We start from the raw sequence: 57,671 nt of genomic DNA, 5'->3' as shown, positions 1-57,671 counted from the left end.
AAAAAATGGCTACCGTGTTCGTCCGCTTCTCGACCAGCCCTTGGGAGATAGACGGGAGGGCGAGCGCTGGCTCGACGTGTTAAAGACAAAGTGCATCGATAAATCGACGGTTGGAACCAAATATGAAGATGGAGCCGAAATGCGGTTCAGACCAACAGTCATTCGCGGCGCGATCTTCGAAGCCTTACTCAAAAAAGACTATGCCGCTGCCCCGAAGCAAGACTCTTTCGAAGAGGTGGCCGCAATAACCTACGCGGCTCAAGCCGATCAACCCAGTAGCCGGGAAGCCGCTTATGCTGTGACAATGGACATAGGAGAATGTACGGTGCGTAAAGCGCCAGCTTTATCATATGCCTTGCTCGAAAGCGGTGTTGCCACAAAAGGCGAAATGGTGGCGACCAAAGCGCTACTCCCTATTATAGGTGCGTGCACTCAAGCGGGCATTACTCTGGAGTTTAGTCTATCAATTATTCGCGGGATGATTGCTGAACCAATGTATCGGCTGACCAAAGCGAAATTGGGAGCTGTAGACAACTAATGCCGGGATGCGGTGTTCAGTTGAACGTGCGCAATGTTGTCATTTGCTGCTCGACCGCTGTGGCAAGTTAGTTGTGGGAAGCGGACATTGACGTGTTTGAGCTAATAAGTGACACTACTTCGATGCGGCGCTTCTATCGATTGCTACTCATTACTGCCTTCGTAGTGCTGCTGGTTGGCGGAACGATCTGGAAGTTCATTAGTGCCAAAGATTGCACTGACAGCGGCGAAATTGTCATCGCGCCCATGACCCGTAGTCAGGATTGTGTAGCTCCATAAATGGTTGGTGTCCGCAATGTTGTTGTATCCTGAAATGTAGCTTTAATCGCAGTGTCGCAAGCGTGCGAAGCAGAATCATTCGCGTTACAGGCCGGACAATGCAATTGCGATAAGCACCATTACTACGGCCGTAATAATCAAAAACATTCGGTTTTGAAACAACCTGATAACGGCGTCTTCCAATGGTTTATCGATTAAAAAGGAAATCACCCAATCGATCATTTGTTGTAGCGCTCCTTATGGCTCTATCAATTTATGTCAGTTCGCAGTTTTGGCAACGTTTAAGACGGCAGGCGCCTTGAGAACAGAATGTCCGCTTTGTTGTCGTGTCCGGACAGGCAGCTTTTAGACTAAAAGACGAGAAAGCCGACATTCGAGACGCTCACCTCAACAATATCGGTTCCCGACAACAGAATGGTCAATCAGATAATAATTTGCAGTCTTTGTTTCCTGCCGTCCGTTAAGCAGGGAAGTGCAGGACGCCTACGGCCGCGACTGCGTATCAGAAATTAACGCAATACTCACGGTTCGACCGCATATGTCGTCTTTTGGCATGGATAGAAGACATATGCTTGGGCCAGATAACGCGATTTGGGATGACGGTGAATGGGTGGGCTGGGATGAGACAAATAGCCACCTTGGCCGCTTGGAACTGCAGGAACGGTTTCCGAATGCAGATTTGGAGCTGATACCTATTTTTCAGGACCTGCTTGCAACGGCCCAAGAATATTTTGTCCGGACTGGCCGTCATCTGCAAGTCTATGGCGACATCGGTGAGTTATTCGGTGCTATCACTTATGGCATTCAGCTGCATCGCAATTATGCGCAGGGTTCAGATGGCCGGTTGGGTAACGATTTTGTCGAAGTGAAAACCATCACGCCCTTCAAACGGAATAATATCGTTGAATTGAACCTGCAAAGAAACTTCAGCAAAGTATTGATCGTCAAAATTTCGAGTGAATTTGAGATTAGCGGTAAGCTAATCGATCGCAGATCCCTGCCAAAAGCCAAAGGTGACAATCTCAGAGTAGACTGGTCGTCGTTGAATGACGTCGGAACTGCATAGGGTAACGCCATGCTAATTGTTGAGCAGGCCCCAAATTGTCAGACCCTTCGCGTTCCGGTTGTAAAAGTTTTTGATGGCGATGGCTTTTTGACAAAAATAGAATTTCCGAGGCATCGGGAAACCGCGGAAATGACGGTCAGGTTTGGCTTTATCGATGCGCCAGAAATAGGACAATTGGGAGGGGTTGAAGCCCGCGACTTTTTAACATCGATAATTGGGGGCAAATCAGTTGATCTGGTAATTCTGACGAAGATGGACACCGGTGGAATCGTCGATAAATATGGGCGGATAGTTGCAGTACCTTTTTTACCTGGCAAATCCATACCTTCGCCTTGGGTTGCACGGGCAACCCTTCCACGAAATATCGAACTTGAGATGGTGGTCAATGGTTGGGCTTGGGTTCTTGACCGCTACTGCCCAGACGAAATTTATAACCACGCATTACGCGACGCTCAGCAGCACCAGCGGGGTATTTGGGCAAGGGACGACAATATCCATCCCTGGGAATATAAGAAGCAGCGGTACAGAGCAAAGCGGCAAAAAGCCCATCGACCCGAGCAGCCGACTTTATTCCATCATGCTAGTCTACGGGAATACTGTCCTTCAGCTTGTGGCGGCAGGGAAGTCATACGAAGTGGGAAATTTGGTAATTTTGTAGGGTGCTCTAATTTCCCGAATTGCAGACATAGCCGCAAGATCTCCAACACGGTCCAGTCACCGGTACAAACACTGTAATCTGAGACGAGCGAACTACTGCTGCTAACACTTTGGCAGCACCGACCTACTGCGGTTCCAACATAGCCATTCCTTGTATAGACAATAGGCACACGTTCCAAACAGTAGTGCGCACCATCAAAGCCCCATTCCTCTAGCAGCTGCCAGCGCGGCCTGCATCGATGCGCGTTTGGTAGCATCGTCGACCGCATGTGCAGCAGCGACTGCGGTTGGTTCCGCATCCTGCTTTAACGAAAGTTCTGGCTCAGCAGGTCCAGGGTGGGTGTTTTGATGTTTGCGTATTTCCTGCGGAGCTTCACGTGCCTGAATTTTCGTCTCCGCAGCGTTGCTGCTGGAAACATGCAAGTCGGTTCGTTCTGCTTGTGGTGATGCATACATTTGCACTTGTTGTTCCGAGGCTTGGAATTTCAGCTTTCTTGCAATCCATTGTATAGTATCGGGTATCCATACAGCCTCTCCTAAGAATGCAGTTAGTCCTTCAATATAAGTGTTTGCCGACTCTACCAAGCGCTGGGCATCATTCCGTTGACGCTCGGACAATGTTTCGGCGTCTGCTTTACAAGCATTCAACAAACGCTGATTTTTCCGGCGAACTTCTCTTGGGCGGGAGTAAACACGCTCTAATTCCTGTTCTAGTATAAAGGCCTGGTGCTCAAGATGCGCCGCCTGAGTAAGCAACCTAACCGATTCATCTGACGGCTGCTTATGTTCGGTCGCTTTGGCTTCCTCGGTGCTTTGCAACCAAATACCTTGCAGCGTCTGCTCAAGCTCGATGTTAGCTGCCGCTATGATGGCATTCCACTGGCGTTGTTCGTTCGAGCTGCCGGTGCGTGTTGCAATTCCTCGATCCTCCAAAGCTGCATTGGCCTTTCCAAGGTGGTCCTGTGGTGCTGCGGGAATGCCCATTTTTTCGAAGGTTCCAGCGTCGACGCTACGATCGACGCCAGATGCCTTCAGATGTTTATTGGTAATTGTTGCCAATCGCGTGCGCAAAAATCCAGGCCAGCTGTCATCTGTGACTTCAGCGACCTTATTTCGGCGCAGTGGAACCGCTCTACCGTTGCTCCGTCCCTTTTTAGGCGTCGCTACAGCAAAATCCCAGTCACCGGGCTTTAGATGATTAGATCTGTAGCCCTCGGCAGCGAGCTGCTGGATGTCGCCCCGCGTAATACGACGACACGGCCGATCATAATAAATGAGATGGAAATGCCAGTTTTTTTCATCATTCGAGTGGTTAGGCGCGTGCATAACCGCAACAAACGGGAGCTCCCTCTTTTCAAATTCTTTCGCAAAATCACGCACGATGGCAAAACGTTCTGCGGCGGAAAGGTCGTTCGGCAGCTCGCCTACAATTTGGTACTGGATGCGCCCGCCTCGACCATCGTGAAATTTAGCTAGGGGCTTCGCTTGACTCGCGTGTGATCGTCCTTTCGATAAAGGTACCCAACCGGACTGTCGTGCCAAAAATCCCCGTACTTCGGACCCTGATGAAATCGTAAATCGATGGGCGCTGCTGTGCGGAGCTTTGCTGATTCCGGCGTGTAGATCCGGTGGACAATCGGGTTGGGATAATACGGTTGACCAAAAGGCCGGAGCATCCGCTAGTCGAACGGTCATTTGGTCGTCACTTTTGACTGCTTCATGCTGCTCGACCAGTGCCCAGAATTTTGCGCGTTCAACAGCATTTTCATCAATATTTGTGATCAACGCACGCCCACCGTCTGGCTGCACAGCGACCGCATTCGATCTATCGATGTACGCATCATGCCGACCGGTTTCACCGCCATATTTTAGCTTTGCTGGCTTTACGTTCTTTTCGTTAATTCTATCGCCCTGCGCCGCGAGTCGCAATCGGTGATGACCCTTCCTTGATAATGAGGATACATCCTCAGCGCCAAGCAATATACCATCAGCTTGCCATCCATCACATACCAAGTCGACGCTGGGCAGCAGGCACAGATCGGCATCGGGTTTGGCAATTCTGGAAGCGTCGCCCCAGATGGGCTCGATTGCGTGATGGTTCGCAAAACCGGACTCAAATAGTTGGAATTCCGCCACCAAGTCTCGGTTGGAAGCTGGTCGGTCGGTTTGATCGGTAGATTCATCATATTGCTCCTGCGTGATTGATAAGGGGAAAGGTGAAAGTGATGCGCGCCGAACCTCAACGAGTAGCTCGTCCGCTTTTGCCAGCACTGTTTCGCGTTCAATATATTGGCCGAAGTTACGTGCGGCCCCGGACACCGCTTGCCCATGCTTTCGTTCTAGCTTGGGTTTAGCCTTCGAAACTGGCCGGTGGCTAAAATGGAAACTGGATGCACCCTGCATATTTGTCAGCCGTAGCGGACGCGTGGATGGAACATGAAATTGCGGCGAGATCGATTGGTTTGCTTCTCGCGCCTGTCCGGTTTTAGCCGGACGTCTATAATGCGTTACTTGATCGACCTGCCATGGCAGCAGGCCTTCACGCACTAGCCTTAGGCGCGTGAGGAGCGCTGCTATCTCGTCTGCCAGTTCGAGTGATTGATTGGTGGGTTCGGAAGGGAGCATATTTGGTGTATAGGATAGTACTTCTGGTCCCACCAAGGCATCTGAGGAATTTTATTCAACTTTTTTGAAACAATTCACAGATTTTTCTGCCGTGATTTTCATAATAGAATGTTTGATGCATGCTTCATTATTTTTTGTTTCGCAAAAGCAGTTTGGGCTCCTGCCCAAACTGCGGTATTGCGCCTAAAAATATTACTTAAACTTTGCTATTGCATTGCTCTGCATCCCGCAAATATTACTTTAACGTTGTTGCAACGTTGGTGGAGCAGTGTTTGTTGAATTGGCGCCTCGGTGCCTTTTGAGACTGCGCGGGTATTGCCGTGCCAATGCTAGGATGAAGGCACGGCGTCATCCCGTTTTCCTTCACCGCCGACAAAAAAAGGGGCCGGTCGAAACCGGCCCTTTCACAGATGATTCGAGGTTAAAGTATTCCGCGATCAATTTTGCTTGCGACTGATCGTAACCCCTCAGCTGACCATCCTGCGGCATCAATTTCGTCTAGAAAATTACTCTTCTTAACATTTTCCCAAAGTGCATCGTCTGTGGTCTGTTCTAGCCTTGCAACATTGAAGCGAAGGTTTCGTCGCGGTGCGTTGATTCCCCGCAAAATGGCAATCTCGCCTCCAATAATGGATTTGATAAAGGGTTGCTTTGCAAAATCATGCATCCATTGGCCGATATAAGCTCTAGCCAAACCATGATTGTCTTTTGGCTCGGATATCAAAGCATCGAAGGATTTGTATTCGTCCATAATTAACGTCTGAAACCCAGGTTTGAGATGTCCGATGCTGACCGTGTCATCGGCTGGCAAATTGCCATAATAGTGTGCTGAACCGTCGCGATTGACTTTTACATAACACTTCTCAAAACCTATTAGCTCGTCTTTCACGTCCTTGATCGAACTCGTCGCACCAGGCTTATTTGTAGAGTACGGTAGCAACGCTATCGTACGATAACCCGCATCGGAGTAAGCTTTCTGAAGCGCGGGCACCAGATTGGCGATCTCTCTTGCGCTTGCCAGTGCATTTCCCCCAAGGTCCATGATCGCATTTTTACCCTTCGTCGCCGCCAAGATTTCGGGAACCTTGATTGTTTGCACGCCCCATCCGACGGGGATCGCTTCTGGATCAGTTGCACTTGCTGACCAATTGCCGGCATCAGAATCGAATAAGTGCACGGGCGAGCCAAATAGCCGCCAAAGCGCCTGTATAAGTTTGGCAATCGTTGTCTTTCCCTCTCCTCCAGCGTTCGCGGCTACAACGAGAAAGACGAGGGATGTGAGAGATGAAGGTTGATTGTAATTTTGCATGATATGGATCCTTAAAACGCTGAGGTGCGGCTCTTGTCGCCGAAGCGATCAGGGTTTGGTGAATTCCGCAGCGGCTCCTCAGCCGATAGTGATGATTGGGGTGTGGGTTCGGAGCGCGCGCCACTTGTTGTCGGCCACCCACGCGTATCGAGCCGAGCGATCGCTTGCCTGAAGCTGCTGTAGCCCTTTCCTACAGCTTCGCCATTTTCCGACAGCTTTTTGTAGATGATATTGAGAGGGACACCTTGTGCCCTGGCCCTCTGAATGTTTTCCGCATGAGCGACGATTGCAGTCTCAACCGGAGCATTTCGCGCCTGAAGGTTTTTGCATTCTTCTACAAAGTCCATTTTATTCTCCTGCAATGCCAACGCACCGCTCCTTGATCGCCGCAACGTCGCGACAATTAGGGTTATGGGATTTACGAAGCTTGCACAAAAGTCGACTTTCGACTATATAATGACTTATGTACAAAAAGGAGACTTTCGCGTGGCAAGGACTGGACGACCAAGAAACAAGGTAGGCGCCCGGCGTTTATTGGACGAAGCACAGACATTGCCAAAGCATCATCCGGCTGTTGCAAAGCTTCTTGATACGTTGGCTGCGGTTGATGCTGATGAAACGGCAGTGGAAAAGGCGTTAAGCGATGCAATAAGGGCATTGCAGGCACTCGATGTCCGACCCCAGCAACAAGCAACTATCGTAGCTCAAAAAACCAAACTCGGTTTTTCACCGGCAGACCGTGTCGCTCGTTTGAGCCAAGATAGAAACGTTTTGGCGCGGCTATTGTCTGTTATTCAAGCAGAATTAGTATTGATCGAAACACAGCTTACGGAAGCTGAAGTGAACTTTCGCAGTTGGGCGCTTAGCCAGCCCCGTGTCGATCAATATAAGATCGACTTCTTCACCAAGCTCGAAGCTGCAGGTTTTGATGCTCGTGCGGCTCGGAACATCAGCCTCGGCGATATTCAGAAATTCATGGAACCATTCTCTGAACGCAGGACATCATCAGAAGGCGTGCGTGTTCAAAGCTTCCGCCCGGTGAAAAAGCAGCAGCCGGAGGTTGCCTTGGCTTGGCATCCAGGAAATCCTTGGATTGCCATACTTGAAAACTCAAAGCACTTCGGCTTCAGACCGCATCCGGTTTTAAGCAGTCAAGAATGTTTAAAGTGGCAGCGTTGCGGGTTGCCGCCATTTACGTCGCTCGAGGAATATGACCGCCCGAGCTTGTATAAAGAATTTGCAAATGCCGGAAGCCCGAAAGCTAAGGCGAACGCTTGCTGGAAGTTATGCGAGGACTGGCTACTTTCTACTATCAGCCATGACGCTGAAGCACATGCGGCAAGAAGGAACGCTTGGACGCTCTTGTTCGCCATGCGATATGGATTTGACGCCGAACTTGATTTCGATTCCGCTTTACTGCCGTCGCCTTTCGCCAAGGCATCCGTTGTCAAAGTTCAGAGAATTTGATGGCATTATCACCGCAGATCGCGTCATTCCGGTAATGTCAGGTTTAAATAAATCGATACACGAAATTATTATGTAAATATGCATCAATACCGTTGACGCAAAATAATATTGACTTTCTAGCGACTCGGTGCGTATTTACGCAGTATGAGTTCTACTGCACTAAAACATTTTCCGTTGGTCGAAATTGCCGATATCCGTGCAGGCTATCCGTTTCGCGGTGCAATTGATGCGCTTGAGCAAGGCGATGTTGGTGCCATTCAGATGCGTAATGTGGACGAGGTTATCGGGGTAAATTGGAACGCCATTGCTCGCGTAAAACTACCATCGCAACGTTCTGCCGATTTGCTTGCAACCGGCGACCTGATATTCACCACCCGAGGTCGGCGCAATTTTGCCCTTGCCCTCGATAGAGTCCCATGCGCGGCGGTTTGCTCGCCGCACTTTTTTGTCATTCGCGTTTTTGACGAGACGCAGGTCATGCCCTCTTTTCTGGCTTGGCAGATAAACCAACGGTCGTGCCAAGACTATTTACAACAGGCCGCCACTGGTTCCCACATCTTAAATATCACGCGGGGAGCGATCGAATCCCTTCCCCTCGCATTACCATCTCTAGACATGCAACGTTCGCTGATGGCAGTTGTCACTACAGCCCAAAATGAACGGCGCATTCTAAATGAATTAATTAGTAATCGCACCCGTCAGATCGACGCAATTGCGGCAGAAATATTGAAAATCGAAAGGCACATCAGCGCATGACCGACCAGATTAAACAAGACGATGTGAATAAGGCGGTCTGGGGTGCGTGTGATACCTTTAGGGGAACCGTAGCCGCTGACATCTATAAGGATTTTGTCCTTACGATGCTGTTCCTGAAGTATATCAGCGATGTTTGGCAGGATCACTATGACGCCTACGCCAAGGATTATCCCGACGCGCCTGAATTGGTAACCGAAATGATGCGCAACGAACGCTTCGTTTTGCCAGCAGATGCAAGCTTTACCGCACTTTACAAGCGCCGCCATGAACCCGGCAATGGTGAGAGGATCGACCAAGCGCTGCATGCGATTGAGGAAGCCAATATCGGCAAACTGCGCGACGTCTTTCAGGATATCAGTTTTAATTCGAACAAGCTTGGCGAAGAGAAACAGAAGAATGATCTGCTTCGCCATTTGCTGGAGGATTTCGAAAAACCCGAGCTGAACATGCGCCCGTCGCGAATTGGCGACCTCGACGTCATCGGCAACGCTTATGAATTTCTAATCAAGAATTTCGCATCAGATGCCGGGCGCAAGGCTGGCGAATTTTATACGCCGCCGGAAGTCTCGCAGCTGATGGCGGAGATCATGGACATGAACGAGGGCGAAGAAGCTTGTGACCCCACCTGTGGGTCTGGCTCGTTGTTGATGAAGTGCGGGCGACGTGTGGTCGCTAAAAGCGGATCGAAGAAATATGCGCTCTACGGTCAGGAATCCATTGGCAGCACGTGGGCGCTCGCGAAGATGAATATGTTCCTGCACGGCGAGGATAATCACCGCATTGAATGGGGCGATACAATCCGCAACCCCAAGCTGCTCGACGCCGAAGATCGATTGAAGCATTTTGATATCGTAGTCGCCAACCCGCCGTTTAGCCTAGACAAATGGGGGCATGACACAGCGGAGCACGACCGCTTTGGACGTTTCCGGCGCGGCTTGCCGCCACGTACTAAGGGCGATTACGCTTTTATCCTACACATGGTCGAAACGATGAAGCCGCGCACAGGGCGTATGGCGGTTGTTGTGCCCCACGGTGTCCTTTTCAGGGGAAGCAGCGAAGGTGCGATCCGGCGCAAGCTGATTGAAGAGAATCTACTCGACGTCGTGATCGGTCTACCCGAAAAGCTGTTTTATGGGACGGGCATTCCTGCCGCGATCCTTATCTTGCGCAAAAACAGGCCGACCAACGACGTTCTTTTTATCGATGCAAGTCGCGAATTCAAATCTGGAAAGAACCAGAACCAGCTAACCCGCGACCACCTCGACAAAATCATTTCGACTATCCAAGCAGGCGAAAGCGCGCCCAAATACGCCCACCTTGCTACGCCAGAGGAAATCGCGGGTAACGACTGGAACCTCAATATCCCGCGTTATGTAGATACGTTCGAAGAAGAAGAGGAGATCGACCTTGTTGCCGTACGCGCAGAGCGGCTCAAACTAAAAGACGAGCTGGCCACACTTGAGTTAAAAATGGACGGCTATTTGAAAGAGCTTGGTTTCTGATGGTAGACGAAGTCATCCGGTATAATACCGTGGACGGGGTTAAGCCGAGGCCTTTGCGCAGTTTCAAAGGGGATAAGGCATGATTCCCAAGGGGTGGAAAGCCACCGTAATAGGTCAGCACGCTGAAATTCTTACCGGCTTTGCATTCAAGAGTGCTGAATACACATCCGATGAGCAAGACGTTAAGCTTCTTCGCGGAGACAACGTCGCGCCACATCGATTGCGTTGGCGCGATGTGAAGCGGTTCCCATTAGAACGCGCCGCTGAGATGGACCGCTATCAGCTGCGAGCGGGCGATTTTGTAGTTGCAATGGATCGAACGTGGCTTCCCTCGGGGGTGAAAATTGCCGAGGTTACCGAAGCTGACTTGCCCTGCCTGTTGGTGCAGCGGGTAGCTCGTCTCAGAGCCAGAGGCACCTTGCATCAAGGGTTGATGAAACAATTCTTTTCTGGTCATCATTTCGATCAACATGTTCAAGCAGTTCAGACTGAAACAGCAGTTCCGCATATAAGCCCTGCCGATTTGCGTGATTATCCTATAATGCTCCCGCCGCTAACTGAACAAAGGCGTATTGCGGAGATTTTGTCGACATGGGATCACGCGATCGAAACGCTGGAGACACTTATTGCCAACGCCCGTGCCCAGAAAAAGGCGCTGATGCAATCGCTCCTCACCGGCACACAACGCCTGCCGGGCTTTTCGGCGGATTGGCGTTGGATAAAATTTTCGGAGGTGTTTGAGCGCGTCCGGCAAAAGAATGACGTTGGAAATACTAATGTCCTGACAATTTCGGCACAACATGGCCTGGTCAGTCAGGTTGAATATTTCAACAAGAGCGTCGCGAGCGAAGATGTGCGGGGATACACTTTGCTGCGCAATGGCGATTTCGCGTATAACAAGAGCTATTCCGACGGATACCCGATGGGAGCTTTCAAACCATTAGAACGCTATGACAGCGGCATCGTTTCCAGCCTGTATATTTGCTTTCGCTTAGCAAATGACGGGCATGACCACGGATTCTTTCGGCATTATTTTGAAGCTGGTCTGTTCAATCGGGAGATTTCAGCCATCGCCCAAGAAGGCGCGCGCAATCACGGCTTGTTGAACGTCAGCGTAGTGGATTTCTTTGACACATCTCTCCACGCGCCAGGACACGAAGAGCAAACTGCAATAGCTGAGGTGATAAACGAAGCTGAAAAAATGGAGCGAACGTTGCTCAACCAACTAGCCGCTCTTCGCAATGAAAAATCCGCCCTGATGCAGCAACTCCTCACAGGCAAACGGCGGGTTACGGTAGATTTGGAGGAGAAAACATGCTAACCGATATTTCATCCAGTGATCGGATTAGTGATCCAGTGCGCGTCAAAGCGATGCATCGCTTTGACGCGCACTGGACCAAAAGTCAACTTCTGGTTGACAAAACGGCCTTGCGTCGCTATCTGCACATCAACAGAGCCCTCCACGCCTCTCTACGATGCGCACCAGGAGGGACTTTTTTTGCCCGCAGCACGGGCAAGGTGGCAATCACATGACGCTACCGCCGATCCTCCAAGCCAAAGTGCCGTTCACCAAGCCAGCGCTAACTATTGCCCAGCAGATTGCAAAGCTGGAGGGCGAGGGCATGGCCATCGGCGATCATGCAATGGCAACACATTGCTTGCAACATATCAGCTATTATCGCCTCAGCGCTTACTGGCTCTATTTCGAGTACCCGAAGGGACAAGCAGGGCCACGATTTAGGCCCGGCACCACTTTCGAGGACGTTATCGCGCTGTACGAGTTCGACCGCACTTTGCGCCTGCTCGTATTAGACGCGGTTGAACGGATCGAAGTCGCGATTCGGGGCAGTTGGGCTTATGTCTTGGCAACGCAGGGAGGTTCCCACGGCTACTTGAACCGACACCTTTATTCCGACCAACGGAAATTTGTTGGCAACTGTCGCAAGTTGGACGAAGAAACCGCCCGATCAAAAGACACCTTCATTCTACACTATAAAGCCAAATATTCCGGACCGACGCGCCCACCTGTATGGATGGCGTCAGAGTTAATGTCATTTGGGCTTTTGTCTCGTTGGTACGCTTTGCTGGACGGACGGTCCAACCGACAATTAGTGGCCGCACCGTTCGCAATCGACGAAATAGTTTTCGTTCCTGCCGTTCAACATATTTCTAACGTCCGTAACACCTGCGCGCACCATGGACGTCTTTGGAATCGGCGGCTTAAAGCGACTTTGAAATTGCCCAAAAAGAACCCGCCGGAATTGGCGAGGGCTCTAAATCGGACAGCCAACGACAAGCTTTATAACACTCTCGCCTTTCTCAAATATCTGCTCGACAAATGTGAACCTGCAAATGGCTGGGGTCAGCGACTGATTGATCATATGGCAACCCTTGCACCGGGCCGCGATGCGGACATGGGCTTTCCTGCAAATTGGACGGATTGGCAATTGTGGGGTGGTACCAAATGACCCTCACTCCTAACACGGCAGAGCTCTACAGCGCGCACATCCCAGCGCTTGCAACGCTAGTAGCGCTTGGCTGGGAATATGTGTCGCCCGCCGAATGCATCGCAATGCGTGGCAGCAATGCGCAGGTTTTGCTTCGCCCGGTGTTAGTCGATGAACTGCAAAGGCGAACATTTGAACATAAGGGTAAAATCCATTCGCTTTCGCCCAACGCCATCGACCAGATCATCCGCGAACTGTCATCGCCCGCTCTTAACGAGGGCCTAATGACCGCAAACGAGCGGCTCTACAACGCACTCACACTGGGCATCACAGTCACCGAATTTGTCGATGGGAAGCGCATCAGCATCACCGTTCCAATCATCAATTGGGCAGTGCCGCAAACCAACGCTTTTCACATCACCGAAGAATATGAGCTGCTTTCGACCAGCGGCACGCACACGCGCCGGCCCGACATGGTCGGTTTTGTCAACGGCATCCCCCTGCTTGTCATTGAAGCCAAACGCCCGGACAGCGGCAACCCGAATAAGTCGATGGTGGACGAAGGCATTAGCCAGACTATCCGAAACCAGGGGCAGGACGAGATTCCGTTGCTGTTCGCTTACGCACAACTGTTGTTGTCCATAGGCATGACCGACGGACGCTATGGCACCACAAAAACACCTCGCAAATTCTGGGCGCAATGGCGAGAGGAGGAATTTGTCGAGGATCATTTTCTTGGCGTCAAAAACAAGGCGCTGGCAACCGATCCGCGCGCGGCCATCCTAAAGAGCCAAGTGCGCGAAGTGCGTGAACATTTCAATCATTTATGGGACGGCGAGCAGGCAGTGACAGGACAGGATCGCTTGCTGGTTTCGCTGTGCTCGCCGAACCGATTTCTTGAGTTCATCCGCAGCTATGTGTTGTTTGACCGCAAGGTCGAGAAGATCGTGGCGCGGCACCAACAGTTTTTCGGTATCCGGTCACTGTTGCGCGAAATTGCCGTCATACGACCTGACGGCGGGCGTGAAGGTGGTGTTATTTGGCACACCACAGGATCGGGCAAGAGTTTCACGATGGTGATGCTCTGCAAGGCTTTGCTGCTCGACGATGCGTTGCGCGAATGCCGCCTAATTGTCGTTACCGACCGGCGCGACCTTGAAAAGCAATTGGCGGGCAACTTCCTGACAGGCGGGGCATTCGGTTCAGATTTAGCGGACAAAGAAGGCGAGCGTGCAAAGACCCGTTCTGGCCGAGACCTTGCCCGCAGGATCGGCAAAGGAACCGAGCGGATCATATTCACGATCATCAACAAATTCGCCAGCGCAGCGAAGCTTGACGCCTGCCACAACAATAGCCCCAATCTCATTGTGCTAGTTGATGAGGGGCATCGTAGCCAGGGCGGCGAAAATCACGAGAGGATGCGACACGCCCTGCCGAACGCCGCCTATGTGGCGTTCACCGGCACCCCCCTGCTGAAAAATGACAAGACCGCCAACAAGTTCGGCCGAATTGTCCATGCGTATACAATGCAGGACGCGGTTGCGGACGGAACAGTTACGCCCTTGCTGTATGAGGAACGAAAGCCCGTCCTCGATATAAACGAAGCGGCCATCGACAATTGGTTCGAAAAGATCACCATCGGCCTTTCGGATAAACAGAAGAGCGACCTGAAAGAGAAATATGGCAAAAAAGGGCCGGTTTATGGCTCCGCGAACCGCATTGACCTTATTGCCTGGGACATTGCGGTTCACTTTAGCGAGCATTTTGGCGCACGCGACATGGGGCTGAAGGGGCAACTTGCCACCGATAGCAAGCTGTCGGCAATCCGTTACAAAAAGGCTCTTGATGCAACCGGTCTGGTCACCAGCGCCGTCATCATTTCCTCGCCCGACACGCGCGAAGGCCATGAGGAAGTTGACGAGGCCGAATTGCCCGAGGTTTTGCAATGGTGGAAGGATAACGTCAAAGGCGATGACGAGGATTATGAGCGACGGACAATTGAAGACTTTGGCACAGAGGGAAAGCCAGACATTCTGATCGTCGTGGATAAGCTTTTGACCGGCTTTGATGAGCCTCGAAACGCTGTGCTCTATATCGACAAGCCACTGAAACAACATAATCTAATACAAGCAATTGCGCGAGTAAACCGGCTGCATGAGGAGAAGAAATACGGGCTGCTAATCGACTATCGTGGCATCTTGCGCGAACTTGATTCCGCTTTAGCTGAATATCAGGATTTGGCGGAGCGGACGCAGGGGGGCTTTGATCTCGACGACATTGATACGCTCTATTCCAACGTTAACACCGAATATAAGCGACTCCCTTCGTTACACGATACCCTTTGGGGCCTTTTTGCTAGCGTGAAAAACCGCGCTGATATTGAGCAGTACCGACAGATTCTTGTTCCGAGATTCCGAGAGCAGCCAGATGGAGTGCCTCTTGATATCACTCAGATGGTCCGGGAAGACTTTTACGAGGCTTTGACCGAGTTTGGTATGTGTTTGCGAGTTGCCTTGGCGACTCGATCATTTTTCGAAGATGCGTCCGTCACTGAAGGGCAGATTGCGACTTATAAGCGCGACCTCAAATTCTTTACCAGCCTTCGGCGGATGGCCAAGCAAGATGCACAAGAAACGGTCGATTTCAGTGCATATGAAAATCAAATTCGGAAGCTTGTAGACCGTTACGTCATTGGAGAGAAAATCGAAGAGGCCGATGGGGCTGTCCTCATAAACGACCCGGCTCGCCATGAAGACGTCGATAGCTGGAGTGACGAAAAGACAAGGAATGAAACCGACATCATCAAGAGCCGCTTGAAGAGAACAATTGAACAGGAACTCGTTGACGATCCGTTTGCCCAACGCCACTTTTCCGAGTTGCTCCGGCAAGCGATTGCGGAAGCCCAAGCTATGTTTGGCAATGCAAAACGGCAATATGCCCTCTTCAAAGAACTTGATGAAGATTTGGCGTCGCGGCACGTTGAAGGTACACCACAAAGAATCGCCGATAACCGACATGCGGCAGCATATTTCGGGCTAATGCGGCTGCAACTTGGCGACGAAGCTGTTCTAAAATCTGATTCTATCGCGTTTGAGGATCTTGCTCTCGCGATGGATATAGCGGTTCGTACAGCCGTTGCAGAGAACTCACTAAACCCTCAGAACATTGAATCCGCCATCCGTAAATCGTTACTGCCTTTGCTGTTCCCGCATACTGGATTGGACCAAGCGAAGGCGATCACCGAACGAGTTATTGAAGTGACCCGCGTTGGTCTTTTCCAAGGCTTGCAATGAACGAAGGCCTGCTTCGTTATGGTAACGTCAACGTGCCATATTCGGTGAATGAGAATGACCGATTGCGGTCCCGAATTCGCATTCACGTTCTACCGGATTCTAACGTCGTGGTTGAGGCTCCATTGTGCAGTTCCACAGCCAAGGTTCAAGCTGCGGTCCAAAAGCGCGCTCGGTGGATTGTCCGTCAACTTTCCGAAACGGCGGCGTTACGAGAACATGCATTGCCGCGCACCTACGTTTCAGGTGAAGCGCATTTTTATCTAGGCCGTCGCTACCGGTTAAAGGTTGCCGTAGACAACCTAAGTCCATCTCGCGTTCGCTGCATGCGTGGTGCAATAGAGGTGACGTTGCCGATAAGTGATCCCGTCGCCGTTCGCCGGAGATTACGAAATTGGTATGCGCAACGCGCTAAGGCTTATTTTGCTAGCCGACTCTCGCTTTTATCAAGTGAGCTGCCCTGGCTGGAAAGCCCGCCCGAGTTTCGACTCTTAAAGATGAACAAGCAATGGGGCAGTTGCTCACCATCTGGTAATATGAATTTGAACCCCTCTTTAATCAAAGCTCCCAAGCATTGCATCGACTATGTGTTGATCCATGAACTTTGCCACTTGCAGGAGCATAACCACAGTAAGCGATTCTACTGGCTTTTGGACCGTCATTGTTCCGAATGGCAGGCGAGCAAAGCAAGCTTGGACAATATGGCGGAGCTGCTGCTGAACGAGTAGGTAGCGACCCTATCCTTCGATCAACGCCAGTGTGGATTAAGAAGAATGTGTCGGCCTTATTCCAGCCAGGTAATTACTTACTATGCCGCGTCAACATCTAGCCAAGGCGCGAGGATTGCGGCGTCGTTGGCAGCAGCGAGAAGCTGTTGTGAAAATTTTCTCATGCGCCGGGCTTTGATCGTGCTGGTGTAACTGCGATCAGGGCGAAGCTCCACAATCCGCCGCAGTATCCTGTCTTCGACAACCTCCATCGGCGCCAGGGGGTCTAGCAGTCCTCGCCATCTGGTTAGCATCAATGCGGTGCTGATAACATCACCTTCACAGCCTTCCTGAACCAACTGCCATTCACCTGCATAGATATGCCGAGCCATTGCAAATGCTGGCGCGCTGATTTTTGCGGGGATATTGAGGCTGGCAAGCAGTTCGGCCATATGGACCTGTTTCATTTTCATGCCTCCGGACATAATCCGAGCAAAATCTAGGTGGCGCGCTCGGTCTGCTCCGCCAAACGCCAGCCATCGCCAAGCTGGTGGCAGACTAAGACCGTGACGCATCGCCGCCAACGTGAATATTGGAATATCGTGCATCATTCCGGCGAAGGTCACCAGCTCAGCGCCTTGAGGCGCGGCTGCTAACGATTTCATTACGCCCTTAACGACCTCGCGCTCATCGAGATCCGGTGCACTAAAGGTTTCGAACGTGGCGATGTCAAAATTGCCATCCAAATGCTCGATCAACGTCATGACACTGGAGGTGGTAATTGTCTGGAATGGCCAGCGCGGCGTTTTCAAAGGGTCTTCGCTGCGCTTGTAGCCACGACGAGACGGCGCTTCATTATTTGGCTTCCAGCGCTCCATCAGTTGATAGCGTTGGTGACCCGATTCATCAAGGACCGCGCTTTCGAGATCAAGGACGACATACGACCGCGGACGGGCGGGCTCACGGGTTTGGGTAGGTTGCATGATCATTTGCGTTATTACCTTTTCTAAGTCGTTGGGGGTAATCTGTTCCGGTTAGTCACCAGCCTATAAGACGAGACATTTTCCCTTCATCTCGGCGTGCTCGTTGCTTCCATTCTTGTAGATTTGTGTTTCAACTTCAGCGATGCCGATTGCGCCACGTGATTGACGTGCGATCAAAATGCTTGCGGGCAATTATGTTGTCGCGGAGCCAATCCTCCTCAGCATCACATTCAACTGGTGATAGTTCGATCCACCACACTTTCGCACGTGCATCCCATGAATAGCCCCGACGCTTCAGCTGATGACGCTTACTATAAGGCGCCCCGCACGCTTCTAGGCGGGTCATCCTGCACGAAGCATTATCTAGCAAATCGCTTAGTACTGTTCGGCCACTGGGCAGGCGATGCGCGAGCAAATGGACCAGCGAAACGACGTCGGTCATCGCGCGGTGGGAGTCGTTAAAATAGCCAACTTGGTTCAGCAAGTGCCCCAGTTTGCGGCCGTCAAACCCAGCTGTCAGCCAATCAAAATCCTTCGCCGAGCATGCCCATGCTGCCCCTGCGATACTGGGGATCAGACGCTCCACGAAGCCAATGTCAAAACTTGCACAATGCGCGATCAACACGTCAGCAGTATGCAAACGGTGCTCCACCACCGCTGTCTCAAATTTCAGACCTTGAACGTCGGCATCGGCAATGCCTGTGATAGCAGTAATCTTAGGCGGTATCGGAATACTCGGCTCTCGAAGCCCTTCTTGCGCGCTGATTATTTTCACGATCTCGCCAACGCCATTTATCTCAAGCGTTACGAGTGCGAGGTCGATTATCTCGTCTTGTTCAGGGTCGATACCGGTTGTTTCGGTGTCAAGGATACCAACAATGCGAAATGGCCCCTTGCCACGGGGTGCGAGCTGCAGATCTTTTAGCTGCGCAACGCGGTGAAGAATGCGGACGTCTGAATCGGTTTTTTTGACAACATTCTTAGCGACGTCGACCGTTAAGCGGTTTGTAGTATTAGTCATGGTAACTCCTGCTTGCCGATCAAACAGGAGTAGAATTTTTCCTCTCCTTTCACTTGATCACAGCATCAGCAGAAATCAAAGTCTGCAGTTCATGCCGCTCCAGTCCGGCTGCGATGCTCTAGCGGTAACAATTTGATCCCAGTCGGTTGGAGGTGGCCGGTCACAACTACAAATGAGTCCTCCATCAGTGTCCGTAATTCCTCCAGATACTTGTCTATTCCAATCACGTGCATCCGTCGGTTGTAGTGCTTGGCTCCAGTTCCATCCGACGCATGGCCTAAAATGCGGTCTATGTGAGCCTGCGATGCGTCGATGCTTGCAAGAATACTTTCAGAGTAAGTTCGCAGCGAATGAAAGTCGGCGCGTTTGCCATCGGACGTCCGGGGCAGGCGAATTTGGGCGTCGACTGCGTCAACCAAATTCACCCAAGCTCGCGCATAAAACATTGTACCGCCACCACTTTTAATTGTGTAGAGTTCCGGGAAGAGCTTGGTGTTGCCATTCTTGGCAACCGCCCGAACGTAATCTGCGAATCCTAGACGTAGAAGCTCCCTGTGTATTGGAACATGGCGGATGCGATAACGTGTTTTCGCGCCAGCTCGCTCGACACCATCCTTGGATCGCGTCATGTTATCGCGGATCAAAAAATGCGGAATTGCACAGTCAAGGTTAACGTCCCTTAGCTCCAATCCGCACAATTCGTTTAGAACACCGCCACTGTAGGACCCAGCCATTGGCACCCAATAGGCTGCATCGTGCCAAACCGTGGGCAAATGGCTTTCCTCAAGGCGCCTAAGGTGACCACCACCGCCAGTGTAGAGATTCAAGTTGAATAGCGCTTCCAAATGCGAGGGAGTCCACGGCATTCGCTTTGGATCAAGCGGATCAGGCTGGTCGATCGTTTTGCGTTTAACGGCTGCCAAGACGAGCCGATCACCAGATCTCGGTTCCCAGGGGCCATCTTCTGCGCCGAGAACCTGGCATGCCGCCTGGAGAACACCAACGTCCCGATTAAAGGTTGCGGCCGATCGCGTTTCGCCTCGTTTCTCGGGAAAGCCGGCTTTGACCGTGGTCCAAGGCAACTGCGGCTTGGCCTTAATATGATCCATCCAGCGAAACCCCGCAGGTGCTTCTTCATACGCCGCGACAAATGTCGAGATATCCGATTGCCTATACTCGCATAATTGTTTGTCGCCGGTGACCCATGCAAAGATGTGCAAGATCCGGTTTTGATCGCCAGTTTCGGCCTTCCAATCTTTGTCGGCGAGCTTCTTGTCGATGATATGCCGAATAACTTCTGAAAATCTGCGCTCGTCGCGGCGCGCGAAAGGAAACTCTGTATCGTTAGCCGGTTGGGGTATCTGGATTGTGGCGGAAGCGTTCGGATTCGTGGCTTCATTCGCATGAGGATTAGCGCCCTGACTATTTGCGAGCCTTAGTAATGCAATGAAATCGTCGTCCAGCAACGCGGCTGTCGCATCGCCGCGCGCAAGGACGGCAGGATTCGCCAGGAACGCGCTGCGCTGTTGCGCCTCTATCCTTCCGGAATAATGTGCTTTTATGGCATCGAACAGATTGCCTTCGCTGACACCAATACCGAGTTTTTCAATATAATCGGGCATAATTCGCCGCTCGGTGGAATGCCGTGACACGTAAACGCCATGAAGCTTCTCTGCGATTTTTTGATCTTCTTCGTCTAAGTTGTCCCACAGCGTAGGCTGTGCGCCGCGAACATAACGCTGCCGCTCCTCATCGTAAGCAGCCGCGTAGATCCGCGCTCGTCTCTTTTCCTCGGCATCGTTAAATGTCGACCGATCAAGGCTATGAGCGGTCGCTAGCGTCAATTCCTCCGCCATTGCCATCTTGAAAATTTGGCTGCGCTGGGCGGCGGTCATGGGCGCTGCGAAAGAATGCTCCAACATCGTCATCTCCATATCCCAGCGGGAAGCCAGTCGACGCGCCAATACGCGCGCGCGATCCGGGTCGCGGGTTTTCATAGAAATGCTTATAGGACGGTAGTCTCCATTTTGACGGGTGATACGGCGGCGAAAGTGAAATGTTTTCCCGCGACGCCAGATATAGGTGTCCAAGCCCATGTAAATCGCTCCATCCGGCACGGCGGGGCGCTTAAAGGCGAACGGGACGGTGGATGAATCGTGTTACGAGGCTGATCACGCAAAACCGTGTGAACGATTTTGTGAACAGTTTTGTACACAATCCGAGTCCGCCGCGCTCACGACGTGCCGGAATATGGCGGATTTCTGCTGATTTTCAGGAAATTATGGTGACCCCTACGGGAATCGAACCCGTGTTTCAGCCGTGAAAGGGCCGCGTCCTAACCGCTAGACGAAGGGGCCAATCGCTTGGCGAGCCGCGCCTTTACGGATTCGATTTGCCTAGGTCAAGCCCAACATGATGCAAAATCAATCTGCAAAGGCGATATCGTCAATATGTAGCTCCGCCTTGGGTGTGGGACCCCAGTCGTCGATCTTTGCGCGACCCGCTAGCCAATATTTTCGGCCACGTTCTCCATGCATCAGCATTTGCCCCAATGCCGTTTCGCCTTGCCGGAAGGCCATGGCTTTGAACGACGCACCGTCGTCGCCACCGACGATGGCGCGAACATGGTCCTTGCCAACGATATCGCATTTTATAACCCGCACCGGTCCAGTAACAATTCGAGGGCCCGGCCAGCCCATGCCATAGGGGCCAGCACCTTCCATCGCCTCTATGAATGCAGGGTTCAGTCCGCGGGGTGTCAGCAGTGCGTCGACAAGCATAGCGCTGTTGGCGCTGGCGCGTGTGACATCGGCAGCGAGCCGTTCATCAAGCCAGTCGGCAAGCGCATCGACCTTGTCGGCGGCTATCGTCAATCCGGCGGCCATGGCGTGCCCACCGCCCGCAACCAGCAACCCAGCCTCGCGGGCCGAAATAATGGCGGCGCCCAGATCAACGCCTGCGATGGAACGGCCCGATCCTTTGCCGACGCCCTGATCATCGATGGCAATAATAATGGAAGGCTTTCCGGTCTTTTCCTTGATACGCCCAGCTACAATGCCGATGACTCCCGGGTGCCAGCCCTGACCCGCCAATAACGCGACGGCGCGATTATGCTGACCCGCAAGCATTGCTTCGGCTTCTTCCTGGACAAGGGCCTCGATCGACCGCCGCTCTTCATTCAAGCGATCCAGTTCGGCGGCAATGGAGCGGGCTTCTTCGCGGTCTTGTGTGGTCAATAAGCGCACCCCTAGATCGGATTTGCCAACACGCCCTCCCGCATTGATTCGAGGCCCCAGTGCAAAGCCGAGATCCGAACATACCGGTGCGCGGTTCAATCGGCTGGCTTCGATCAAAGCGGCGAGCCCGATATTGCGCCGTCCAGCCATCACCTTTAGTCCTTGCGCAACAAAAGCGCGATTGAGGCCGCGTAATTGTGCAACGTCCGCGACTGTGCCTAGGGCTACAATGTCGAGCAGCTCCATCAATTTGGGCTCGGCCCGGTTCACGAAGTAGCCCCGACCGCGCAAAATGCGGACGATGGCGGCCGCCAGAAGAAACGCAACACCAACGGCGGCGAGATGACCGTGTGAGGCCGCCTCATCATTTTCGTCTAACCGATTGGGATTTACGAGGGCGAAGGCAGACGGAAGGTCTGCGGCGCATTTGTGATGGTCAACAACGATGACTTCAAGCCCTGCTGCTTTGGCTTGCGCTAGCGCATCAAAGGCCATGGCGCCGCAGTCCACGGTAACGATCAGGCGGCAGCCGCTATCCCCGATGCGCACCAGTGCCTCGCCGGATGGGCCATAGCCTTCCATCAACCGGTCCGGAATATAATGGCCCGCGTCCAATCCCAAGTCCCGCAAAAGGCGTATCAGCAATGCGGCGCTGGTTGCGCCGTCCACATCATAGTCGCCATAGATCGTCACAGCTTCACGTGCTTCAACGGCATCAGCTAGGCGTTCAGCAGCACAATCCATGTCCCGAAAAATCGACGGATCGGGCATGAAACCGCGTATAGTCGGGTCGCGGTGGCGTTCGATATCATCGCGAGGGACGCCGCGTGCCAAAAGCAATTGCGTGACAAGATCGTCCGGCTGAAATCCCGGATCGCGTGCGTCGACATCTCCGCTGCGCCATTTCCAGCTTTGCCCGGTAACGGAATGTGTGATGTTGAGGACCGAAGACATGGCTCTTCCCTATGCGGGGTTGCGAATGCTAGCAAGCCGACATGAAAGAATTGCTCATCGTCTGGCACAGCATGACCGGCGGGTCTAGGGCGCTGGCGAAGGCGGCGGCACAAGGCGCAGAAGACGAAGGCGCTGTGAAGGTCAGCTGTGTTTCCGCAGAACAAGCCAACCCGTTGGATATGCTTGGCGCACACGGATATCTGTTTGTGTTCCCCGAAAATCTCGCCGCAATCAGCGGCGTGATGAAAGCCTTTTTTGACCGTTGCTATTATCCGTGCCTAGGCCGGATTGAGGGGCGGCCTTATGCGATGATAATATGCGCAGGCTCAGACGGGAGTAATGCTGCACGGCAAGCCGAGCGTATCGCCACTGGCTGGCGGCTTCGAAAAATTGCCGAACCCCTGATCATATGCACCCATGCCCAGACGGAAACCGCGATCATGGCTTCGAAAACAATTGGCGAAGAAGGGTTGGAGCAAGCTCGCCAAACCGGCGCGCATTTAGCGGCCGGTATGGCACTTGGCATATTTTAACGGATCGGGTTTGCCCGGCCGTGCTCGCTTTTCACGCGGCGTACGGTGCCGCTGGATGCACGCATAACGATTGTCTCCGTGGTAATGCGGCCGTCGCGCAGCGTTTTTACCCCATGCAACAGCGACCCGTCTGTAACGCCGGTCGCTGCAAAGATGCAGTCACCCTTCGCCAGTTCTTCCAGATCGTAGATTTTGTCGAGGTCTTCAATGCCCCATTTATGGGCACGCTTGCGCTCGTCATCATTGCGGAACAGCAACCGGCCTTTGAATTGTCCGCCAACACAACGCAGTGCTGCCGCAGCGAGTACGCCCTCTGGCGCGCCGCCTGTTCCCATATAAATATCCACAGTTGTTTCGGGGTTTGTCGTAGCAATAACGCCCGCAACATCGCCATCGGGGATCAACATCACACCGCATCCCAAAGCGCGCAATTCCGCGATCAGCTTCTCATGGCGTGGGCGGTCCAGCACACAAACGATGATTTCGCTGGGGTCCACACCCTTTTCCCGCGCAACAGCCGTCACATTCTCGGTGACGCTACGGTCAAGATTGACGATATCGGGTGAATAGCCGGGGCCAACGGCGATTTTGTCCATGTAGACGTCAGGCGCGTTCAGCAAGTTGCCTTCTTCGGCAACTGCGAGCACGGCGAGTGCATTCGGACCAGCCTTTGCAGTGATTGTTGTTCCTTCGAGTGGATCAAGCGCAATATCGATTCGTGGCCCCTTACCAATCGCCGATCCAACCTTTTCGCCAATGTACAGCATGGGGGCTTCGTCGCGCTCACCTTCGCCGATGACGACAGTGCCGTCCATATACAAGCCGTTCAGGGCCGCGCGCATCGCTTCCACCGCTGCCGCATCGGCTGCCTTTTCATCGCCACGGCCAATTAACTTGGCCGCTGAAATTGCGGCCGCTTCAGTAACGCGGACCATTTCGAGGACAAGCACTCGGTCGAGGATTTGGCTTGCTGCCGTCATAAGTATTTCCTAGCTTATTAAAAATCGGGTCTCTTTAGGGGAAGAATGCTCGGCAAATAGGCGTCGTAATTACGTTTCGCTGCTCCGATAAGGAAGGCTTTGCCAAATGTCGAGATTGCTTATCATTGCGTTTGCATTTTCAGCTTCGACAACATTAGCACAATCAGACTCGGAACGCGATGTCGCAGCCCAGATCGAGAAGGCGCGGCGGCTGGTCGCCGTCGACAAGGATGGCTGTGTCAAATATCCCCAGACAGATGAGATTGTTGTCTGCGGTGATCACCCTGATGATGTCAGTCAGCGCATTTTCAAGGGTTCTAAGGATGACAATGAAACGCGGCGTCGACGCTGAGAGGCCGTTTCGACCCGACGGGCAGCGGCCTGCCTCACCGGGGATAGTATGTGCAAGATATATATGAAGGGCGTTGGGGTAGGCTTCGGTTATGTGCCGCCGCCAGCAATCCCGCTGGAAGAGGTTCTCCGGGGATTACCCGAACCCGATATGATCTTGCGGGAAGACGGGCCGCAAGAATAGGCGACTTATCTCGGGTTATTCCCCCAATATGTGCATCACCATGGGCTCGCCCATCAGGCTTTCCGACGGAGCCAGCGTTTTCAATGTGTCGTTGATAGCTTGTTCGGGTCCTGCGTGGGTGACCATGGCGATCAAGGCAGACCCGTCATCACTGGTCTCGGTCTGGATCAGGCTTTCGATCGACAATCCGGCATCGCGCATCGCCGCGGTGATTTCGGCCAGTACACCGACCCGGTCTGCGACGATCATGCGGATATAGGTTTTTCCAACGCGATGTGCGGATGCGGCGCGGGGAAGCTTTTCGAGTTCGGACGATGGCATGGAAAAGGCAGGCCCTGTTTCCTTCCGTGCAATATCCACAAGGTCGGCCACAACTGCCGATGCAGTCGGCCGATCGCCCGCGCCGGCACCTTGAAATAGCAATCGACCCGAGAAATTGCCCTCGGCTACGACGGCATTGGTCGCGCCCGTGACGTGCGCCAACGGATGCGCCAAGGGAACGAGGCAGGGCTGAACTCGCTGGAAGATTTCCGAAGCACCGTTTTCGCCGTCTATTTCCGCAAGTCCGATAAGCCGAATCCTGTATCCCAGCGCCTTCGCCTGCGCGATATCCGCCGCCAAAATCTTGCGTATGCCGCGCGCTTCTACGCCCCCAAAGTCAATCTCCGATCCGAAACTGAGCGAAGCCAGGATTGCAAGCTTATGTGCGGCATCAATGCCGTCGATATCAAAACTCGGATCCGCCTCGGCAAAGCCCTTAGCCTGTGCATCGGATAGGACATCCGTGAAATCCAGACCTTCCTTCTCCATCGTCGAAAGGATGAAATTGCAGGTCCCGTTTAAAATGCCATAGACACGGTCAATCCGGTTTGCGGCGGCACCGTCGCGCAAACCTTGAATGACCGGTATGCCGCCGGCGACCGCCGCTTCAAATTTCAGGGCCGTGTTTTTGCTCTCGGCCAGTTTCGCCAATTCAGCGCCGTGATGGGCGATCATGGCCTTGTTCGCGGTGACAAAGGATCGCCCGTTGGACAGCGTCTCGCGTGCGAGGGTCAGGGCAGGTCCGTCCGAACCACCTACCAGCTCTACGACAACATCGATATCGCTGGCCGTGGCCAGTTCGCCCATATCGTCGACCCAGCGGTAGGCTGAAAGGTCGACACCCCGATTCTTGGAGCGGTCACGCGCCGTAACGGCGACAATCTCGATAGGCCGCCCCGCACGACGCGCAATGAGCGCGCTATTTTCCTCAATCAGTTGGATAACGCCGGTACCGACGGTGCCGAGACCAGCGAGCGCAATACGAAGGGGGGAGGACATTTTTTGGGTTCAAGCTTTCTGCCAAGTTGCGAGCATTGGCGGTGCGCTTAGGCGTTTCGGACTGAAATTACCAGCCCAAGCTGGCTGCCTGCATTTGGAAAACGGGTAAAACAATGGCGGCCACCGATTAGCGCGGTAACAGTTTTACCTCGGCCCGCCACACGGGGATCCAGTCTACCGAACCCCGGCATTCGCCCATCACGGTCGCTTCCGTGAGGCGAAACATCGTTCCATCCCAAACCCAGCTTTCGGATGAACCACAATCGCCCAGTCCGCGGCCTTTGGAATAGCTGCCGATCGTCTGTGTCGCGGCGTCCCAGTCGGCATTCACCAACAAGGGAATTTTACTGTCCGCGGAAAAACCCGTGGCGCCATAATCAAATTTGGCAGGCTCAAACGTCCACTTTCCGGCTGCGTTACGTTGCCCGACATAAATGCCCGAGGAAAAATTATAAGCGCCTGCGCCGCAGTTGAGCATCACGAGAGATTGTGCGCCGCCGGGTCCGTTGCCTAAACTATAGGCCGTATCCTGCGTCGAACCGAAGCGTTCCTGCGCACAGGGACTCCCTTCCGAAAGGGCTACCAGCGCCGAAGCGTCTGGCAACACATCGCTTGGTGCGATTTTCCGGACCTCGAAGATAGGAATCATCGCTTTTTTGGCAGCGGCCTTTCGCGCACCAAGCGCGATGACCGCGCCTTTGGATCCAGCACGACCTTGAACGCTATCGACATATCGCAGCGCGGCGGCCACACCGGACAAAGACGCAGCCCCGTATTTGGCGCCGCTTGCGTCCACAAGCTGTAGCGACGTTCCCTTTGCCAAAGCGCGGGCGACCTTTACCGCTGTGGCGTCTTTCAGGGTAATCGATTCAGCTCCGGTTTGTAGCGAACCGGTTTCGGTCACTTTGCCATCCACCAAAAGCCGAAAACGTCCCAGCTTTGCAGGAAAGCCACTGATTTCGACTATCGGTTGCGCTTGAAGTCCTGCTTTGCGCGTAACAACAACGGAAAGTCCATCGTCCCATGGACCATCCGGTTTTAGCGCGACTGCTTGACAGGACAGACCATTATCACAGCCGACCGTCCAATCTTTATAGGTCATGACCTTTCCAGGGGTTGGTACCGGGGCCGACGCCATGATCGATGCCCCTGTAACGAATAATGCTGACGCGAAAATTGCCCTGTGCATAGCCGCAGGCTAGCGCTTTTGGACGACCTAAGCTAGGGGCTTTCGGACTCAGTTTAGTTGGAGAAAATCATGCGCGCAGTGGGTGTTATCGGAGCGGGGCAGATGGGTGCGGGCATCGCGCAAGTAAGCGCAAGCGCAGGCTATCATGTCTATCTGTCGGACATTGATCTTGCGCGGGCCGAAACCGGAAAAGCCGGCATTGCAAAAGCTTTGGGCAAATTGGTTGAAAAAGAAAAGATAACGCAACCCGACGCAGAAGCATTGCTGGCACGCATTGAACCGGTGGGAAGTTACGCGCCTATGGCGGATGCAGCATTGATCATTGAAGCTGCAACGGAACGTGAGGAAATAAAGCGCAAGATCTTCGAAGCCGTAGGAACCATTTTAGGGGCGGACGCAGTTCTAGCCTCCAACACATCGTCTATTCCTATCACCCGTCTGGCGCAGGCTTCATCAGACCCCGCGCGCTTTATCGGCGTGCATTTTTTCAACCCAGTACCTGTTATGGGATTGATCGAAATTATCCGCGGGCTGGCGACGAGCGACGCCACAGTTGATCTAGTGCGGCGCTATGGCGAGGCGCTTGGCAAGCAATTGGTGTTCGCCAATGATGCGCCGGGTTTCATCGTGAATCGTGTTCTGATGCCGATGATCAACGAAGCCTGCTTTGCACTAGGTGAGGGTGTTGCGAGTATTCGGGACATCGACACAGCGTGCCGGTTAGGGCTTAACCATCCGATGGGGCCTTTGACACTGGCTGACTTTATTGGTCTCGATACCTGTCTCGAAATCACAAATGTGCTGTTTACGTCGACAGGTGATCCGAAATTCCGTCCAGCGCCCCTTCTGCAAAAATATGTCGAAGCAGGTTGGTACGGCCGGAAAGTGAAGCGGGGATTTTATGATTATAACGGCGAAGAGCCTGTACCAACGCGCTGAGTTTTCAGTCTAACCCTGTCGTTTGACCGAAAGCCGATTCGAGATCCGCAATCAAGTCGTCACTGTCTTCGAGCCCTATTTGTAGGCGGATGATATTTCGGCTGGTATCCCATGGGACCTCCGACCGGCAAGTTTCCGGGTGAACAGGGAGGGCAAGACTTTCAAAGCCGCCCCAACTATATCCGATACCGAACAGGTCCAACGCGTCAACGAATGCCGCTGCCTTGGCCTTGCTCCCCTTTAGTACAAAGGAAAAAAGACCAGAGGAGCCCGTAAAATCACGTGCCCAAAAAGCATGTCCGGGGCATTCGGGCAGCGCCGGGTGTAATACGGTTTCGACTTCCGGACGAGTTTGTAGCCAGCGTGCTATTTTGAGAGCAGATGCCTCATGCGCATTCATCCGAACGGCCAGAGTACGCAGTCCTCTGCTGGCGAGAAAGGCGTCATCCGGCGATACAATCTGACCGAGTTGTTGCGCAGTCTGGCGCAGACGCGTCCAATACTTTTCATGGGTGGTCACACAGCCCAACATGACATCGCTATGCCCCACAATATATTTAGTGGCGGCTAAAATGGTCATGTCGACTCCCTTGTTCAGTGCCGTGAAGAAATAGGGCGTTGCCCATGTGTTATCGAGCAGCGTGACGACACCCCGCTTTTTGGCTTCTGCGCATATCGCCGGTACATCTTGCACCTCGAAAGTCAGACTGCCGGGGGCTTCAAGCAATATCGCTCGCGTCCTCTCGCAGAAAAGGCTGCCATAATCAGTGATGAGCGGATCGAAATAGCGGGTTTCGATTCCAAAACGCTTCAGAAATCCATCGGCAAAGGAGCGACTGGGATCATATGCATTATCCGTCATCAACAGGACATCGCCCGGCCGTAAGACGGAAAGCAAGGCGCAAGAAATCGCTGCGACGCCCGACGGGTACAGCATTGTTCCTGCCGCCCCTGGTTCCATACCGGTCAGCGCGTCGGCAAGCGCCCATTGTGTCGGTGACCCGCGGCGACCGTAAAAAAAGCGGCCGTCGGCGTTAGTTTCCTTTCCCGCTTCGAGGCTAGCAACATCACAGTAGAGATGGGTACTAGCCCTCCAGACAGGAACATTTACAACCGATCCTGTAAATTCCTTCTTACGCCCGCCTGTCACCAATTGTGTTGCGGTCTTGCGGGGCTTTTCGGAACTCAAGCCGCACCCGTTTCCTTTGGAGTATCCTTATCCAAGCCCCATTCGGACCAGCTTCCGTCATATAATGCGACATCCTTCTTGCCGGTCAGTCGCGCGCCAAACAGAACAACGGCTGCGGTCATTCCGGAACCACATGTGGTAATCATCGGCTTGCCCAGATCAACGCCTGCTTGTGTATAGGCGGCGACGAGATCATCGCCCCTTTTCCATGTACCGTCGGGGTTGTACAGATTGCCAAAGGGCAAATTGCGGCTGCCCGGGATATGTCCGGACGCCATTTCGGGCCGCGGCTCGGCTTCCTCGCCGGTGAACCGACCCGCGCCGCGGGCGTCCACAACAACGGCTTCGCGGCTGTGCAGATTGGCCAGCATATCCGCCTTCGACTTTACGCCCTTATCGTCTTTCCAGACCGTAAAATGGCGGTGACGCAAGGAAGGCTTGCCGGTTTCCAGTGCGCGCCCTTCAGCTTTCCATTTGGCGATGCCGCCGTCCAGAATGGCAACGTCGTGAGCACCGAATAAAGTCAGCATCCACCAGGCGCGGGTTGCCGATTTAAAGGGGCTGTCGTCGTACACAACGATACGGCTTCCATCGCCAAGTCCTAACGACTGCATGCGACTGGCAAATTTTTCTGGCGGGGGCAGGGTGTTGGGCAAAGTGCTATTTGCGTCGGCTAACTCTTCCAGATCCATGAATACTGCAGTCGGGATGTGACCGCCTTCATACTCGGCCTGTGCATTACGACCGGCATCGGGCATGAACCACGTTGCATCGACGATGCGTAAATCGGAGGCACCGATCTCTTTTGCCAGCCATTCGGTGCTTACCAAAAGTTCCATATTCTATGTCCTAGCCCGCTGTTTTTTGATTCTTGTGCGGTGCAAGATAAGGTGCTTTTCCAATCTAGCCAAGTGTTTCCAGAAACTTCGTTGCCTGTCGTTGCAATGCCGATTTGTCTGTCGCGCTCATCCGCTCCCAATTTTTGTAGGTCAGGGCCATTCGGGGATTGCCGCGCAACTTCGCTTCATTCCGCGCGATGAAGTCCCAGTATAGGGAGTTGAAGGGGCAGGCATCGGGACCGGTTTTTGATTTGACGTCGTATCGGCACGAACGGCAATAGTCGGACATCCGGCTGATATAGGCGCCACTCGCCGCGTAAGGCTTGGATGCTAGCATTCCGCCGTCGGAAAATTGGCTCATTCCCAGCGTGTTTGGCAGTTCGACCCACTCATAGGCATCCGCATAGACGGCGAGATACCACTGATGAACTTCTTGCGGCTCTACACCGATGAGAAGCGCAAAATTACCTGTAATCATCAGCCGTTGGATATGGTGCGCATAGGCATATTCAAGGGTCTGTCCGATGGCTTGGGACATGCAATGCATGTCGGTCTGCCCGGTCCAGTAAAAGCTGGGAAGCGGCCTTGTAGCCCCCAACTCATTGCGACGGACGTAGTCCGGTCCGGCTAACCAGTAGATTCCGCGAACATATTCGCGCCACCCGATGATCTGCCGGACAAACCCCTCCGCAGCGTTTAGGGGAATGTTCCCATCCCGATAACGTTGCTCGACTTCTTTGCAGAGTTCCACCGGGTCAAGCAGCCCCGAATTTATATAGGGAGAAAGGATTGAGTGCCAGAGAAAGGGCTCATCCGTTAGCATCGCATCCTGATAATCCCCGAATCGAGCCAAGACATGGTCGAGGAAGTGTGTTTGCTGCTTCAGGGCGTCGGCGCGGGTAACGGCAAAACCAAAGGAATCCATGCTGCCAATATGATCGCTAAAATGCGCGGTGACTAACTGCATCACATCGCGCGTTATGGGATCAGGTGTGAAATGGAGAGGGCGAGGAATTGCGGTGTCCCGATTTGCAGGTTTGCGGTTTTCCGCATCATAATTCCATTGCCCACCTGCCGGGTCATTCCCGTCCATAAGAAGGCCCGATTTGCACCGCATGCTGCGGTAGAAATATTCCATGCGAAGTTGCTTGCGACCTTCGGCCCACGCTTCAAACTCGGCGTGGGTGGCAAGAAACCGATTATCTGGATTGATTGTAACCGGAACAACAAAACGGTCATGCCAGCTGTCGAGCATAGCTTTCACGCGCCATTCGCCCGCTTCGGTGACGCAGATTTGTTTGGGTGCATGACGTTCGATCGCGCGGGCAAGTTCTCCTGTAAAACTTCCCGCATTTTCAGGATCATCGAGCGTGACATAGTCTACAAGCCAGCCTTCTGAACGTAGCAGTTCTGCATGGTGCCGCATCGCCGACAGAATATAGACCAGCTTTGCTTTATGGTGTTTTACGTAGACAGACTCCTCATGCACCTCGACCATCAGAATGACCGTCCGGTTTTTATCCCTCCCTTCAAGGGATGAAATATTGAGGCTCAACTGATCGCCTAAAATAAGAACTAATGTGGTCATAAATGGTGCATAAACATTCGGGTTCACCGAACGCGATACAGGCATTTAGGCATACAGGGGACGCTGGCCCAAAGGACTGAAACTACGAGGCCCGAGGTCGAGACGTAATGGCCCCATTTTTCCTTGCGGGGGTTGCGCCTCCCGACCGACGAGACAAGCGAGGCGGCTCGAATCCTTGCCACCTGACCAGCTATACGAAAGATGGGCCACAATCACAGGCACAACAATCTGGCGCTCCGCCACTGAGTAGCCTTGTAATTCTTGCGACGGGATGGATATTTCCAATTCCAAGGCAATTTTCTCGCCTGCCTTTGCATCGCCCAAGATGTTGTCCTCGACAGGAATGGATCCGTCGAAAAAGGCGTTGATTGTGGCAACCTGGTTGCGACTTGCTGAAATCATCGTCGCACGCATGTGCATGTCCGTGGCAGTTTCCTTGCCTAAATTCTCGATAACCAGCGTCCCTATAACGGTGAGAGCGGTAAAGCTCAACGTGGCGCGTTCCGGCCTGAACTCCAGTATGATCTGCGGCTTGATTTCGTTCGGCTGTGTTCGTGCAGCGCTGTCATAGGGTGCTAGAGGGGCACCTGTTTCTTCAACTTCTATTGAAGGTAATCTTTCGTGCACCACCGTAAAATTATCGCGCTTACGGCGCCTAACGAACCAGCCGACAAACAGGATACAGAGTAAGGCTAGCAGTACTAATGCTACGAGGTGCCAATTTCTTTCGACGAGCGTAGTGGGGCTAATTGGCGCATCTTGTGGTGGTTGAGGGGCGGCGATTGCAGGTTCAGGCTCAGCTTCTGGCGTGGCAGTGGCACTGTCGTTGATTGGTTGAATCGATTCAGGTGCAGCCGCCGCCGTTGACGGTGCCTGACGATTCGGTGCGGTCTCGTCTGTCTGCCGGCGGTTTGGCGTAACATTAGATATAGGTGCCGGCCTATCGGGCGTTGTGTCTGCTGTCCTGTCGGGCGCAGCGGGTTCGGGGGCGGGCTGGGTTAGGGAGGGTCGGACCTCAGGGCCTGAAGTGGGCTCTGGTTGTGCGCGTTCAGGTTCGATCCGGAAATCACGCAGTTCGGGTGGGGTTTGGGGGAGCGCTTCTTGTGCGTGCAGCGGCGCGACCAGCAAACATAAGAGTGAAGCGAATTGCGCAAGCCGCGCCATTTTATTGACTTTCTGAACCCGATAAAAGCTGGTTCAAACAGCCCCGGGCGCTGAATGATGGATGAATAACGGCACGCTTTCCAACGAGCTGTTTGCATCCTGCGGTGAAACGGATAAATGCGCACGCTATGAGCGAACAACCTAAAACCGCCTTTCTTGGCCAACAAAGCGATTTGCCATCCTCACCGGAAGATGCCAATCTGGACTATGTTCCCAACCCGCGGCCAGGAACCCTTTACGTTGCCCGTTTTGCGGTGCCGGAATTCACGTCCCTTTGCCCCGTGACGGGACAGCCGGATTTCGCGCATCTTGTGATCGACTACGCGCCCGATGCGACAATCGTCGAATCAAAATCCCTCAAATTGTTTCTTGGATCCTTTCGCAATCATGCGGCTTTCCATGAAGATTGCACGGTGGGGATTGGTCAGCGGCTTTTAAACGAAATGAAGCCCCATTGGCTACGCATCGGCGGGTATTGGTACCCACGTGGTGGCATTCCGATCGACGTGTTCTGGCAATCCGGCGAGCCTCCCAAGGGATTATGGCTACCAGACCAAGGTGTAGCACCCTATCGCGGGCGTGGCTGATTATTTAAAGAGACTGCCCAATATGCCGCGCACCAACGATTTTCCGAGCGACCCCGCCAACTGACGTCCAACGGAGGTTGCTGCTGATCTGGCAGCTGATTGTACCATTTTTTCCGCCATGCTGGGCTTGGCCGCCTCACGTTCAGCCGCAGCTTGCTGGCGCGCAAGCTCTTTGGCAGCAGCCGCATCTGCCTTGGCCTTTTCTTTTGCAGCCAGAGCAGCCTCCTTGTCCGCTGCGGCCTGCGCTTTTGCTTCATCGGCCGCGGCGGAGGCTTGTGCGGCCTTGGCAACGAGAATTTCTTCGGCCGATTCCCGGTCGATCAGCGCATCATATTTATCGCCGATAGCATCTGTCTGGATCATGACGCCGCGTTCCTGCGGCGTTAACGGACCAACACGGCTTGCGGGTGCCTTGATCAATGTCCTTTGCACAATGGACGGCGAACCGTCGGGTTGCAGCAAGGACACGAGCGCTTCCCCGATTTTCAGTTCGGTAATGACCTGTGCGACGTCGATGTCGGGATTGGGGCGAAAGGTTTCCGCAGCCGATTTAACAGCTTGTTGATCGCGGGGTGTGAAGGCGTTCAGTTTGTGTTGAATACGATTATTCAGCTGTGCGGCCACAGTATCGGGAATATCGATAGGGTTCTGTGTAATGAAATACACGCCGATTCCTTTGGAGCGGATCAGCCGGACGACCTGTTCGATTTTCTCGAGCAACGCTTTCGGCGCGTCGTTGAACAACAGATGCGCTTCATCAAAGAAGAACACCATTTTGGGCTTGTCAGCGTCGCCAACTTCGGGGAAATTTTCGAACAGTTCGGACAGAAGCCAAAGCAGGAATGTCGAATAAAGCTTCGGGCTGGCCATTAGCTTGTCGGCCGCAAGAATATTGACAATTCCCCGGCCGGAGTCGTCGGTTTTGATAAAGTCCATCAGGTCAAGTGCCGGTTCACCGAAGAAATGTTCTCCGCCTTGGCTGCGCAATTGCAAAACCGATCTTTGGATGCTGCCGACAGACTGTTTGGAAATATTTCCATATTCAAGCGTCAATTCGTCTGCCCGCTCTCCGCAATGCACCAACATCGCTTGCAGATCGTCGAGATCGAGCATGAGCAGACCGTCCTTGTCCGCAACATGAAAGGCTATGGTCAAAACACCTTCCTGAACTTCGTTCAAGTCCATCAAGCGGGACAGCAGCAGAGGACCCATTTCGGAAACCGTTGTACGGATCGGGTGGCCCTGTTCGCCGAAAAGATCCCAGAATTGCGTGGGGTTGTCTTTATAGGCCCAATCGGTTTGCCCAATTTCGGCTGCGCGCCCCGCGAAAATTTCATGCGTTTTGGTTTGCGGTGAACCTGCCATCGCAAGGCCGGAAAGATCGCCTTTTACGTCAGCGACAAATGTTGGGACTCCAGCGGCAGAGAAGCCCTCGACGAGGCCCTGCAGAGTGACGGTTTTCCCGGTGCCTGTAGCGCCCGCTATCAAGCCGTGGCGGTTGGCTCTCTTTAAATTAAGAGCCTCCGGACCATTTGCACTTTTGCCGATAAAGATGCTGTCCATAAATTCCTACCCATAGCCATTTATTGTAATGACAGGACAACTACGGACGGCTTGGAACGTCAAGTAAATCCTGCATAGTGACGAAATTGCCTTTCCGGGCGCTTCAGCCGCTTTTCGTCGATGACACAGAATCGTTCGTCGCAAATAGAACAGAGCATCATATCGCGCGCTCGATTTCCGCTCTAACGGAAGATCATGATATCACACTCGACAGGGCGCTTTCATTTCGGTCACAAACCGGGCGGAAGGATCATTGCATCTCTTTGTTTGCTTTTCCTGATGTCCGCTTGTGTCGCGCCAGATAGCCCTATTCTACCTGCTCCAAAGCCTCCGGCACCCGTAACCCGTCCGGCAACAGGTCCCGCACCTGCGCCCGGGCCGCGTCCTGCAATGCCCGAGGTGGCACGGCCCTCTGTCGGTCGTCCGCCGGAGGGTCTCGAAAATTTGCTGCATGAGCAGTGGCGCCAATTCCCCGGAAAGACTGGCGTTGCGGTCATGCGCATCGACGGTGGCGATTGGGTACTTGGTCGCAGGCTGGATGAATTGTTTCCCCAGCAAAGCGTATCGAAAACCTGGGTCGCAATGACCATTTTGGATCTCGTGGACCAGGGTAAGCTGAAACTTGACCAGCGTGTTCGCATTACCACCGATGACTTGGCCGTGTTTCATCAGCCCATTCGCGAGCGCGTCATTGCCAACGGCCAAATCGAGGAAACGGTTTTAAGCTTGCTCGAGCAAGCCATTACGGCAAGCGATAACACTGCCAACGATTCGTTGCTGCGCACGGCAGGCGGTCCGCAAGCCGTCAGGGCTTTCATGACCCGGAAGAAGCTAAGCGCTATCCGTTTTGGTCCGGGTGAGAGAGCATTGCAAAGTGGCATTGCCGGTATGGAATGGAAGCAGGAATATGCGATCGGGCGGCGTTTCTATGTGGCGCGAGATGCCGTGCCCCTGGCTACCCGGAAGGCTGCGCTGGACCGATATCTGGCTAATCCTGTCGATGGCGCATCCCCTGAAGCAATCGTCCGGGCCTTGGGAAAGCTGGCCAAGGGCGAACTATTGTCCGCCACATCAACTCGTTTGCTCCTCGACATCATGTCTCGGACAAGCAGTGGTCCAAACCGTTTAAAGGCGGGTGTGCCTGCAGGTTGGCGGTTTTTGCATAAAACGGGGACTGGGCAGATACTTTCGCCTGTGTCGACAGGCTATAATGACATTGGCATAATGACCGCACCCGACGGCACCCGCTATGCTGTGGCTGTAATGATGGGCAGCACCACATCCTCTATTCCCGAGAGGATGGCGTTCATGCAATTTGTGTCGCGGTCCGTAGCCACGTATCACCAGCGATAGCTGTTATGTTGTCAGCCCTTATGTGGGCGGTCGTTCCATATATTTTTCGGTATAAGGGGCAACAGTTAATCCCGCTGCCGCGTTTCATTTAATTCATTCTCGCTATCGAGTTTTTGCGCTGCATCGTCGAGTGCGCGCGCATCGTCAGCGGTTACACCACCGATGTTTGTTTCACCGGGTTCCGCTCCACAAGCGCCCGTCAGGCAGAGGAGAAGTAACAGGGCAAATGATCGCTTAGGCATTTCGAACATCTACCGACATTTGGACAAAACAAAAAGGCCGCCCTGAAGTCAGGACGGCCTTTTTTAAATCAGCTTGCGCTGAAAGTGCGATATTACTTCGCAGCTTCCTTAGCAGCGTCTGCAGCTTCACCAGCCTTAGCAGCGGCTTCACCAGCCTTGTCAGCAGCTTCACCAGCAGCGTCAGCCATTTCACCAGCCTTGTCGGCGGTTTCAGCGGTTGCGGCAGCAGCGTCGGTTGCAGCAGCGTCAGCGCCTTCTACAGCAGCGTCAGCAGCTTCGGTGGTTGCTTCTGCGGTTGCGTCAGCAGCTTCGGTGGTTGCTTCTTCAGCGCCCGAGCATGCAGCCAGGCCGAGCGAAGCGGCGAGAACGAGAGATACAGCAATTTTCTTCATTTGGGAAAACCCCCTAGCAAAACTTATTGAAAACCTGACAGGCACAATGCACGAATGCAAATATGACTGCGGTTTGCTCCTCTAGCCGCTTCAATTTTTCATGGCAATCGGGTTTTTGCGACTTGTGCGGCGAGCACCACTATATTTGGGGTAAACTCTACCTTTAAGGTAGAAAACATGGCGAATTTGAGCCAATTGACAGCATATAAAGATTTCTTTATATGCCTGTCTTGTGATCGATTTACTTAACATTATGCGAGCTCTTGCGGATCCGACGCGGTTGCGAATCGTGTTTTTGATACTTCGGCTCGAACTTTCTGTTGGTGAATTGGTACAGATTTTGGGTCAGAGTCAGCCCCGTGTTTCTCGGCACATCCGCATTTTGGACGAGGCCGGAATATTGGAACGCCGAAAAGAGGGGAGTTGGGTGTTTATGCGGCCCGGCAGTGTCTTGAGTGAGGGCAGACTGTCTCCGCTCTTTGCAGATGTCGATATTACCCAAGCAAAGTCCTTTCAGCGCGATCTGCTTAAACTTGAAGAAGTAAGAGCGGCGCGCACGGCGACTGCAGCCGCCTATTTTTCGGCACATGCAGAAGAGTGGGACTCGCTACGTTCATTACATGTAGCTGAATCAGAAGTCGAAAACGCCATTCACAGAATTCTTTCAACTGCTCCGATCGGTCGCGTGCTAGATGTAGGTACCGGCACTGGTCGCATGATGGAGCTTTTTGCAAGCGATGCACAATCGTTTGTGGCGCTGGATAGCAGTACTGAAATGTTGCGGATAGCCCGAGCAAAATTGGGTAATCTGGATAGCGCTGTTGCTGCGAATGTTGACTTCATGCTCGGCGATTTCAATGCGCTGCCGTTCAACGACGCAATGTTTGATACGATCATCTTTCATCAGGTCTTGCATTATGCGCAGCACCCTGAAGGAGTTATAGCGGAAGCGTGCCGGGTCCTCGCACCCAAGGGTCGTCTCGTCATTGTCGACTTTGCAGCGCACGACCGCGAAGAATTGCGCACCGTCCATGCGCATGCCCGACTTGGTTTTGCCGATGATCTTATCGTTAAAGCTTTTCAGGCGAACAATGTGCATCTAGCGCACCAGCTCGCGTTGGATGGCGGCACGCTCGCGGTCAAAGTCTGGATGGGCCAGAAACAGGCACAGGCTGCAACCACACAGAATAGCAAATTAAGGATAGTTGCATGATTTTCCCTCTTGCGCAGATGCAGGAAGCTAGCCGTGCGCTGGCGGACCCTCTTTTTGCGGGTCTGCCCGGCGATTGTGAAATCAGTTTCGAATTTTTTCCACCAAAAACAGAAAAGATGGAAGAACAGCTGTGGGACTCGGTCGTAACTTTGGCGCCGCTGGCCCCGCGTTTTGTGTCGGTGACCTACGGTGCCGGGGGTTCAACTCGGGAGCGCACCCACAGCACGGTTGCACGCATCGCCCGTGAAACAAGCATTCCTGCTGCTGCCCATTTGACATGCGTCGAGGCAACCAAAAGCGAGATAGCCGAAGTTGCCCATGCCTATTGGGAAGCAGGAGTACGCCATATCGTAGCTCTGCGTGGGGATTCGCCGACGGCAGATGGAAGATTCACGCCTTATCCGGATGGCTATGCCAGCGCAGCGGAACTTGTCGAAGGCCTGCAAAAAATTCATCCGTTCGAAATTTCCGTCAGCGCTTATCCAGAAACACACCCGGAAGCCGCTTCGGCCGCGACCGATATCGATTTCCTGAAGCGTAAGTTGGATGCAGGTGCCAGCCGGGCGATCACCCAATTCTTCTTTGAACCAGAAACCTTTTTCCGATTCCGCGACGCTGTTGCCGCAGCAGGAATCACCGCAGAGATAGTGCCCGGTATCATGCCAGTATCCAATTTTGCGGCAATCACCCGCATGTCCAACATGACCGGAACCGCGATACCTGCATGGATGGCGCATTTGTTTGAAGGGTTGGACGACCATCCGCCCGCCCGTCAGTTAGTCGCCGCGACCATCGCGGCCGAAATGTGCCGCCGCTTATATGCCGGCGGGGTTCGCGATTTCCACTTTTACACGCTCAATCGTGCGGAATTGTCCTACGCAATCTGCCATCTGCTTGGAAAACGTCCGGTGTCTGCAGCGCAGGAGAAGGCGGCATGAGCGCGCGTGATGCATTCCGCGCACGGGCGGACAAGCGGATACTCGTTTTTGATGGCGGCTATGGAACAGCCATCCAGGGTTACAAGCTTACTGAAGCGGATTACCGGGGCAATCTTGAACTAACGCACGATCAGAAGGGTAATAATGATCTGCTATCGATAACCCGCCCCGACATCGTTAAGGCGATTCATAGCGCCTATCTGGAAGCTGGTGCCGACATGATCGAAACCAATACCTTCAGTGCAACCCAGATCAGCATGGCAGATTATGGCTGCGAACATCTGGTGCGGGAACTGAACCTTGAATCAGCAAAGCTGGCGCGAGCGTGCTGCGACGAATTTGAAGTAAGGGATGGCAAGCGCCGATTCGTAGCCGGTTCGATCGGGCCGACGAACAAGACGTTATCGCTGTCGCCCGATGTTAATGACCCCGGATTTCGGGAGATTGATTTCGACTATCTGAGAAATGTCTATCGCGAGCAGTGCGATGCCTTGATTGAAGGCGGTGTCGATTTCCTGTTGATTGAAACAATATTTGATACATTGAACGCCAAATGTGCCGCAATGGCGGCGCAGGAGGCCGCCGACGCCTGCGGCCGCGATGTCCCCTTGATGATCTCGATGACTATCACCGATATGGCGGGCCGCAACCTTTCCGGCCATACGGTCGAAGCCTTCTGGGCGGCGATCCGGCATGTAAAGCCGCTGACAGTCGGCTTGAACTGCTCTTTCGGCGCCGACTTGTTACGACCGCATTTGGCGGCACTGGCAAAGCAGGCAGACGCGCTTATCATGGCTTATCCCAATGCGGGATTGCCGAACGAGCTTGGTCAATATGACGAGCTTCCCGCCGAAACCGCGACCTTGATCGAAGCATGGCTTGACGACGGTCTGGTCAATGTGGTGGGCGGATGTTGCGGCACAACGCCCGCGCACATTGCTGCCATAGCCAAGGCCGTCGAAGACCGTGCGCCAAGACACATTCCACAGCCCCCTGTCTTGACCAGATTAGCTGGTCTCGAACCCTTCATCATGGCCGCTTGAACTAGAAAAGAAATCATGACCCCGTCCTCCTCCCGGTTCGTCAATATCGGCGAACGCACAAATGTTACTGGCAGCGCCAAGTTCAAGAAATTGATCCTCGCTGGCGATTATGAAGCCGCCGTCGAAGTGGCGCGCGATCAGGTCGAAAATGGTGCCCAGATTATTGACATCAATATGGATGAAGGTCTGCTCGACGCGCATGAAGCGATGACGACGTTTATCAAGCGGATCGCAGCCGAACCTGACATTGCGCGCGTGCCGCTGATGATCGACAGTTCAAAATGGAGTGTGATCGAGGCGGGTCTCAAATGCGTTTCGGGCAAGCCCATCGTAAATTCGATTTCAATGAAAGAGGGCGAAGAGCAGTTCCTGCAGCATGCGCGTCTGTGCATGGCCTATGGCGCCGCAGTTGTGGTGATGGCCTTTGATGAAAAGGGCCAAGCAGATACCAAGGAACGAAAAGTCGAAATCTGCAAGCGTGCCTATGAGCTATTGGTCGGCACCGGCTTTCCGCCCGAGGACATCATTTTCGACCCCAATATCTTTGCTGTCGCCACCGGTATCGAAGAGCATAATAATTACGGTGTCGACTTCATCGAAGCAGTCAAAGAGCTGCGGGTCTTGTGCCCGCACGCCCATTATTCGGGCGGTCTTTCGAACCTTTCCTTCTCCTTCCGGGGTAACGAGCCTGTCCGCCGGGCAATGCATTCGATCTTTCTCTACCACGCGATCCCGGCCGGACTGGACATGGCGATTGTCAATGCCGGCCAGCTCGACATTTATGATGATATTGACCCCGAGCTTCGTGTTGCGTGTGAGGATGTCATTCTCAACCGTGATGCCGATGCGACCGAGCGGCTGATCTCTCTGGCCGAAAAATACCGCGGCACCGATGTGGCGCAGGAAAAAGCCGAGGCCGAATGGCGCGGTTGGCCGGTTACAAAGCGGCTCGAACATGCACTGGTCAAAGGGATCGACGCCCATATCGTTGACGACACCGAAGAGGCGCGTCTGGCCATCAAACAGGCCGGTGGCCGCCCGATCGAGGTCATCGAAGGCCCATTGATGGACGGCATGAATGTTGTCGGCGATCTGTTCGGTTCCGGCAAAATGTTCCTGCCGCAGGTCGTCAAATCGGCGCGCGTCATGAAAAAGGCTGTGGCGCATCTTTTCCCTTATATCGAGGCCGAGAAGGACGAGAATTCCAAGGGCAAGGGCAAGATCGTCATGGCGACCGTAAAGGGTGACGTCCATGATATCGGCAAAAATATCGTCGGCGTCGTCCTGCAGTGCAACGGGTTCGAGATTGTGGACCTGGGCGTCATGGTTCCCTGGTCAGAAATCCTGAAAGCCGCGGTCGAAAATGACGCCGATATGATCGGTCTTTCAGGGCTTATCACGCCGTCGCTGGACGAGATGGTCACGGTCGCCGAGGAAATGCAAAAGGCGGGTATGACCATGCCGCTGATGATCGGCGGGGCGACCACGTCCAAGACCCACACCGCGCTGCGTATCGAGCCGGTCTATTCCGGTCCGGTCATTCATGTTCTCGATGCCTCCCGCGCGGTGGGTGTTGCCGGAACTCTTGTCAGCGACACCATGGCCGACAAATTCGTTGCCGAAACGCGTGCCGAATATAGCCATATCCGCGATGCGCGTGCCGGTAAGACCGCCAAGCCTTTGGCGACGCTGGATGAAGCGCGTGCCAATGGGTTTGAAATCGACGAAAGCCTGAAGCCTGCCCCACCGCGTCAACCGGGCGTCCATGTCTTTGATGACTGGGACCTGGCCGACCTGCGGGACTATATCGACTGGACACCTTTTTTCCGGGCGTGGGAATTGCACGGCACCTATCCGTCGATATTGACCGATGAGGTTGTCGGCGAAAGCGCCGCCAACCTGTTCAAAGATGCGCAAGCCATGCTGGACCGCATCATCAATGAAAAATGGTTGCGGGCAAAAGGCGTTGCCGGGCTTTGGCCCTGTTGGCGCGATGGCGACGATGTCGTCGTCTATTGCGAAGACACCGAAGAGCATATCCGCCTGCCCTTCCTGCGACAGCAAATTGCCAAGCGGGAGGGCAAGGCCAATATGTGCCTCGCGGATTTCATCAGCCCGGACGGCGACTGGATCGGCGGCTTCGCGGTAACGACGGGCCATGGCATCGGCACGAAGCTTGCCGAATTTAAAGCGCATATCGACGATTATTCCGACATCATGCTGAAGGCGCTCGCCGACCGGCTGGCCGAGGCCTTTGCCGAGCGGATGCACCAGCATGTTCGTAAGGAATTATGGGGCTATGCGCCCGACGAGCAATTGACAAATGAGGCGCTGGTTCGGGAAGAGTATCGCGGAATACGGCCTGCGCCGGGCTATCCGGCCTGCCCTGACCACAGCCTGAAGCCCATTTTGTTCGACCTGCTGGATGCAACGCACAAGACCGGCATCACGCTGACCGAAAGCTTTGCGATGTTGCCGACGGCAGCCGTCAGCGGCTTTTACTTTGGTCATCCGCAGGCCGAATATTTCGGCGTGGCGCGCATCGGCGAAGATCAGGTGACCGAATATGCGGCGCGCCGCGGTGTCGATATGGACACGGCGACACGCTGGTTGCGGCCGAACCTCAACATCTAAAGGTGGCGCTGTCCCCCAAAGGGACGGCGCCCTGCCGCCTTGGTTAACCGGCTGGTTCAGCAGGGCCGTCTCGGATATGAGGCTTAGGCTATGCGAAAAACCCAGCTTCTGCTCATCAGCCTGCTCAGCGCAGTTCCAGCCACGGCGCAGTCGTCCGCACCGTTCCAGAATGCCGAAACCGGACGGAGCTATACAACTTTGCAAAAAGCCGTGGATTCGATCGGCGAGGATGAAGGGACCATCATCATCGCGCCGGGCAGCTATCGGCAATGCGCCATCCAGACGGCGGGTGTGATCGCGTTCCGCGCGGCAGTTCCGGGGCAAGTGGTGTTCGACGGCGCGACCTGTGAAGGCAAGGCCGCGCTTGTGCTGCGCGGGCAAGCCGCAAGTGTCGACGGCATTATTTTCCAGAATATGCGCGTGCCCGATGCCAATGGTGCGGGTATACGCCTGGAAAAAGGCGACCTGACCGTCACGCGGGCCATCTTCCGGAATAGCGAACAGGGCATCCTGACTGCGGAGGACCGTTCGGCCTCGATCCGCATCGACCAGTCGACCTTTTCTGGATTGGGACGCTGCGACCGGGGGCTGAGCTGCGCGCACAGCATTTATATTGGCGGCTATGGCTCGCTAACGGTGACCAACAGCCGGTTTGAACGCGGCAATGGCGGGCATTATGTCAAAAGCCGGGCGGCGCAGGTGACCATCAGCGACAATGCCTTTGACGACACGCGCGGCAAGGAAACCAATTACATGATCGACTTGCCCAACGGGGCAACCGGCAGCATCGTTCGCAATATTTTTGTGCAAGGGGCGAGCAAGGAAAATTACAGCGCCTTTATCACCGTCGCCCCCGAAGGCCGTCAGCAGACAAGCGCTGGCCTCGCCATTAATGCCAATGAAGCCAGCATCGCCCCCGGGGTGGACCGGCAAACAACTTTTCTAGCCGACTGGTCGGGTGATCGTATCGCGTTGGGTGGCAACCGGCTGGGACGCGGACTGAAGCCGTTCGAGCGCCGCTGAACTTAGGTCCTGACCCTAAAGATACAAAAGATACGCAAACGAGGGGCGAAACTGTATCCTTTGTTGCGTTAAATTAACGGACAATCAGGCGGACTCCGTAAGGATATTCAACAGTTCAAAGAGCCGCGTCCTGCCCTTCGGCAGGCGCAGCCTTGCTGCAAAATCTTATCCAACATTGCAACCATGTGGCATCGGGTTGCCGTTGCGCAGTTGCGCAAGGCGAAGCCGCCTTACCGGCCCTGGGCGCGCCACCTTCTGACGACACGTTCCAATATCTCGCTTTCGCCGCCGGTTTCCTGCCACAACTGGCTGAACAGCGGGTCTTCCGATGCCGGGCGCTTTTCTTCCTCGAGATTGTCGAGAGCGACGCGGATGGGAATGCTCACACCTTCACCGCAAATGATGCATTCGCGGTTGCGCAGCGCGGGGATGGAATCCAGGAAGCCGCGTGCACCTTCGGGCATCGCTGCGCGGACAAAGGCCTGGTCGCGGTCGTTGTTGAGACGCATCGAGATGATCGTGCCGCACTGCGACAACACACCTTCGGCCAAGTCGGACGGACGCTGCGTAATGAGGCCCAGCGACACGCCATATTTACGGCCTTCCTTGGCGATACGCTCCAAGATCGAGCGTACGGCGCTGGCTTTGGACACGCGGTCGGACGGAATGTAACGGTGGGCTTCTTCGCAGACCAGCAAGATGGGACGCTGCGGTTCGTTGCGCGACCAGATGGCATAGTCAAAGACAAGGCGCGACAAAACGGCGACCACTGTTGACGTAATATCGGACGGAACGCCCGACACGTCGATGATCGAGATGGGCTTACCGCCCGATGGCAGACGGAAAATCTTGCCGACAAAATCGGCCATGGTGTCACCCACCAACATGCCGGAGAACATGAAGTTATAGCGCGGATCGGCTTTCAGTTCCTCGATCTTGCCCTTCAGACGCATGAACGGCGCACTGTTTGTCGCCTTGTCCAATTTGCCCATTTCGGTCTGGATGATGTTGGTCAGATCCGACAACAGATAGGGGATCGGGGCATCGACGGTCAGCTTGCCGATGCTTTCGGCAATCCGGTTTTTCGAACGGGCCTGCAACAGGCAGCGGGCCAAAATGTCGCTGTCGATCTGCTTGTCGTCCCCGGTGGATGTCACAAAGACTTCGCAATGTTCGGCAAAGTTCATCATCCAATAGGGCATGGCGAGGTTGTTGACGTCGAACAGCGCGCCGTTGTTCTTGAACGCGGCGGAATATTCGCCGTGCGGGTCGATCATGACGATATGGCCCTCGGGCGCGATATCGCATATTTTATGCAGGATCAGGGCCGCACTGGTGGACTTACCGGTACCGGTTGATCCCAGAAGCGCGAAATGCTTACCGAGCATCGCGTCGACATAGAGCGCGCCGCGAATATCCTTGGTAGGGAAAACGGTGCCGATTTCGACATGCGCGCGGGCATCGGCGGCATACACCTGCTTCATATCCGAGCTGGAGACAGCGTAAACTTCGCTGCCCGGAACGGGATAGCGGGTCACACCACGGCGGAAATTATAGATTTTCCCCGTCAATTTTTCTTCATCGCCTTCGCCGAGGAAATCCACGGCGGCCATGATGACTCCCTGTTCACGTTCGTGCAATTTCTGGGTCCGGATGCTTGCCAGCAGCCAGGTGCTGCCGACGCGTATCTTGATCTGACTGCCAACCTGCCCGGCCATGGCAATGCTGGGATCGCTGTGCGCCATCAGCTCGTTGAGCACGCCGGAATCCAGCGTGACCTGCGAACTGGACCCAGCAATTTCCATAACGAAACCGATATGGTGCAATGCCGGACCGTTTGTCGGGACGTGCGTGGCTGCCTCGCGGGCGGCCGGTGCCATTGCGACGGGGCCTGCCTGTGCCGTCGCCATGCCCGCGCTGTCGAGGGGTTGCGCCGATGAAAACTGGTGATTTCCGCTAATATCCATGGTCGAAATGCCCTTTATGATCGGGCCGACTGTAGAGTTAGAAAGTAAAGATTTATTTACTATCGGGCCCCGCACTTTTTGCTGATTTAGCCAAAATAGGCCGTATCAGATGCGTTGGAAGATATAGCCTGCAAACCAGCCCAGAAGCAGCGACACCAGGACCGCCATGGCCCCGTAGAACAGGGAATAATCCTGCGCCAGAACGGTGATCAGTTGTTCGAAACCTGTCTTGCGCACACGCACCTCGACATTGTCATCGGCCACAATCACCCGCCCGTTCCGGATCAGCAGCGTTTCGGCGACATAGGTGCCTACTGGAACACTGGACGGGATTTTCAGGCGGGCGCGATAAAGCACCTGATCCGTGATTTCGACCGATCCGGCCTCTTGACGAAACAACCCGTTGCGCTGCTTCAAGTCGACAAGGCCATTGCTGAAACGGCGCTGTTCTTTCGCGTCCACTTCGCCGCTGGGCGAAAGCTGCAGCTTATCGAGGCCCAATTCGTAAATGGCGGCGGTTTTGCTGTCGACAATATTGCGGAGCGGACGGGAGGAGGCGATTGCATAATAGACCGGAACCGAGCGGAAATCGCTGCTATCCGCGTTAATCCAGATGCCGGCGATCTTCTGCTTTTCACGCAAGGTGATCGGCCGGGCGGGGCCGCGCAACACGACGGCGACATCGACCTGGCCTTCGGGTGCAACGCCGCGTGGATATATGATGGCCCCGAAAAGCAGCAATTCGGCCCCTGTAAAGCCGGACTGGATGTTGATCTGTCTCTGCGACACATCGGGTACCAATTTGGGTACCGCCTGCGCCGAAAGCGAGAGGGGCAGGAACATCAACGCCAGCGCCACGATCCATTTCATAGCGCCTGCACCGTGTAAATCTCATCGGGCCGCCATCCCAGACCCAGTGCCATGCGAAGCGCGACGAGCAGGACGATGGCCGCCAGCAAAAGGCGGAGATAGTCGGGCCGCATACGCTGCGCCAGACGGGCGCCGATCTGCGCACCGGTGACGCTGCCGATCAGCAAAAAGACAGCAAGGACGATATCCACCGCCTTGGTGGTCAGGCTGTGCATCATGGTCGATGCCATGGTGACGAACAATATCTGGAACAGCGATGTGCCGACCACCACCTGCGCCCCCATGCCCAACAGATAGAGCATTGCGGGAACCATGATGAAGCCGCCACCGACGCCGAGCAGCATGGTCATGATACCAGTTACAAAGCCCAGGATCAGCGGAGCCAGCGGTGAGATGTAGAGACCCGAACGGTAGAAACGCCACCGCATCGGTAGGCTGGCAACAAGCGGATGGTGGCGGCGTTTGGCGGCAGGGCGGGGCTTGCCGGCCCGCACCGCCAGCACACTTCCCAGACTTTCCTTTGCCATCAGTCCGCCGATGCTACCCAGCATGACGACATAGAGAATATTGATGACGGTATCGATTTGACCCAGCGCCTCCAATATCTCGAATATTGCGGCCCCGGCGGCTGTCCCGAACATGCCGCCGACCACGAGCACCGCGCCCATCTGAAAATCGACACCGCCGCGTTTCATATGGGCAAAGACACCTGAAACACTTGCTCCGGTGACCTGCGTAGAGGCAGACGCCGCCGCGACCGTGGGTGGAATGCCGTAAAAGATCAGCAGCGGCGTGGTCAGGAAACCACCGCCAACGCCAAACATTCCCGACAGCATGCCGACCGCACCACCCAGCAGGATGATGACAAGGGCATTGACGGACAAATTGGCGATGGGAAGATAGATATCCATTTGTGATGGCGGAGACCCTAACCCGTTTTGGACCGGGGATAAAGACCGCCGCTCAGAAACTGGTGGACAATGTCATCGCCGGTCCGCTGGCAGGTGCAGCGTCGCCCGCAATGCGGATGCGCCAATCGGCACTAAGGCGCAGATTTGTTCTGGCGATTGCGATGTCGGTGCGCACCGTCGGGCCGACATCAATACGGAACACACCGCTTTGGCCGCCGCCCCACAGGCCGGCTCCGGCCCGCGCTGTGCCTGTTCGATATTGAACAAATTTGCGGTCCGCTTGCGCGGAAAAATCGAAAAAGGGACCTGCCGCAGGTCCCGAAACTATTCCGGCCTGCGCAAAGGCGTCCATCCGAAAGGCACGGGGCAGGGCAAGCGATGTGCCCCCTGCAAGATAAGCGGCATTGGCATCGGCGCGCGTAGGCCGGAAACGGCGTTCGACCGAAAGCGAAACGGGCAAGCGGGGCAGCGGCTGCAAACGGATACCGGCGGAAAGCTCACGGTCGGGCGTTTTGCCATGCGCAATCGCCGCGCGCGCCAAAAGGGCAATGCGGAACATGTCGCGGCCTCGGCGCGGCGGAACAATGTCCCATGTCGCAACAAATCCGCTCTGGCTGCCGCCATATTGCGCCCCGGGAGCGGTCAGGCCGGAAGCGGATGCCTTGCGGAAAAAGCTGTAGCCGTAGACATGTAGCACGCGTGGCTGCTCTACCTGTGTATTCCCCGATGGCGCGGTGGGAGCGAATGATGTCGCGGGGCCTTGCCATGGGGTTGTTGCTTGTGCCGTTACCAACGCTGTCGATGGCGGGATGATATGCGCCGATATCGGTGACAAGGCCGAGATCGGTGTGACCGGCAGGCGATGCCCTGCAGATCGGGCTATGCGCTCCGGAGAGGGTGTGGGCGTGGCGCGGTGGAGCTGTTGCGGGGTTGTCGTCGATGGGGACTGTGCAGCGACCGTCTTGAGTTTGGGCGCTTGCTGCGATGCGGGAACGGATTGCGCGGTCATAATCCGGCCCGCACACCAGAACCCGGCCAACAGGGCCAGAAATCCGAACTGACGTCCGCGCATGTCAGACCTGCAAATGTTGCGGCACGGGGACGACCAGATGCTCGGTCTTGTCCCAGGAAAGAGGTGCGCCAAGGCAGTGGCGTAGATAGCCAAAAGCGGCTTTGCGAGCCGACAAGATGGCGATCATATTGCCCACCAGACTGCGCGGAATAGAGAGCATGGCCTCGGCAGGTCCATAGACCGAAGCCACAAAAGCGGCACGGATGGCCAGTCGCCAGAAAAGGAAAAGGGAATTCAGAATGAGCAGCGATGTCAGCGAAGCCGAGATCGGCTCTGGTTCGAGATAATGCGCCTTCCCCAGTAACGCTGTGAAGCCCGCCACCGCCATTCCCAGATAGGCGGCAAGCATCACGGCTGCGGCGAAGATCGAGCGCCGGTCGTGCAGCAGCATCCATTTCTGGGCCAGACCGCCGTTCCAGCGCAGCCGGTCCCAGCCTGCAAAGGCGATGCCGGTAAGCCATCGTGTCTTCTGCCGGACGGATGTCGACAAGGTGGCCGGAAAGCAGGATCGCGTTCCAATCAACTGCCCATCGCGTCCGCGTGTCCGGGCCATGATCGTCCGGCCGCCCAGCCTGCCTATTGTCAGCCCTAACTCATAATCCTCGGTCAGGCTGCTTTGGTCAAATGGCTGGCCATTTGCCTGACCCGCGATGCGCTCCAGCATATGTCGATCAATGGCGCAGCCGACCCCTGCAAGCGGGAGATGCGCGCCAAGGGCCTGCCGCACGACCATGGTCTTGCCATGCGATTCAGCAAATTCGTCGCAATAATGGCCGCTCACCCAGCGCGATCCGGGCGCCCGAACGGGGATCACGGGCAGTTGCACGGCGGCATAGTGCGGGATCAGACGATGGAACAGGTCAAGCTCGCCCGGGTGCACGGCGTCTTCCGCGTCGTGCAGGATGATGGCCTTTGTGCTGAAACCTTCCGCAATTTCATCGGCCAATAGCGCAGCCCAAAGATGATTGAGGCAGTCGGCCTTCGTCGTCGGCCCTTTATGCGGCAGCAACACGGGACGGATCTGAAGCGCGGTTCGCGAAACTTCCAGAATACGGAGAACCGTATCCCGGTCATTGGGGTAGCATCCCACATAAATGCGAAAGCGGCATGGGCTGTCTCTCCAAGCGGTGAGGCAATGCAGCAGCATCGTCCCGATAACCGCCTCCTCGGCCCATGCGGGAACGAAGATGGCCATCAACGATCCATGGTCATCCAGCGGCGCGGCACGGTCCTCTTGCCTGCCGGACCGGCGCAGGAACGACCGCATCCGGTGCCCGAACCACAGCAGGTCAATGCACAGATCGTCGACTGCACCGACCAGAAACCAGAAGGCACCGAACAGAAGCAATTCATGCTGCAAATGCTGTATCCAGCTGAAAAGCGGCGTCATGGGCCTTTGCCCTTTTGGGTCGCCGGACCCGGAGAACGCATAACATCCGGCTGCACCATATCGAGCCATGTCCCCGCCACCATCACGCCGAGTATCGGAATGCTCCAGAAAGATAGCAGAGCCTGATAGGCTATCGGCACAATGTCCGGGATCCATAGGGTCGCGACATGGGTCGCAACCGCCACGATCTGGAATCCGGTTGCCCAAATCGGCCAATAGCGGCTGCTGTTGCATGCCAGAAGGACGAGGGCGATTAGGCATGCGGCATCCGTCGCCAAAACGGCATAGGAGGTGCCCGCCCAATCCGGTTTGGCCGCTGCGCCAAGCGCCGTGAAAAATGTTGCTGCGGCAAATATCACGGCGCCAGCCCGTCCCGTGCGACCGCCGAACCGCGCGGCGTACGCAAGACACAGAAAGAGGCCGCCCAGAAATGTTGCCTGCAATATGTCCATGGGCCGGAAACGGGACGCGGTTCGGCTGGCTTAGCTGCCGACCACGTGCAGACCGGCGGGCGCGGTCAGGGGACCGGTTCCGACACAGCCGAAATTGGTTTCCTTCAAGTTGCTCTTGCTTTGCGCGATGGCAATTTCGCGGTGGGCACGCACAAATCCATCGCGTGCATCCACCATTTTCACGAGGCCCGCCGTGATCTTCTCGATGGCTGCCTGCGTCTCTGCGGGAGCGGCATCCGATGACCGGCACGTGTTGATGACCGAACAGGTTAGCGTCGCCAGATCGGCAAGTGCGGCGTCGATCGCGCCATGTGCGGACCGGATATCGGCGGCAAGTTGCTGCGCAGACCGGATGTCATATTTCACCATGAACATTCTCCCATGTCATGCCCGGCATCGCAGCACCTGTTGGAGACGTCCTATCGAAACAAGCGAAGTGTTCCGGTGAGGATGATGACGACCAAAGCAATCAGGAGCGTGCTGAAAAATGCGATGTTGAGCGATTGAACCAATATTTCCCTTTTCGGCAGATGATGCCGTTTCCCCCCAATCGGCGGCACGGATATCCGTGATGCCGCAAAGGCAAATATCCCTGTCCTCCCCTCGGGCGGTGGGTTCTGCATATGGACTTCACGCTCCGCAGCAATATCCGACGGTTCGTATACGAGCGGCTCGGATAGACTTTCCTGTTCCATGGCCATGAAAATGCGGACGGCATCCTTCCGGCTGTGCGCATTCAGCTTGCGCCGGGCTGAATCCAGCCTTTGGTCAACGGTGAAATGGGAGATGCCGAGTTTACGGGCGATTTCCTTGGACGTCAGATGTTGACCTACAAGCCGGAGGCATTGTTTCTGCCCATCTGACAAATCAGCGCGTGAAGGGTGTGTCACCTCGGCAATCCTGATATAAAAAAAGGGAGATGTTTCATCAATTTAGCCATTTAACATAGCTAAACTATGTAAAAGCTAAAAAGCAAGGAAATTGCGTGATTCTGGCCGATTAGCTTGCCAAGCAGGGGCGGGAATTGCATAGGCATAGGCAGTGACAAAGCGCGATCAAAAGAGCAGCGGGCGTTCCGCACTGCGGGAGTTTCTCGCCAGCGAAGCTGCCGGCGGGATATTGCTGATGGTGGCGGCGGCGTTGGCGATGCTTGTTGCCAATACCGCCTTCGCCGAAGATTATTTCCATCTCATCCATGCCGTTGTCGGCCCGGAGCTGACGCCCAAGCTGGGCCCGATGACGGTCCATCTGTGGATCAATGACGGACTGATGGCGATTTTCTTCCTGCTCGTCGGCTTGGAAATCAAACGTGAATTTGTCGACGGGCATCTGGCAACCTGGTCGGATCGACGACTTCCCGTTATCTCTGCCGCAGCCGGCATGATTGTCCCAGCGGCAATCTATCTCGGCTTTGCGGGAAGCGACCCGCAGCTCGTGCGCGGTTGGGCGATACCGGCCGCGACAGATATCGCTTTTGCCATTGGCGTGCTTGCCCTTTTGGGCAGCCGGGCACCTGCTTCGCTCAAACTGTTTCTGACGACCGTGGCGATTGTCGACGACATGGGTGCGGTGGCGATCATTGCGCTTTTCTATACCGCCGAGTTGAACCTGACGGCGCTTCTGGCCGCCCTCGTTCTGTGGCTGGCCATGCTGGCGCTCAACCGGTTCAAGGTGAATGCGCTTTGGCCCTATCTGATACTAGCGGCATTGCTGTGGTACGCGACCCTGCTGTCCGGTGTGCATGCCACCATTGCGGGCGTTCTTGCCGCCTTCGCCATACCGTTCCGGCGTACATTGGCTGCACCCGATGCAGAGGATTCGGCTTTGCACCGGTTGGAACATGCACTGGCAAAACCGGTGGCTTTTGCGATTGTGCCCATATTCGGCTTCGCCAATGCCGGCGTTTCGCTGGATGAGGTGACACTTGCTTCGCTTATGGCACCCTTGCCTTTGGGTATCGCCCTCGGCCTATTCGTCGGCAAGCAATTGGGCATATTTGGCAGCGTGTGGTTGGCGGTAAAGCTGGGGATTGCCATAAGACCCAAGGACGCTAACTGGACGCAAGTCTATGGTGTCGCCCTGCTGTGCGGCATCGGTTTCACGATGAGCCTCTTTATCGGCGGCCTCGCCTTTACTGATCCCGCCCAAGGAGATGCGGTTAAAATCGGGGTGTTGATGGGCTCGCTTTTGTCGGCCATCTGCGGCTACGCCCTGTTACGCTTCGCGGCCCCCAAATTCAGCAAATCCGGAGAATCCGAATGAAATATCGCGCCCTGCTTCTGCCGCTGATGCTGGTCATTCCGGCATGTGCGTCCACTAGCACCCAGCCGATAGCGTCGCCCGTAGCGACCAGCACGGCCATTAGCGAAATCGCGGATGCCTATATCAAACTAACACTGGAAGCCGGCACGCATGAGGCGGAATATGTCGATGCCTATTATGGCCCGGCCGCCCTGCAAGAGGCGGCGAAGGCTAACCCGCGGAGTCTTGATGCCTTGTTGGCCGACGCGCGTGCGTTGACTGTGAAGATCGATCAGGCTTTGCCGTCCATCAAGAGCGACGCCCAACGTCGCCGGGCCGTTGCGCTGAGGGGAATGCTGGTCGCGGCGGAAACGCGTCTCCAAATGCTGCAAGGAAAGAAGTTCCGGTTCAATGATGAAGCCAAGGGACAATTTGCGACCATTCCCGATCTCAAGCCTCTTGCGCATTATGACGCGCTTTTGGCCGATCTGGAAAAGCTGATCCCCGGAGACGGGACCTTGGCGTCGCGTGTCGATGCGTTCAATGACCGCTACATTATCCCGAAAGACAAGCTGCAGCCGGTGTTCGACGCTGCAATCGCCGAATGCAAGCGTCGAACTGCGCAGCATATCGCGTTGCCCACGGGCGAAACTTTCACAATGGAATTTGTGACCGGCAAGACATGGTCGGGCTATAATTATTACAAGGGCAATTATAAGAGCCTGATCCAGATCAACACCGACCTGCCCATCCGGATCAGCCGTGCCGTCGACCTTGGCTGTCACGAGGGATATCCAGGCCACCATGTGCTCAATTTGCTGGTGGAAGAACGTCTGGCCCGTGCCAAGGGGTGGAACGAATATGAGGTCAACCCGCTCTATAGCCCAACCAGCGTCCTGTCCGAAGGTAGCGCTAATTATGGCATCGACCTCGCTTTTCCGGGGCCGGAACGCTTGGCATTCGAGCGGGATGTTCTGTATCCTCTCGCCGGGCTTGACCCCAAAACGGCCGAAGCCTTTTGGAAAATGCAACAAATGACCGAAGCCTTGTCCGGCGCGCGGCTAACCATCGCCAAAATGTATCTTGATGGAGAGATAGATCGCACCCAAGCCTTGGGCCTCACCCAGAAATATCTGCTGCTCTCGCCCGCCCGGGCCGAACAGTCCGTGGGCTTCACCGACCATTATCGCAGCTATGTTATCAACTATGGCTGGGGCAAAGATCTGGTGCGCAACTATGTCGAGCGGGGAAATCCGGACTCGGCTACACGCTGGCGACGGATGGAAAAAATCTTGAGCGAACCGACGCAACCGGCGGACTTGCTGCCCTAGTGCCTCAAGAAGAGGTATCGCCGGATCCCGCACCGCTTTCCTCAACCTTCACGCTTTGCGAAATCAGGTTGGCGGTTCCGAAGATGGTCATGAAGCTGATATCGGTGGCATCACGTCCGACAGCAATGCGAACCAGATGCTCTTCCGGCGCAAGGCGAGTCGGATCAATCAGATGCCAGCGCCCCTCCAGATAGACTTCGACGACGGCGTGAAAATCGGGCGGATCTATGCCCAGACCATAGCAGGATACCATACGCGCAGGCACATCTGCCGCGCGGGCAAAGGCAATGAGCAGATGGGCAAAATCGCGGCAGACACCGCGATGCGAAATGAAGGTATCGGTCGCGGTCGACCCCGTGCCCGAAAAGCCCGGCGCATATTCGATATTCGTATAAATCCAGTCCGCCATCTGCAGGATCCGGTCGCCTTTGCTTTTGCCGTCGAATCGCGTGGTGACGAAATTTTCGTGCCGGTCGGACGGGCAATAGCGGCTGGGCATCAGATATTGGATATAGGCAGGCGGCAGTTCGGCATGCGGAACCGTATCCAGTCCGGCAATGGCCATCGGCGCGCGATCGATGGCGACTGTTGCGGTATAGACAATGTCGATCCGCCCTTCCGCATGCAGCCATGTCCTGCGGCCAAGACCGTCCATCCCTTCTATCGTTGTCAACGGCGAACAATCGCCTTTGACCTTCAGGAGGTCGGCCAGCAAACGCTGGTCCGCCATCGGAATCGCCTCCACGGCAAGCAACACATCGGCGGCCTGTGGGAGATGGTAGTTAAGCGTGGCGATGATCGCGAGAGTGGTCATGCGCCGCCCTTCGGGTATTTAACCTTGGCGCGCAAGGGGAGTCATCATAAGTAGATTAGGAGGCCCTCATAATGTCGAAGGCAATGCGGCAATGGGCTATTTGGAGCATGTTTATGATCGCTAGAACAATAGTTCAGATGCTTCTTGCGTCTTGGATTACGGGTGCCGTCGCCTTTTCAGTCGCACAGGCCCAGACCCAGGCTGTTGCCTTGGAAGCATTGCGCCCGACTTCGCAATGGAAGGTTGAATATGCGGAGCGCGAGTGTCGGCTGACCCGAAATTTTGGCACCGACCAGGACTTGATCCTGTTCCGGCTGGCGAGGGGTACATCATTCACGAATTACGATATTATGCTCGCAGGCGTTTCCATCCCGAAGCAGTCGACGGGCGTTGATATCGAGATCACCATCTCTCCCCAAAACTCTACGCAAAGTTTTAAGGGCGAAAATAGAGATATCCCAAACCGCAAAGAACGGATTCTGCGCTGGTATGATGGAGATCTGATACCCATTTTGGCCGGTCCCAAGAACCAGGAACTGTTTGTGACGTCGGATGAAAATTACCGCGTCAAACTCAAGATAGACGATTTTCCGGCGGCGCTCAAAGCGATGGAAACTTGCCATGACGATTTGTTGAAAGGTTGGGGGATTGATGGCCCGCAGATGCGATCTCTTGTGTCTTTAGCCGAACCGAGAATGAACCCTGAAGAATGGGCTAACATACTCGATTATCCCGATGACATGCTACGTGACGGGATTTCGGGTATTGTCTCCTTCAAGCTCGATATCGATGCAGCAGGATTGCCAACCAAATGCCTTGTGATCATTTCAAGCAAGACGCCGAAATTAGATCAACACACTTGCCGCCTCATGATGAAGCGCGCGAAATTTAAACCCGCAATTGCAGCTGATGGAACCGCAACGGCGTCGCACTATATCAACCGGGTTCGTTGGAGCCTGCCCGACTGAAACACGCGTCTACTATTATCGATCGCGGTTTGACTTGGATATTCTAAAATCAAGGAATCTGGAAGCGCACGCGATTGCGGTAAAAGGATGCGAGAGCTTTTCCATCGCGATCCAAGGCGGGCACAAATTGCGCACGGCGCATGACTGATTTGCAGACGGCTGCGTCGAACTCCTTGGGCCGGGTCGTGGACTGGATGTGGCAGGATGTTGCCTTGCCGTCTGCACCAACGCTCAGCCGGAATTCTATGATCGCAGGTTGCCCCGCCGAAAGCATGTTTAACGGATAGTCTGCGGCAACGATCCACTGGCCGGGATTGTTGGCAGGACGAACCGACCGGGTCAACGTCCTGTGCCGTTCCACATCAATCCCCCAGACCGTCATCAGATTATCGATGCAGGTGTCGAGCGCTTTCAGCGGTCCGTTCATGGAGCCTGTTTCGAGAATGACCTCGTTGCGCAGCGGTCTTCCGATTTTCAAAAAGCGAACGGCCTTTTTCCGCTCCGCGCTGATCGGCTCGACTATTCGGGGGTCTTCAGGCTTTGCACGGTCCAGCCTTTGGCGCTCATCAAACGTCACCGGCCCGATCCGCTCTCCGCTCGAAAAGACGATCGCTGTTCGTTCGGCGAGATTGCCTTTGAAAAAGGCAAATTTCTGTTCGCCTTCGGCGGGCCCGAATTGTACGGAAGCCTCACCTTGATCCAACGAAACGCGCATCGGCTTTCCGGCGAGGGTCAGGCGGAAGGATTCCTCCGGGCCATAGCGGTCGAAAAAGGCAAAGACCAGGTCGTCGCCTGCCCCGAACTGCCGCGCCAGGCGGCAGCGGTCATCGGCATAGTCGACATGCCACGCGGATGTCGGTTTCAAGCTTAGCGGCCCCTTGGGCGTATCGGCCATGGCTGACGTTGCGTAAGCGAAAAGCACGAGCGAGGTGGAGATTTTTCGAAGCATAGCAAGAAGCTATCGGAGTCGCGGGACAGGCGCAATAAAAAGGGGCGGCCATTTCTGGCCACCCCGTTCAATTCATCGCAGAACATAAAAAATCAGAGTTTGCTGACCAACTCCGGCACCGCGGTGTAAAGGTCGGCCACAAGACCGATGTCGGCGACCTGGAAGATGGGGGCATCTTCGTCCTTGTTGATCGCAACGATCACCTTGGAATCCTTCATGCCTGCCAGATGCTGGATCGCGCCGGAGATGCCGACCGCGATATAGACTTCTGGTGCGACAATCTTGCCGGTTTGGCCGACCTGATAGTCGTTGGGGACATAGCCCGCATCAACAGCTGCGCGGCTGGCGCCGACGCCTGCGCCGAGTTTGTCGGCCAGCGGCAGGATGACTTCGTTGAAGGTCGCCGAGTCCTTGAGCGCACGGCCGCCAGATACGATGATCTTGGCCGATGTCAGTTCAGGGCGTTCCTGCTTGGCGATCTCGGCCGAAACAAAGGTCGAGATACCGGCATCACCGCTGCCCGATACGGCTTCGATTGCTGCCGAACCACCGGTAGCGTCTGCCTTAGCAAAGGCGGTGCCGCGCACGGTGATGACCTTCTTGGCA

Annotated in this window: 53 protein-coding genes and 1 tRNA gene (2 of these 54 only partly in view); 25 read left to right on the top strand and 29 right to left on the bottom strand. The window is 54.7% G+C overall.

The window, feature by feature from the left end:
- The 3 genes from EUU25_RS12105 to EUU25_RS12095 all read left to right on the top strand — a co-directional run.
- Positions 1-538, top strand: the 3' portion of a protein-coding gene (locus tag EUU25_RS12105) for a hypothetical protein (RefSeq protein ID WP_158901312.1). The gene continues 92 nt to the left of window position 1, outside the view; 538 of the gene's 630 nt are visible here — the last part of the coding sequence; its start codon lies off the left edge, out of view; it ends in the stop codon at positions 536-538.
- 846 nt (positions 539-1,384) lie between these two features.
- Positions 1,385-1,882, top strand: coding sequence for a hypothetical protein (locus EUU25_RS12100; RefSeq protein ID WP_158901310.1), 498 nt, complete (start codon positions 1,385-1,387; stop codon positions 1,880-1,882).
- Between the two features lie 9 nt (positions 1,883-1,891).
- Entirely contained in the window at positions 1,892-2,617 is a 726-nt protein-coding gene (locus EUU25_RS12095; RefSeq protein ID WP_158901308.1) for a topoisomerase DNA-binding C4 zinc finger domain-containing protein, read from the top strand.
- Positions 2,618-2,734: 117 nt separating this feature from the next.
- On the opposite strand, the gene EUU25_RS12090 is transcribed toward EUU25_RS12095, so the two are convergent.
- The 3 genes from EUU25_RS12090 to EUU25_RS12080 all read right to left on the bottom strand — a co-directional run bounded on the left by EUU25_RS12090 (position 2,735) and on the right by EUU25_RS12080 (position 6,841).
- Positions 2,735-5,086: a MobA/MobL family protein gene (locus tag EUU25_RS12090; protein ID WP_158901306.1), complete on the bottom strand. Its 2,352-nt coding sequence runs from the start codon at positions 5,084-5,086 to the stop codon at positions 2,735-2,737.
- A gap of 499 nt (positions 5,087-5,585) precedes the next feature.
- Positions 5,586-6,473, bottom strand: coding sequence for a hypothetical protein (locus tag EUU25_RS12085; protein ID WP_158901304.1), 888 nt, complete (start codon positions 6,471-6,473; stop codon positions 5,586-5,588).
- A gap of 11 nt (positions 6,474-6,484) precedes the next feature.
- Positions 6,485-6,841 carry a hypothetical protein gene (locus tag EUU25_RS12080; protein WP_158901302.1) on the bottom strand — a complete coding sequence of 119 codons (357 nt, stop codon included), beginning with the start codon at positions 6,839-6,841 and terminating at the stop codon, positions 6,485-6,487.
- Positions 6,842-7,007: 166 nt separating this feature from the next.
- On the opposite strand from EUU25_RS12080, the gene EUU25_RS12075 reads away from it, so the two are divergent.
- The 8 genes from EUU25_RS12075 to EUU25_RS12040 all read left to right on the top strand — a co-directional run bounded on the left by EUU25_RS12075 (position 7,008) and on the right by EUU25_RS12040 (position 16,663).
- Entirely contained in the window at positions 7,008-7,940 is a 933-nt protein-coding gene (locus EUU25_RS12075; protein WP_158901300.1) for a hypothetical protein, read from the top strand.
- Positions 7,941-8,084: 144 nt separating this feature from the next.
- Positions 8,085-8,696, top strand: a complete 612-nt coding sequence (locus tag EUU25_RS12070; protein WP_158901298.1) for a restriction endonuclease subunit S — start codon at positions 8,085-8,087, stop codon at positions 8,694-8,696.
- Positions 8,693-10,198, top strand: a complete 1,506-nt coding sequence (locus EUU25_RS12065; protein ID WP_158901296.1) for a type I restriction-modification system subunit M — start codon at positions 8,693-8,695, stop codon at positions 10,196-10,198. Before EUU25_RS12070 ends, EUU25_RS12065 begins: the two co-directional genes overlap by 4 nt.
- 79 nt (positions 10,199-10,277) lie before the next feature.
- On the top strand, positions 10,278-11,519 hold the full coding sequence (locus tag EUU25_RS12060) for a restriction endonuclease subunit S (RefSeq protein WP_158901294.1): 1,242 nt from the start codon (positions 10,278-10,280) through the stop codon (positions 11,517-11,519).
- A complete protein-coding gene (locus tag EUU25_RS12055) occupies positions 11,513-11,731 on the top strand; it encodes a hypothetical protein (protein ID WP_158901292.1) in 219 nt (72 codons plus the stop codon). Before EUU25_RS12060 ends, EUU25_RS12055 begins: the two co-directional genes overlap by 7 nt.
- Complete coding sequence (locus EUU25_RS12050; protein WP_158901290.1) at positions 11,728-12,666, top strand: Abi family protein; 939 nt, start codon at positions 11,728-11,730, stop codon at positions 12,664-12,666. The genes EUU25_RS12055 and EUU25_RS12050 overlap by 4 nt, the downstream gene beginning before the upstream one ends.
- Positions 12,663-15,938, top strand: coding sequence for a type I restriction endonuclease subunit R (locus tag EUU25_RS12045; protein WP_158901288.1), 3,276 nt, complete (start codon positions 12,663-12,665; stop codon positions 15,936-15,938). The genes EUU25_RS12050 and EUU25_RS12045 overlap by 4 nt, the downstream gene beginning before the upstream one ends.
- Positions 15,935-16,663, top strand: coding sequence for a M48 family metallopeptidase (locus EUU25_RS12040; RefSeq protein WP_158901286.1), 729 nt, complete (start codon positions 15,935-15,937; stop codon positions 16,661-16,663). The genes EUU25_RS12045 and EUU25_RS12040 overlap by 4 nt, the downstream gene beginning before the upstream one ends.
- A gap of 80 nt (positions 16,664-16,743) precedes the next feature.
- Here EUU25_RS12040 and EUU25_RS12035 read toward each other — a convergent pair whose 3' ends face one another.
- From EUU25_RS12035 to recJ, 5 genes are all read right to left on the bottom strand, one after another.
- The gene (locus EUU25_RS12035) at positions 16,744-17,631 is read right to left on the bottom strand and encodes a 3'-5' exonuclease family protein (RefSeq protein WP_246162701.1); all 888 of its coding nucleotides are present in this window, start codon (positions 17,629-17,631) and stop codon (positions 16,744-16,746) included.
- A 130-nt stretch (positions 17,632-17,761) separates the two neighbouring features.
- The gene (locus tag EUU25_RS12030) at positions 17,762-18,646 is read right to left on the bottom strand and encodes a 3'-5' exonuclease (RefSeq protein WP_158901284.1); all 885 of its coding nucleotides are present in this window, start codon (positions 18,644-18,646) and stop codon (positions 17,762-17,764) included.
- 89 nt (positions 18,647-18,735) lie between these two features.
- Positions 18,736-20,742 (bottom strand): site-specific integrase, encoded by a 2,007-nt coding sequence (locus EUU25_RS12025; RefSeq protein WP_158901282.1) that lies wholly within the window; start codon positions 20,740-20,742, stop codon positions 18,736-18,738.
- A gap of 186 nt (positions 20,743-20,928) precedes the next feature.
- A tRNA-Glu gene (locus EUU25_RS12020) sits at positions 20,929-21,003 on the bottom strand.
- Positions 21,004-21,069: 66 nt separating this feature from the next.
- A complete protein-coding gene (gene recJ, locus EUU25_RS12015) occupies positions 21,070-22,836 on the bottom strand; it encodes a single-stranded-DNA-specific exonuclease RecJ (RefSeq protein WP_158901280.1) in 1,767 nt (588 codons plus the stop codon).
- A 41-nt stretch (positions 22,837-22,877) separates the two neighbouring features.
- On the opposite strand from recJ, the gene EUU25_RS12010 reads away from it, so the two are divergent.
- Positions 22,878-23,369, top strand: a complete 492-nt coding sequence (locus EUU25_RS12010) for a flavodoxin family protein (protein WP_158901278.1) — start codon at positions 22,878-22,880, stop codon at positions 23,367-23,369.
- On the opposite strand, the gene glpX is transcribed toward EUU25_RS12010, so the two are convergent.
- Positions 23,366-24,349 (bottom strand): class II fructose-bisphosphatase, encoded by a 984-nt coding sequence (glpX, locus tag EUU25_RS12005; protein WP_158901276.1) that lies wholly within the window; start codon positions 24,347-24,349, stop codon positions 23,366-23,368. The two genes, EUU25_RS12010 and glpX, sit on opposite strands and share 4 nt — an antisense overlap.
- Positions 24,350-24,455: 106 nt before the next feature.
- Here glpX and EUU25_RS12000 point away from each other — a divergent pair, with 106 nt between their 5' ends.
- Positions 24,456-24,701 (top strand): hypothetical protein, encoded by a 246-nt coding sequence (locus tag EUU25_RS12000; protein WP_158901274.1) that lies wholly within the window; start codon positions 24,456-24,458, stop codon positions 24,699-24,701.
- A 48-nt stretch (positions 24,702-24,749) separates the two neighbouring features.
- Positions 24,750-24,884, top strand: a complete 135-nt coding sequence (locus EUU25_RS16645) for a hypothetical protein (RefSeq protein ID WP_281346991.1) — start codon at positions 24,750-24,752, stop codon at positions 24,882-24,884.
- Positions 24,885-24,899: 15 nt separating this feature from the next.
- Here the strand turns inward: EUU25_RS16645 and EUU25_RS11995 are convergent, their stop codons facing one another.
- On the bottom strand, positions 24,900-26,204 hold the full coding sequence (locus EUU25_RS11995; RefSeq protein ID WP_158901272.1) for a homoserine dehydrogenase: 1,305 nt from the start codon (positions 26,202-26,204) through the stop codon (positions 24,900-24,902).
- Between the two features lie 127 nt (positions 26,205-26,331).
- Entirely contained in the window at positions 26,332-27,342 is a 1,011-nt protein-coding gene (locus tag EUU25_RS11990) for a DUF1176 domain-containing protein (protein WP_158901270.1), read from the bottom strand.
- Between the two features lie 120 nt (positions 27,343-27,462).
- Between EUU25_RS11990 and EUU25_RS11985 the strand changes: the two genes are divergently transcribed.
- Positions 27,463-28,332 (top strand): 3-hydroxyacyl-CoA dehydrogenase NAD-binding domain-containing protein, encoded by an 870-nt coding sequence (locus tag EUU25_RS11985; RefSeq protein WP_158901268.1) that lies wholly within the window; start codon positions 27,463-27,465, stop codon positions 28,330-28,332.
- A gap of 4 nt (positions 28,333-28,336) precedes the next feature.
- Here EUU25_RS11985 and metC read toward each other — a convergent pair whose 3' ends face one another.
- The 4 genes from metC to EUU25_RS11965 all read right to left on the bottom strand — a co-directional run bounded on the left by metC (position 28,337) and on the right by EUU25_RS11965 (position 32,575).
- Entirely contained in the window at positions 28,337-29,521 is a 1,185-nt protein-coding gene (metC, locus tag EUU25_RS11980; protein WP_158901266.1) for a cystathionine beta-lyase, read from the bottom strand.
- Complete coding sequence (sseA, locus tag EUU25_RS11975; RefSeq protein WP_158901264.1) at positions 29,518-30,360, bottom strand: 3-mercaptopyruvate sulfurtransferase; 843 nt, start codon at positions 30,358-30,360, stop codon at positions 29,518-29,520. Before sseA ends, metC begins: the two co-directional genes overlap by 4 nt.
- 64 nt (positions 30,361-30,424) lie before the next feature.
- Positions 30,425-31,948 carry a cryptochrome/photolyase family protein gene (locus tag EUU25_RS11970; protein ID WP_158901262.1) on the bottom strand — a complete coding sequence of 508 codons (1,524 nt, stop codon included), beginning with the start codon at positions 31,946-31,948 and terminating at the stop codon, positions 30,425-30,427.
- Between the two features lie 45 nt (positions 31,949-31,993).
- Positions 31,994-32,575 (bottom strand): hypothetical protein, encoded by a 582-nt coding sequence (locus tag EUU25_RS11965; RefSeq protein ID WP_158901260.1) that lies wholly within the window; start codon positions 32,573-32,575, stop codon positions 31,994-31,996.
- A gap of 665 nt (positions 32,576-33,240) precedes the next feature.
- Between EUU25_RS11965 and queF the strand changes: the two genes are divergently transcribed.
- On the top strand, positions 33,241-33,699 hold the full coding sequence (queF, locus tag EUU25_RS11960; protein WP_158901258.1) for a preQ(1) synthase: 459 nt from the start codon (positions 33,241-33,243) through the stop codon (positions 33,697-33,699).
- Here queF and EUU25_RS11955 read toward each other — a convergent pair whose 3' ends face one another.
- Positions 33,700-35,262, bottom strand: coding sequence for a helicase HerA-like domain-containing protein (locus tag EUU25_RS11955; RefSeq protein ID WP_158901256.1), 1,563 nt, complete (start codon positions 35,260-35,262; stop codon positions 33,700-33,702).
- Positions 35,263-35,541: 279 nt separating this feature from the next.
- Between EUU25_RS11955 and EUU25_RS11950 the strand changes: the two genes are divergently transcribed.
- Entirely contained in the window at positions 35,542-36,615 is a 1,074-nt protein-coding gene (locus EUU25_RS11950; protein WP_158901254.1) for a serine hydrolase, read from the top strand.
- A gap of 65 nt (positions 36,616-36,680) precedes the next feature.
- On the opposite strand, the gene EUU25_RS11945 is transcribed toward EUU25_RS11950, so the two are convergent.
- Positions 36,681-36,857 carry a hypothetical protein gene (locus EUU25_RS11945; RefSeq protein ID WP_158901252.1) on the bottom strand — a complete coding sequence of 59 codons (177 nt, stop codon included), beginning with the start codon at positions 36,855-36,857 and terminating at the stop codon, positions 36,681-36,683.
- Between the two features lie 92 nt (positions 36,858-36,949).
- Positions 36,950-37,249, bottom strand: coding sequence for a hypothetical protein (locus EUU25_RS11940; RefSeq protein WP_158901250.1), 300 nt, complete (start codon positions 37,247-37,249; stop codon positions 36,950-36,952).
- A 253-nt stretch (positions 37,250-37,502) separates the two neighbouring features.
- Here EUU25_RS11940 and EUU25_RS11935 point away from each other — a divergent pair, with 253 nt between their 5' ends.
- The 5 genes from EUU25_RS11935 to EUU25_RS11915 all read left to right on the top strand — a co-directional run bounded on the left by EUU25_RS11935 (position 37,503) and on the right by EUU25_RS11915 (position 44,100).
- On the top strand, positions 37,503-38,462 hold the full coding sequence (locus EUU25_RS11935) for an ArsR/SmtB family transcription factor (protein ID WP_158903369.1): 960 nt from the start codon (positions 37,503-37,505) through the stop codon (positions 38,460-38,462).
- On the top strand, positions 38,459-39,400 hold the full coding sequence (gene metF, locus EUU25_RS11930) for a methylenetetrahydrofolate reductase (RefSeq protein WP_246162700.1): 942 nt from the start codon (positions 38,459-38,461) through the stop codon (positions 39,398-39,400). The genes EUU25_RS11935 and metF overlap by 4 nt, the downstream gene beginning before the upstream one ends.
- On the top strand, positions 39,397-40,443 hold the full coding sequence (locus EUU25_RS11925) for a homocysteine S-methyltransferase family protein (protein WP_158901248.1): 1,047 nt from the start codon (positions 39,397-39,399) through the stop codon (positions 40,441-40,443). The genes metF and EUU25_RS11925 overlap by 4 nt, the downstream gene beginning before the upstream one ends.
- Before the next feature lie 15 nt (positions 40,444-40,458).
- Entirely contained in the window at positions 40,459-43,077 is a 2,619-nt protein-coding gene (gene metH / locus EUU25_RS11920) for a methionine synthase (protein ID WP_158901246.1), read from the top strand.
- 90 nt (positions 43,078-43,167) lie between these two features.
- Complete coding sequence (locus EUU25_RS11915) at positions 43,168-44,100, top strand: right-handed parallel beta-helix repeat-containing protein (protein WP_158901244.1); 933 nt, start codon at positions 43,168-43,170, stop codon at positions 44,098-44,100.
- 230 nt (positions 44,101-44,330) lie between these two features.
- On the opposite strand, the gene EUU25_RS11910 is transcribed toward EUU25_RS11915, so the two are convergent.
- The 8 genes from EUU25_RS11910 to EUU25_RS11875 form a co-directional block, all read right to left on the bottom strand.
- Positions 44,331-46,067 (bottom strand): ATP-binding protein, encoded by a 1,737-nt coding sequence (locus EUU25_RS11910; protein ID WP_246162699.1) that lies wholly within the window; start codon positions 46,065-46,067, stop codon positions 44,331-44,333.
- A gap of 105 nt (positions 46,068-46,172) precedes the next feature.
- Entirely contained in the window at positions 46,173-46,937 is a 765-nt protein-coding gene (locus EUU25_RS11905; protein WP_158901242.1) for a TIGR02186 family protein, read from the bottom strand.
- Complete coding sequence (locus tag EUU25_RS11900) at positions 46,934-47,848, bottom strand: sulfite exporter TauE/SafE family protein (protein ID WP_158901240.1); 915 nt, start codon at positions 47,846-47,848, stop codon at positions 46,934-46,936. Before EUU25_RS11900 ends, EUU25_RS11905 begins: the two co-directional genes overlap by 4 nt.
- 52 nt (positions 47,849-47,900) lie before the next feature.
- On the bottom strand, positions 47,901-48,920 hold the full coding sequence (locus EUU25_RS11895; protein ID WP_158901238.1) for a hypothetical protein: 1,020 nt from the start codon (positions 48,918-48,920) through the stop codon (positions 47,901-47,903).
- 1 nt (position 48,921) lies between these two features.
- Positions 48,922-50,310 carry a glycosyl transferase family protein gene (locus tag EUU25_RS11890; protein ID WP_158901236.1) on the bottom strand — a complete coding sequence of 463 codons (1,389 nt, stop codon included), beginning with the start codon at positions 50,308-50,310 and terminating at the stop codon, positions 48,922-48,924.
- The gene (locus EUU25_RS11885) at positions 50,307-50,762 is read right to left on the bottom strand and encodes a hypothetical protein (RefSeq protein WP_158901234.1); all 456 of its coding nucleotides are present in this window, start codon (positions 50,760-50,762) and stop codon (positions 50,307-50,309) included. Before EUU25_RS11885 ends, EUU25_RS11890 begins: the two co-directional genes overlap by 4 nt.
- A 30-nt stretch (positions 50,763-50,792) precedes the next feature.
- Positions 50,793-51,131 carry a hypothetical protein gene (locus EUU25_RS11880; protein ID WP_158901232.1) on the bottom strand — a complete coding sequence of 113 codons (339 nt, stop codon included), beginning with the start codon at positions 51,129-51,131 and terminating at the stop codon, positions 50,793-50,795.
- Positions 51,132-51,181: 50 nt separating this feature from the next.
- Complete coding sequence (locus EUU25_RS11875; protein WP_158901230.1) at positions 51,182-51,652, bottom strand: response regulator transcription factor; 471 nt, start codon at positions 51,650-51,652, stop codon at positions 51,182-51,184.
- 151 nt (positions 51,653-51,803) lie between these two features.
- On the opposite strand from EUU25_RS11875, the gene nhaA reads away from it, so the two are divergent.
- Both nhaA and EUU25_RS11865 read left to right on the top strand, forming a co-directional pair.
- Positions 51,804-53,024: a Na+/H+ antiporter NhaA gene (gene nhaA, locus EUU25_RS11870; protein ID WP_158901228.1), complete on the top strand. Its 1,221-nt coding sequence runs from the start codon at positions 51,804-51,806 to the stop codon at positions 53,022-53,024.
- The gene (locus tag EUU25_RS11865; RefSeq protein ID WP_158901226.1) at positions 53,021-54,334 is read left to right on the top strand and encodes a hypothetical protein; all 1,314 of its coding nucleotides are present in this window, start codon (positions 53,021-53,023) and stop codon (positions 54,332-54,334) included. Before nhaA ends, EUU25_RS11865 begins: the two co-directional genes overlap by 4 nt.
- Positions 54,335-54,338: 4 nt before the next feature.
- Here the strand turns inward: EUU25_RS11865 and EUU25_RS11860 are convergent, their stop codons facing one another.
- Entirely contained in the window at positions 54,339-55,148 is an 810-nt protein-coding gene (locus EUU25_RS11860) for a transglutaminase-like domain-containing protein (protein WP_158901224.1), read from the bottom strand.
- 71 nt (positions 55,149-55,219) lie between these two features.
- Between EUU25_RS11860 and EUU25_RS11855 the strand changes: the two genes are divergently transcribed.
- On the top strand, positions 55,220-56,116 hold the full coding sequence (locus EUU25_RS11855) for an energy transducer TonB (RefSeq protein WP_222848790.1): 897 nt from the start codon (positions 55,220-55,222) through the stop codon (positions 56,114-56,116).
- A gap of 49 nt (positions 56,117-56,165) precedes the next feature.
- On the opposite strand, the gene EUU25_RS11850 is transcribed toward EUU25_RS11855, so the two are convergent.
- Entirely contained in the window at positions 56,166-57,065 is a 900-nt protein-coding gene (locus tag EUU25_RS11850; RefSeq protein ID WP_222848789.1) for an energy transducer TonB, read from the bottom strand.
- Between the two features lie 92 nt (positions 57,066-57,157).
- A protein-coding gene (locus EUU25_RS11845) for an electron transfer flavoprotein subunit alpha/FixB family protein (protein WP_158901218.1) crosses the window boundary here: on the bottom strand, positions 57,158-57,671 show its 3' portion. It continues 416 nt past the right edge of the window; the window shows 514 of its 930 coding nt (coding positions 417-930); its start codon lies beyond the right edge, outside the window; the stop codon is at positions 57,158-57,160.

This window comes from Sphingorhabdus lacus (assembly GCF_009768975.1).
Taxonomy (GTDB): domain Bacteria; phylum Pseudomonadota; class Alphaproteobacteria; order Sphingomonadales; family Sphingomonadaceae; genus Sphingorhabdus_B; species Sphingorhabdus_B lacus.
The sequence above is the reverse complement of the archived record's forward strand: the minus strand, read 5'-3'. Positions and strand labels throughout refer to the sequence as shown.

Excerpts from the sequence above, each read along its gene's own strand:
- EUU25_RS12060 (WP_158901294.1), top strand. The coding sequence starts at position 10,278 with ATGATTCCCAAGGGGTGGAAAGCCACCGTAATAGGTCAGCACGCTGAA.
- EUU25_RS11935 (WP_158903369.1), top strand. The coding sequence starts at position 37,503 with ATGCGAGCTCTTGCGGATCCGACGCGGTTGCGAATCGTGTTTTTGATA.
- EUU25_RS11990 (WP_158901270.1), bottom strand. The coding sequence starts at position 27,342 with ATGGCGTCGGCCCCGGTACCAACCCCTGGAAAGGTCATGACCTATAAA.
- EUU25_RS11885 (WP_158901234.1), bottom strand. The coding sequence starts at position 50,762 with ATGGACATATTGCAGGCAACATTTCTGGGCGGCCTCTTTCTGTGTCTT.
- EUU25_RS11890 (WP_158901236.1), bottom strand. The coding sequence starts at position 50,310 with ATGACGCCGCTTTTCAGCTGGATACAGCATTTGCAGCATGAATTGCTT.
- EUU25_RS12010 (WP_158901278.1), top strand. The coding sequence starts at position 22,878 with ATGAAAGAATTGCTCATCGTCTGGCACAGCATGACCGGCGGGTCTAGG.
- EUU25_RS12045 (WP_158901288.1), top strand. The coding sequence starts at position 12,663 with ATGACCCTCACTCCTAACACGGCAGAGCTCTACAGCGCGCACATCCCA.
- EUU25_RS11925 (WP_158901248.1), top strand. The coding sequence starts at position 39,397 with ATGAGCGCGCGTGATGCATTCCGCGCACGGGCGGACAAGCGGATACTC.
- EUU25_RS11850 (WP_222848789.1), bottom strand. The coding sequence starts at position 57,065 with ATGCTTCGAAAAATCTCCACCTCGCTCGTGCTTTTCGCTTACGCAACG.
- EUU25_RS11895 (WP_158901238.1), bottom strand. The coding sequence starts at position 48,920 with ATGCGCGGACGTCAGTTCGGATTTCTGGCCCTGTTGGCCGGGTTCTGG.
- EUU25_RS11860 (WP_158901224.1), bottom strand. The coding sequence starts at position 55,148 with ATGACCACTCTCGCGATCATCGCCACGCTTAACTACCATCTCCCACAG.
- EUU25_RS11955 (WP_158901256.1), bottom strand. The coding sequence starts at position 35,262 with ATGGACAGCATCTTTATCGGCAAAAGTGCAAATGGTCCGGAGGCTCTT.
- EUU25_RS11995 (WP_158901272.1), bottom strand. The coding sequence starts at position 26,204 with ATGTCCTCCCCCCTTCGTATTGCGCTCGCTGGTCTCGGCACCGTCGGT.
- EUU25_RS12025 (WP_158901282.1), bottom strand. The coding sequence starts at position 20,742 with ATGGGCTTGGACACCTATATCTGGCGTCGCGGGAAAACATTTCACTTT.
- EUU25_RS12035 (WP_246162701.1), bottom strand. The coding sequence starts at position 17,631 with ATGATCATGCAACCTACCCAAACCCGTGAGCCCGCCCGTCCGCGGTCG.
- sseA (WP_158901264.1), bottom strand. The coding sequence starts at position 30,360 with ATGGAACTTTTGGTAAGCACCGAATGGCTGGCAAAAGAGATCGGTGCC.
- metF (WP_246162700.1), top strand. The coding sequence starts at position 38,459 with ATGATTTTCCCTCTTGCGCAGATGCAGGAAGCTAGCCGTGCGCTGGCG.
- EUU25_RS11865 (WP_158901226.1), top strand. The coding sequence starts at position 53,021 with ATGAAATATCGCGCCCTGCTTCTGCCGCTGATGCTGGTCATTCCGGCA.
- EUU25_RS11910 (WP_246162699.1), bottom strand. The coding sequence starts at position 46,067 with ATGGATATTAGCGGAAATCACCAGTTTTCATCGGCGCAACCCCTCGAC.
- metH (WP_158901246.1), top strand. The coding sequence starts at position 40,459 with ATGACCCCGTCCTCCTCCCGGTTCGTCAATATCGGCGAACGCACAAAT.
- EUU25_RS12065 (WP_158901296.1), top strand. The coding sequence starts at position 8,693 with ATGACCGACCAGATTAAACAAGACGATGTGAATAAGGCGGTCTGGGGT.
- EUU25_RS12030 (WP_158901284.1), bottom strand. The coding sequence starts at position 18,646 with ATGACTAATACTACAAACCGCTTAACGGTCGACGTCGCTAAGAATGTT.
- EUU25_RS12070 (WP_158901298.1), top strand. The coding sequence starts at position 8,085 with ATGAGTTCTACTGCACTAAAACATTTTCCGTTGGTCGAAATTGCCGAT.
- EUU25_RS12000 (WP_158901274.1), top strand. The coding sequence starts at position 24,456 with ATGTCGAGATTGCTTATCATTGCGTTTGCATTTTCAGCTTCGACAACA.
- EUU25_RS11950 (WP_158901254.1), top strand. The coding sequence starts at position 35,542 with ATGTCCGCTTGTGTCGCGCCAGATAGCCCTATTCTACCTGCTCCAAAG.
- EUU25_RS12055 (WP_158901292.1), top strand. The coding sequence starts at position 11,513 with ATGCTAACCGATATTTCATCCAGTGATCGGATTAGTGATCCAGTGCGC.
- EUU25_RS12100 (WP_158901310.1), top strand. The coding sequence starts at position 1,385 with ATGCTTGGGCCAGATAACGCGATTTGGGATGACGGTGAATGGGTGGGC.
- EUU25_RS11985 (WP_158901268.1), top strand. The coding sequence starts at position 27,463 with ATGCGCGCAGTGGGTGTTATCGGAGCGGGGCAGATGGGTGCGGGCATC.
- EUU25_RS11880 (WP_158901232.1), bottom strand. The coding sequence starts at position 51,131 with ATGGTGAAATATGACATCCGGTCTGCGCAGCAACTTGCCGCCGATATC.
- queF (WP_158901258.1), top strand. The coding sequence starts at position 33,241 with ATGAGCGAACAACCTAAAACCGCCTTTCTTGGCCAACAAAGCGATTTG.
- recJ (WP_158901280.1), bottom strand. The coding sequence starts at position 22,836 with ATGTCTTCGGTCCTCAACATCACACATTCCGTTACCGGGCAAAGCTGG.
- EUU25_RS12040 (WP_158901286.1), top strand. The coding sequence starts at position 15,935 with ATGAACGAAGGCCTGCTTCGTTATGGTAACGTCAACGTGCCATATTCG.
- EUU25_RS12050 (WP_158901290.1), top strand. The coding sequence starts at position 11,728 with ATGACGCTACCGCCGATCCTCCAAGCCAAAGTGCCGTTCACCAAGCCA.
- EUU25_RS11915 (WP_158901244.1), top strand. The coding sequence starts at position 43,168 with ATGCGAAAAACCCAGCTTCTGCTCATCAGCCTGCTCAGCGCAGTTCCA.
- EUU25_RS16645 (WP_281346991.1), top strand. The coding sequence starts at position 24,750 with ATGTGCAAGATATATATGAAGGGCGTTGGGGTAGGCTTCGGTTATGTG.
- EUU25_RS11905 (WP_158901242.1), bottom strand. The coding sequence starts at position 46,937 with ATGAAATGGATCGTGGCGCTGGCGTTGATGTTCCTGCCCCTCTCGCTT.
- EUU25_RS11970 (WP_158901262.1), bottom strand. The coding sequence starts at position 31,948 with ATGACCACATTAGTTCTTATTTTAGGCGATCAGTTGAGCCTCAATATT.
- glpX (WP_158901276.1), bottom strand. The coding sequence starts at position 24,349 with ATGACGGCAGCAAGCCAAATCCTCGACCGAGTGCTTGTCCTCGAAATG.
- EUU25_RS11940 (WP_158901250.1), bottom strand. The coding sequence starts at position 37,249 with ATGAAGAAAATTGCTGTATCTCTCGTTCTCGCCGCTTCGCTCGGCCTG.
- EUU25_RS12095 (WP_158901308.1), top strand. The coding sequence starts at position 1,892 with ATGCTAATTGTTGAGCAGGCCCCAAATTGTCAGACCCTTCGCGTTCCG.
- EUU25_RS11900 (WP_158901240.1), bottom strand. The coding sequence starts at position 47,848 with ATGGATATCTATCTTCCCATCGCCAATTTGTCCGTCAATGCCCTTGTC.
- EUU25_RS12085 (WP_158901304.1), bottom strand. The coding sequence starts at position 6,473 with ATGCAAAATTACAATCAACCTTCATCTCTCACATCCCTCGTCTTTCTC.
- EUU25_RS11855 (WP_222848790.1), top strand. The coding sequence starts at position 55,220 with ATGTCGAAGGCAATGCGGCAATGGGCTATTTGGAGCATGTTTATGATC.
- EUU25_RS11945 (WP_158901252.1), bottom strand. The coding sequence starts at position 36,857 with ATGCCTAAGCGATCATTTGCCCTGTTACTTCTCCTCTGCCTGACGGGC.